Source organism: Pseudoalteromonas sp. XMcav11-Q, assembly GCF_040104525.1.
Classification (GTDB): domain Bacteria; phylum Pseudomonadota; class Gammaproteobacteria; order Enterobacterales; family Alteromonadaceae; genus Pseudoalteromonas.
The window spans coordinates 288,358-346,028 of the sequence record NZ_JBECOX010000004.1 but is presented as its reverse complement, the minus strand read 5'-3'; the positions used below and the strand labels follow the sequence as shown (position 1 = coordinate 346,028).

Sequence of the window (57,671 nt, the reverse complement as noted above, 5' to 3'; positions counted from 1 at the left end):
TTGTGCTTTAAATCGCATCCAGCCACCCAGATTTGAAGATGGTGCGCCGGAAAATGGCAAAGCGCCTTGCTGAGCATTGAGCGCGACATGTTGGAAAAATGCAGGCATCACACCTTCTTGATATGGAAGAACAGCCTTTGGATTGACATCTGAAAGAGTAGGGCTATCCGCATTTGCAACTTGGATAGCAGATTCTCTATCCTTGCCAAAGCACCCGATAGCAATAAGACAAACTTCGCCTGACTGGATCAGTTGAGTTTGCATTTGGGTTGCATTTTTGCCGCTACGCAAAATGGTTGTTGCAACGGTAAATGGTGCGCCTTCTAGCAGTGGGCCGACAAAATTTACGCTCACAGAGAGCAGTCGACGAGGCTCTGTCAGTTGATGCTTCATGCTTTGCACCGCGATTGCCGCAGACAATCCGCCAAACGCAGTGCGGCCTTGACACCAACTTGCAGGAAACGTCATTTGTGTTTGCGCTTGCTGTAAATACTCCGACTGAATAATTTCATCAAATGTCATGTTGTCATTTCTCATTATTTATTATGTTGCATTTAGCATAACTGGTCTAACCAGGTAATCAAGCGTCAAATACATCGTATTTTATTCTTCACTTGTTTCAAAATAAGCAATTAAGGGTGATTTTTTGACCGAAACGTTCGAAAAGCAAAAAAATTTCAAATTTTTTCATTTTTTTTTAGTTGTGACGCTTGAATTACAAATCGGTGACCTTATTTATCAAATCAACTAACTGAACAACGAATTTTGAAGTCGGAGATGATTCATGGGTAAAATTATTGGAATCGATTTAGGTACTACTAACTCTTGCGTAGCGGTACTTGATGGTGACAAGCCGCGCGTTATTGAAAATGCTGAGGGCGACCGCACAACTCCTTCTGTTATTGCATTTACAGATGATGGTGAAACACTAGTAGGTCAGCCAGCAAAACGCCAGGCCGTGACTAACCCTAAAAACACACTTTATGCTATCAAGCGTCTAATTGGTCGTCGTTTTGAAGATGAAGAAGTACAGCGTGACCTTAGCATCATGCCTTTCAACATCGTAAAAGCGGACAACGGCGACGCTTGGGTTGAAGTACGTGGGGAGAAAAGAGCTGCACCTCAGATCTCAGCTGAAGTTCTTAAGAAAATGAAGAAAACAGCTGAAGATTTCCTTGGTGAGCCAGTAACTGAAGCAGTTATTACAGTTCCTGCATATTTCAACGATTCACAGCGTCAAGCAACAAAAGATGCTGGTCGTATCGCAGGTCTTGAAGTTAAGCGTATTATCAATGAGCCGACAGCAGCAGCACTTGCCTACGGCATGGATAAGAAGCAAGGCGACAACGTTGTTGCAGTATACGACTTAGGTGGTGGTACATTCGATATCTCAATCATCGAGATTGATGAAGTTGAAGGCGAGCACACCTTTGAAGTACTAGCAACTAACGGTGACACTCACCTAGGTGGTGAAGACTTTGATAACCGCGTTATCAACTACCTAGTTGCAGAATTTAAGAAAGACCAAGGCATCGACCTAAAAACCGACCCGCTAGCGATGCAGCGTGTTAAGGAAGCGGCTGAGAAAGCGAAGATCGAGTTGTCTTCAGCACAGCAAACTGAGGTAAATCTACCTTACGTTACTGCTGATGCAACAGGTCCTAAGCACATGAACGTTAAGCTAACTCGTGCAAAACTTGAGTCACTAGTTGAAGACTTAGTTGCGCAATCAATCGAGCCACTAAAACGTGCACTTGCTGATGCAGACCTTTCTGTAAACGACGTAAATGACATCATCCTAGTTGGTGGTCAAACACGTATGCCACTGGTACAGAAAACAGTAGCTGAATTCTTTGGCAAAGAGCCACGTAAAGACGTTAACCCTGATGAAGCGGTAGCCGTTGGTGCGGCGGTTCAAGGTGGTGTACTTGCGGGTGACGTGAAAGACGTACTACTACTTGACGTTTGTCCTCTGTCTCTAGGTATTGAGACTATGGGTCAGGTAATGACTGCGTTAATTGAGAAAAACACGACTATTCCAACCAAGAAGTCGCAAACTTTCTCGACAGCAGAAGACAATCAGTCTGCAGTAACAATTCACGTACTACAGGGTGAGCGTAAGCGTTCAAGCGATAACAAGTCTCTAGGTCAATTCAACCTAGAAGGTATTCGCCCAGCGCAGCGCGGTGTGCCACAAATCGAAGTTACTTTTGATGTGGATGCTGATGGTATCTTACATGTGTCTGCGAAAGACAAGGACACAGGTAAAGAGCAGAAGATCACAATCCAAGCTTCTTCAGGTCTAAGCGACGATGAAGTTGAAAAAATGGTACGTGATGCAGAAGCAAACGCAGAAGAAGATAAAAAGTTTGAAGAACTAGTTGGCGCTCGTAACCAAGCTGATGCACTTGTTCATGCTACACGCAAGCAAGTTGAAGAAGCGGGTGACGACCTTCCAGCTGATGACAAGACAGCAATTGAAGCTGCACTTGGCGAGCTAGAAGCAGCAATCAAGAGTGATAGCAAAGACGAAATTGATGCTAAGACACAAGCACTAGCAGAGAAATCGCAAAAGCTTATGGAAATCGCTCAAGCAAAAGCGCAAGCTCAACAAGCTGGCGGTGACGCAGGTGCCCAACAAGGTTCAGCGAAAAAAGACGACGACGTAGTTGACGCTGAATTTGAAGAAGTTAAAGACGACAAGTAATTGTAGGTCTTGAGTGAGGGCGCGCTGGCTGTATGGCTTGTCGCGCCCTACGTGTTTATAAATTAGACTGTTGTCTGGCATTAATTTGCGAGTGACAGGGCTCGGCAGAGTTTGCAACGATGTAAGTTGCCAAGAAAGAGTAGTGTGATAAAAATGTCTAAACCTGACTATTATGAAGTATTAGGTGTTGCGAGAGACGCCAGTGAACGTGACATTAAAAAGGCGTATAAACGCCTTGCAATGAAATATCACCCTGATCGTACTGCTGGTAACGCTGAACTCGAAGCGAAATTCAAAGAAGTAAAAGAAGCTTACGAGATATTGACTGATAGTCAAAAACGCCAGATGTATGATCAATACGGCCATGCAGCTTTCGAACAAGGTGGTGGTGCTGGTCATGGTGGATTTGGCGGCGCTGGCGACTTCGGCGATATTTTTGGGGACGTATTTGGTGATATTTTTGGTGGTGGCGGTGGTCGTCGTCAATCAAGACAACAGCGTGGTGCAGATTTAAGATATAACTTAGAGTTAAGTCTTGAAGAGGCTGTACGTGGGAAGGAAGTGGATATCCAAGTACCAACTTGGGTGAGTTGTAAACCATGTGACGGCAGTGGTGCAAAAGCAGGTTCTAAGCCTAAAACTTGTACAACCTGTCATGGTGCAGGTCAAGTACAAATGCGCCAAGGCTTCTTTGCAGTACAGCAAACTTGTCCAACTTGCCAGGGCACAGGTCAGATCATTTCAGACCCATGTAACAGCTGTCACGGACAAGGCCGTGTAGAGAAAACGAAGACACTTAACGTTAAGATCCCTGCAGGGGTTGATACGGGTGATAGAGTACGTTTGTCTGGCGAAGGTGAAGCGGGTGCGCATGGTGCTCCAGCTGGCGACCTGTACGTACAAGTGAGTGTAAAAGAGCATCCAATCTTCGTACGTGACGGCAACAATTTGTACTGTGAAGTGCCAATTAGCTTCACAACGGCAGCACTCGGTGGTGAGATTGAAGTGCCGACCCTAGATGGCCGCGCAAAACTGAAGATTCCATCGGAAAGTCAAACTGGCAAAATGTTCCGTATGCGTGGTAAAGGCGTGAAATCTGTGCGTAGCGGTGCAGTAGGCGACTTAATTTGTAAAGTTGTCCTTGAGACGCCAGTAAACTTAAACGAGCGCCAAAAAGAGCTTCTGCAAGAGTTTGAAGAGTCTATGGGTGAAAACAACGGTAAGAACCGTCCTAAGGCACAAGGCTTTTTTGACGGTGTTAAGAAGTTCTTTGATGACTTAACTAAGTAACTTAAGCTTATTGAAAATGCCCGCTGCGATAGCGGGCATTTTTGTTTTGACGGATGATGGGTCTCATCGTAAGGCGATAGCATAAGCGTTTGTTTCTTGGTATAACAGAAATCAACATCTGCTTAAAAAGAGTTTGTAATGACACCGGCAATTAACCTACTTAAAAAGGCGAAAGTGGCGTTCCAAGTGCTGCAATTTGAGCACGACCCTAACGATCACGACTTTGCTAATGAAGCAGCGAAAAAGCTCAACCTAGACCGAGAAAAAGTATTTAAAACCCTGCTGATTGACGTTGATGGTAAATTGTATGTAGCTGTTTCTCCCGCCACGCAACAAGTGGATTTAAAAGCCTTTGCTAAAGCGTGTATGGGGAAAAAAGCACAGCTTGCAGATCAACAAAACGCGCAAAAGGTAACTGGTTATTTAATTGGCGGTATAAGCCCGTTTGCGCAGAAAAAGCAGCTGCCCACGTTACTTCACGAGAGTGCTTTAGCATTTGAGCAAATTTATGTTAGTGCGGGCAAGCGGGGAGTTGAAGTCGTTGTTTCACCTGCTACGGTAGAGCAGCTATGCAAAGCAAAAATCGCACTGTTTTAATGGCAGTGCTGGTTTTAAAAACCATCTTTATTATAGATAAAATGTCAGTCTAGAACTGCTAAGGGTGTCAAAGTCCCTCTTTTACTCCTATTTCCCCCCTAAGAACAGTAATTTACTTTTTTCGACTTACAGCTGTAAGCCATTAATTTAGCAGTCATTTATATTAATCACTCGATAACTCAGTAAAAAAGCCGTTAAAAAATTAAGTAGAGTAATTGATCTAAACGAATTTTTATGCCGTAATGTAGATATATCTATCTGGTCGGATGAGTTAATTATGAGCCTAAGAACGAATTTAAGAAAGATCCTCCCAAGCATTTCAATTACAGAACAAGAAGCATTAGATGCAGGTGATGTTTGGTTAGAAGGGTCAATTTATCAAGGTAAGCCTGACTTTTCGGCGCTTCGTGCTGTACCTGAAGCTAAGCTAAGTGCAGAAGAGCAAGCTTTTTTAGAAGGTCCAGTTAAAGAATTAATGGGTATGATCGATGACTCGGAAATTCAAAATGGCAAACACTTGCCAGAGCATGTGCTTGAATTTTTGAAAAAAGAGAGATTTTTCTCTTTGATCATTCCAAAAGAATACGGCGGTCTAGAGTTTAGCCCTTACGCAAACTCAACGATAGTGGGTACAATTGCGACTAAATCCTCTGCGGTAGCGGTAACGGTGATGGTTCCTAATTCACTAGGTCCGGGTGAGTTATTGCTTCATTACGGCACTAAAGAGCAGCAAGCGCACTACCTTCCTCGCTTAGCAAACGGTCGTGATATTCCATGTTTCGCGCTAACAAGCCCTGAAGCTGGTTCCGATGCCGGTGGCATTCCGGACCAAGGTATTGTTAAAAACGGCATGTATAACGGTGAAGAAGTACTTGGTCTTGAAGTAACATGGGACAAACGCTATATCACACTTGCGCCGATTGCGACGGTACTCGGTTTAGCCTTTAAAGTATTGGATCCTGAGGGATTACTAGGCGGTAAAAAAGAACTAGGGATCACCTGTGCGTTAATTCCACATGACCATCCGGGTGTGCAACTTGGAAACCGTCATGACCCGATGGGAATACGCTTCTATAACGGTACGACACGTGGTGAAAAAGTCTTTATCCCAATGGACTTTATCATCGGTGGCCAGAAGAATATCGGTCGCGGTTGGCAGATGTTGGTAAGTTGCTTAGGTGCAGGGCGTGGTATTTCTTTACCGGCGCTAGGTGTTTCAACTAGCCAAGTCGCACTGAAATCGGCATCTGAATATGCGGCGGTACGTGAGCAATTTGGTCTCTCGATCGGTCAATTTGAAGGTATTCAAGAAAAGCTTGCAGATATTGCAGGCAAAGCATACATGCAAGAGGCGATGCGGGTATTAACAACAGAAGGTTTAGGTATGGGTCTTAAGCCATCTGTAGTAACAGCAATTGCAAAATACCACATGACTGAAACTGGTCGTGACGTATTGGACTCTGCAATGGATATTCTTGCAGGTAAGGCTATTCAAAATGGTCCTCAGAATACCCTTGCAAGCGGTTATGTTGCCCAGCCAATAGCGATTACCGTAGAAGGTGCAAACATCCTAACGCGTAACTTGATGATCTTTGGTCAAGGTGTAATGCGCTGTCACCCATATCTACAGTCGATGGTTGAATCTATTCACAGCGAAGAGAAAGACGCCGACAGTAAATTCCGTGGTATTTTGACAAAAACAGTTAGCTATAGTGTTGCCAACAGCTTACGTGCTTTCAAATATGGTCTTATGCCATTTACTGCTGATGCAAAATCACCATTACCTGAAGTGCGTGCGTATGAAAAAGCCGCGCATAGATTAGCAGCTAAGCTTGCGGTATACGCAGACTTTTCATTGCTCGTACTAGGTGGAAAACTGAAACAAGCAGAAATGCTGTCAGCACGCCTTGGTGATGTAATGAGTCACTTGTATGCAGCGATGGCTTCAATCAAATACTATGAGCAAAAAGTAGCAGTAGCAGAGCGTGAGCAAGCAGCACCTTATTTCCATTATGCGACAAGGCATGCACTTATCAGTGCAGAAGAAGCGCTACATAAATTCTTAGATAACTTCCCGGCAAGTGGTACTCGTAAATTTATGCGTGTGATCACGATGCAGTTTAGTGGCAAACAAATGCCTAAAATTAATGATGATATGATCAGAGAATTAGCCGCCGCGGCGCAAATGGATACGCCAATCAAAGCGCAGCTTACTCATCTTGTGAAGCCTACCGCAGGTGATGGTCATGATATCAATGAGCAAGCATATAAAGCTAAGATGGGTTGCCTTGACCTGCTTGCCAAAGTTAAAAAGGCAGTTCGCAAGCGCGAGATCCAACCAGGTGTTCGTTTCGAGCAAACATTAGATAATGCGCTCGTTGGTAACCTTATCAACGAAGAAGAGTATGCAAAACTTGTTGATTACAATCGCAAGCGTGAAAAAGCAATCCGAGTGGATGAGTTTGACTTCGATTTAAACTTGTTAGATGAACAAAGTGCGAAAGAAACAGTCAAGCAAGCCGTGAATGAGTAAGTTAAACAAATAACTTTTTTGTAAAAGTAAAAGCCCTTAACCAATTGGTTAAGGGCTTTTTCATGTTGGGTAAAGATAATAACACCAGCTATAATTATCAAGCACTGTAAAACGGTTTGCTTATTATACCAATTTTTTGTTAATACTTGCTCAATTTGAAGGAGCATATCTGACGTTAACAGCGTTAAAATTTTTATTTAGAACAACTAAATAGCAAAATTTTTGCCTTGTCTATATGGATGTAGATACCTTGGCGGTAACAGGATGCGGTAGCGGAGTTATCGACAAGATTATCTCGTCTCAAAATAGATCACTTAATTAAGCAAATTGGTATTCGTAATAGTAAGTAAGGGGTTGTACTGTGTTTAAGTAACCTGAGTTATACAATAAAGAAGTTTGGCTATTTATTGAACGGCTCTCAGGTTAAATAACAAAAAGGTGTAACACAGTGAAAATAAGTATTCCGAACGATGTAATTTCTGCGCCTATGTCAACACAGCAAGAGCAACAATTATGGAGCGGTTGTGGTGATATGTTATTTATCAATCATGATGCTGGGAAGCTTGCAATTAAGCGCACTAAAGTGCCTAGTGACATTGCACATCGGCGAATTGAACAATCTTCAGTAGCGCTTGCGCGTAAAGCTAAGTCTTATCAAGTAGAACGCCACTTTTACAAGCATCATGCATGCGAGTTACTCTCACCCTGTAATACGCCGAGTTATTTAGGTGAAGGGGTAAGTGAAGGGATGGACTACATCGTCTTTAGAGACTTCTCAACTCAAGGTTTTTCGCAAACCGCTAATCCATCCGAGTCACAAATATTAGCAGTGATAGGGTGGTTAGCTAAATTCCATGCTCACTTTTTACAAAGCCCTGCAGAGCATGTGTGGGAGCAAGGAAATTATTGGCACCTAGATACACGACCGGATGAACTTGAGCGAATGCAACACAGTAGCATTAAACAAGCGGCACCTCGATTACGAGATCGTATCAAAAATAGCCATTGGCATACTTGGATCCATGGCGACGCTAAGCTTGCTAACTTTGCCTTTAATGGCGATCAAGCACTGGGATTCGATTTTCAGTATGTTGGAAAGGGTATTGGTGTATCAGACTTAATGCTGTTTATTACGTCGGTATTAGACGAAAAAGAACAGCTCCAGCATGCCGATGAGTATCTCAAATTGTATTTAGATATGTTGAGAATAGAATTATTAGGCAAAGCAGCCTCTATTGATATCGCTCAGATCCTTTCTGAGTGGGAGTCGTTGTGGCCTGTGGTGTGGGCTGACTTTTATCGCTTTCTGTTGGGTTGGAAACCGGACCATGTAAAAATCAATGATTACATGAAATTTCAAACGGAAATAGCATTACAACAGGGATAATAAATGGCCATAGCCTTATTCAGTGCGTTAAATTGGGCTGTATTTGATTTTTTACGAAAAAGGCTAGCAAGTCATTATTCAGCCGCACAAATGTCGGTGATATTTAGTCTGCTAGTCTTACCTGCATACGTAGGCTATTGGTTGGTTTTTGACAAACAGCTCCCAAGTTCTGCTTATCTAGCGCCTGCGATAGCTAGCGGAATGTTGGCTGCAATTGGTAGCGTAAACTTTATTCAAGCGCTTGCGCTTGGGCGAATGGCGGTTATCCTGCCTCTGTTATCTATCACTCCAGCACTTGCAGGTGTGTTTGCTTGGTTGCTACTTGGAGAACCTTTAACCACGCTGCAGTCAATGCTAATCGCTGCGATTGTTCTCGCTTCATTTTTATTGCAAGGAGGCAGATTCTCTTTTCAAGAGCCAGGTGCAAAACAAGTTGCAATCACCTCTTTTTGCTGGGGGCTTTGCATCGTGTTCGATAAACAGGCTTTGCAATACAGCTCGCTCTCTTTTCATGCTGGGTTTCTAACCTTTATGGTATTTTTTGTTAATCTAATCTTGTTACGACCACAGTTTAAAAATCAAAATTTCCGCGCACATTGGTTGCTCTGGACTATTTCTGCAGTGGTATTCGCTGTCGCTGTTATCTTCCAAATGCAGGCGTTAACCGAAATTCAGCCGGGGCTTGTTGAAGGATTGAAAAGAGCCATTGGCATAATCAGCGCAAGTATGCTTGGGATGTGGTTTTTTAAAGAGATAATTTCAACAAAAGAATGGCTTATGATCTCTGTTATTCTGTGTTGTAGTGCAATGTTAGCATTAAACAGTGGCGCTTAAGCGCCACTTAAAATGACTAATTGGTATTACTTACATTGCGCGACTTTAGTCCAAACGTTTGAGTAGATCTCTGGGCTTGCGCCTTGTGACCAGTACGTAGCACGGTATTCAAAGCCTTTGAATGAAACCCGGTCGCCCGTATTGTAGAACGTAGTTGCATTCCATTCTTGGATACCATTGCAGCCAGCTGGTGCATCACTAACGGTAACTGCTAGAGTCTTAGAAGCAGTTCTGTTATTTGAAGCTGTCACAGTGAGTGTCACTTGGTATGTACCAGCACTTGCGTAGGTGTGTGATGGGTTAGTTTGTGAGCTTGTTGCACCGTCACCAAATTCCCACTGATAACTACCAGCTGTTGATTGGTTGTTAAATGTCGCAGTGAGGCCGGACACGCTGAAGTTAAAGTTTGCATTGACTGCACCTGAAGTATCACAACCATTATTTGTTAGATAATCAACCGCCGCCTTTGCTTGCACAATACCATAGCCGTAAGAAGTATCACGACCTGCTTGGCCTTTGTCTTTTGCTGTTGTATTCAACACTTGGCGAATTTGCTGAGCTGTACATTGCGGGAAGTGGCTCCACACTAGTGCTGCGACACCAGAGACATGCGGTGTTGCCATTGAAGTCCCACTAATACTGCGATACGCGCCATTATTCCAGGTTGAGTTTACACCAACACCCGGGCCTGCAATTTCTACTTGGCTGTTGTATTGAGAGAAAGAGGCTTTTGACTCAGAACTGTCTACTGCTGCCACGGATACAACTGCATTATACGATGCTGGGTAGCTCAACGAGCTATTACCCGCGTTGCCTGCGGCTGCGATATGTAGCATGCCACGCTGATAACTCTGCTCAAATGCGCTTCGTTCTGCCGTAGAGCTGCCGCTGCCACCTAAACTCATGCTGGTTACATTGGCGCCAGCCTGCTCACACTGCTCAATTGCTTTAATGAGGTCGGAACCGTATGCCCAGCGGCCTTGGTCATTAAACACTTTAACAATATGAAGACCTAGTTGCCCTGATGGATTCACCCCGACCACACCTGTGCCATTACCACCTAAAGCGGCGATTGTGCCGGCAACGTGTGTTCCGTGGCCGTTACCATCGTTACTCCACACACCTGTATCGTAGTTACCGTAGCCATCATTACCTGTAATGCCTGTGCTAGGTAAATCTTGGTGACCTAGCGTATAACCTGTATCCATAATACAGACTTTACGGTTGCCGCTGTAGCCGTCAGATACTTGGTTAGCCTGCACCATATTAATGCCGTAAGGTGTGGTTTCAGCGAGTAAATCAATTGCTGAAGTTTTTACACTTGGCAAATAGCGTTTAGGGTCAACTTCTACGTGTGCAATATTACCGCTTGCTTGTAGTTGTTGCATTTGCGTAGAAGAAACTTCGGCGACATATGCATTAATGCTTGGCAATGTGTTGACTGCAGCAGTACCCAAGGTGGAGTAGGCAGCTTCAGACAAAGTCTGCGCTTTAAACTGCGCCATTTCCGCTTGATTTAAGCGCACTGGCAGAACATTTGGTGTTGCGCTGTCTTTTAACGTGACAATAACGCGCTGTGTATCTGCGTGAGCAACTGAAAGGCTTGCACAAACGCAAGTGCTAAGGGTCGAAAGCTTAAGAAGTTTTACTACCGTATTACTGTTTTTCATATTTCACCTGTTTTACATGTTGTTTACGTTTGTTACTAAAACAGGTGTTGACATCGCTGTCAATGTGTAAAGATTAGACAGGTGTAAATTGCATTATCTTTCTGGGTTTTGTTTATTGCATTAATTAATCGTTCTTAAATTCTCAATTCTTCACATTATTATTGTGGTTATTTTTATTAAGTGAGTGAGTTAGTTCTGTAATGGTAAATTGCGCTGGATCGTTAATGTAACGTAAAAAGTCCAGGTGTTCAGGAAAGTTTCCATGTATGGCATGATACAAAGGTAAGTGAGCGTCATCCAGCGATTCGAAAATAGACAAGGTCACGCTGTCTATTGGTGTAAAGTCTCTATGATATTGTGCTAGTCGAGCTAAAGTATAGGCCCCAAGCAACACATGCCCTCCGATCGAAACATCTAACTTTGGCGCAATACCTTCATCCCAATTAATCCCACCTATGACGATCTTACGGCTTAACTCTTTAGCAGCGAGTAACGCGCCATAAGCAATAGGATCATTAGCAGCCCAAACGGTTGTGATTGCGGGATCTCGCTGTAACCACGCTTTAGTGAGACGATAAGCTTCATTCTGAGACCATTGACAATTTGCCTCTGCGATTAATTCTAGCTTTGTATGGTGCTCAAGATAAGCGCGCATGCCTTTTTGTCGGTCTAATGCCGCAGTCGTCGCCACGTCTCCTAGCAAAGCTAATACATGTTGCGATGGATTGGAGGACCTAAGTGCTTTTCGCGCAAGTTGATGCATTAATTTAAAACCGGCTTGGAAATTGTCTGGCTCAATGGTGCCAATAATTTGGTGTCCTGACTTTAACAGAGCTACTTCCTCTGTTTTAGTCGGTCCGTTGAGCAAGAAAATAATCTTGATTTTGGTGGCTTTGGTGTTTAACAAATAGGGAACGACACTCGATTTTTCGTTAACCAGCACAAGGTAATCAGCATCACTTTTCAAGGCTTGCTCTACGAGCGATTTCATCAAAATATGGTTGCGCTGCGCATAACTAATTTTGAGGGAAATATTCATGTTATTAGCGGCCGCAGTCATCACGTTGCTGACGTTATACCAAAAGTCTCCGGTAGGGTTTTTTGTTGCAAAACCGGGGTTTACAAATTGAACGTTGAATCGTTGTGCAGATAGCACGGCCATCGGCGATAAAAATAAAAAGATGAACAACAATTTTCGGATCATAAGTCTCTACATTTTTGATATTCAAAAAGTGTGCTGCTAAATACGCGACGTCATTAATATAAGTATAGTTTACGCTAGAATCGTTGCGCTATCTGCCTGTTTTTTGAATGCTATTCGGAACCAGCATATTTTTCATAGCATTGAATTTAGCTCATGCGTTAATTGCTTTATACTAGCGCGCAAAGAGTAAGGGGATTTTGATGAGAAAAATCGTATTTATATTCGTGTTGTTGTTTTCGGTGTCAGGGGTTGCGCATGAGTCAAGCGAATTGAATAAAACCATGAAGGAAATGGGCCATATTTATAAGCAGGCTATGAAAGCGCAATCTGCTCAAGAAATGCAAGCACACTTAACCGAGCTGACTACACTCGTTAATGAAAGTAAGCAATTTCAGTTTAAGCAAGAGGTGTCTGCCGAGTCAGTTGAGGGCTTGGATAAAGTACTCGAAGCCATTACTAAGGCGAGCCATGAAATAGACTCGGGAAGAGTCGAGAAAGCCCGTGAAATGCTATTAAAAATTGATGAGCTGAGAAAGCAATACCACAAACTACACGAGCCACCGGGCTTTTGGGAGTTACTATTTGGTAGTTAACCTGAGATTCGAATAGTTAACTTATCCTATCGCTGTGGTTATTCCTTGTTCTATCACAGCGGCTTTGCTTATCGGTCTTGGCTTTAGTTGAATATGGCAAAAAGACTAGCGAGTCGTGGCTTGACCTTTCAAGCTTGCTAGTTCTTTATAAGATCTAAAAGCGGTGAAATAGCGATATTCTTTTCTGCACTTATTAGAAATTACATAAAAACCTGCTCAAAAGAAGTTGCATTATAAATTGGAACGATCCAGTATGTTTGTTTTTAATCTGGGAAATTTTGATGAAAACCTCCTCAATAGCTAGTCTAATTTTACTTTCATTTTGTGGCTCCTCATTAGCGAATGCCAATGTGCTCTACGATATCACCGAACGTGATGCATTCTCTGTAACGAGCGACGTAAAGGAGCAAATCCAAGGTGAGGGGATAGAGCAACTAGTTGATAGATCGCTAAAAAGCAAATTCTTATCTAAGCAATCTAGCGCTGAGATTGTATTTGATCTGAAAGACGTCAAAGCGCTTAGACAGTATCGTCTCACTTCAGCCCAAGATGCCCCCGCGCGAGATCCAAAGCATTGGACTGTAGCCGTATCTAAAGATGGTAAGGTGTGGCAAGTGGCTGATAAACGCAACGATATCGTATTTTCAAGGCGAGGTGAAACACTCGCTTTTGACCTACCCAAAACAACGGATGCAAGGTACGTGCGCTTTACTGTGGCACAGGAAGGTAAAACGCAGTGGGGTGACCGTTTTTTGCAAATCGCTGATCTGGCACTCTATGCAGAAACAAACTTACCGCTGGCAAATTTTACTGCAGATAAAACTGTTGCCAAGCTTAATGAGCCAGTTTCTCTGCAGTCGATATCTGCAAACTCACCAACAGCACTGAATTGGAAGGTTGAGGGCAAAGCGATGCTGCCAAACGCAAAAAGTGTTGAAGTAGTTTATGACAAGCCAGGTAACTACGATGTCACTCTAGTCACTAAAAATGCGCATGGTTCGGACCTAAAAACCCGTGCGAACTATTTAAAAATCTACGATCCAACTCAACCATGGAAAGGCTTTGAGCCGCCAAAGGTCAAAGTAGTTATTGAAGATACTGAGTCGGCAGGGTCGAAACGCCTGCAAGCGCTATTTCCTGATATAGCCACTACGGTGGATGACGTAACTCGCCAACTGGCCCCAAGGTTGTACAAACACTTTGCAGAGTTACCAGAGTTTGAGCAAGTCACATTTAGGCTGAAGTGGATGGACACAATAGCGTATCGTTCTGGAGACGAAACAAATATGGAAATCGTGTTTAGTTCAAAGTACATCACCGAAAAACTCGCTGCGCAGCCAGATGAGCAAGTGGAATACGAACTCCTTGGTGTGCTCTGGCACGAACTTACCCATGGATATCAGCTATTTCCAAAAGAGAGAAGTTATTCTGAGCCCGATGTACATGCATTTATTGAAGGAATGGCGGATCTCATTCGAATTCAAGCGGGATACCATAAAACCCGTTCACCTAAGCCGTCGGATTCTTGGGTTGGTGGATACACAAATACTGGGTTCTTTCTGGCGTGGCTCGCTGAGTCTCATCCGGATTTTGCCTATCGTTTTAATCAAACTGCGGTAGAAATAGAAGATTGGTCATTTGAAGATGCAATAAAATCAGTTACTGGAGAGCCTCTTGATAAGCTCTGGTCTCGCTATCAAAGTGAGCTAACTGCCAAGAAATTGCAGTGAACTAGCAAGAACTAGATGATTACAACTTGTCATCACTATGCTGTAAATGTACATAATTTGTTGACAGGTTTGTTTTATTGCTCATAATTGGAACGTTCCCTTTTTGATTTCTGCCTGAAGCTTTGTTGGTTTTGCTAAGGGAGAAATGAAATTTTAATAAAAATTGGAACGTTCCTTTAAATTGTGGGGGTCTTATGACAACAATAATATATAAACATAGCCTGATCGCCGCTGCTGTCCTAGCAGCGGTAGCAACTAACTCAGTAACAGCCGCAACAGAAGAACAAGCAGAAGAAATAGAACGCGTTGAGGTGACAGGATCTCGTATCAAGCGTATCGCCATTGAAGGTGTTACCAATGTCCAAAGTCTCTCTTCCGCTGATATGGTCAGAAGTGGCTTTAACACAGTGTATGATGCACTGAGTAGTATTTCAGCCGCCAGTGGTGCCGTCCTCGGTGAAGTGGAAACTGGCTCCTATACACCTGGCGCCAAAGAGTTAAACCTATTAGGTGTTGGACCTGAATACACGCTAATTCTCGTTAATGGTAAGCGCTTGGCTTATTACCCAATGCCGTACGGTGGCCAAACCAATTTTGTTAATCTCGATATGTTGCCAACGGCGATGGTTGAGCGCATCGATATTCAATCCGGCGGAGGCTCTGCAATCTACGGTTCAGATGCGATGGCTGGGGTAGTCAATATTATCACCAAAAAAGGTATGGACGAGCATGTCGTTGAAGCATTCTATGGCCAGGATACTTATGGTACGGGTGATAAAAAAGGCTTGTCGTTTGTTGGTGGTTTTGAGCAAGACGACTTTACGTTTGACTACTCACTAGAATACAAGACGGAAGAGGCGCTAACTGGTGCCGACAGACCTTTTCATGACAGCGTTTGGGATAATCCAGATCCAACAAACAAGCGAGAGCTCAATCGTTCAATTACCGTATGGGCTGAGAATACCGAGTTCAAAAATCAATATTCAGCGCAGTACTGTAATACAGATGATAATCCACACCCGACTGCGGTTCAGCACTTTATTAGCCGCAATGATTACGGCCTAAGCTGTGGGTGGGATGAAACTGGCAACAATTTATTACGTAACCAAGTTGAAACCATGAGTTTGTATATCAACTCGGTGTACAGTATCAACGACGAACACAGTTTTTTTGTTAACGGATTTTATATCGATCAAGAAAAGAAAGGGGCACGAAACCCATTCTTCTTTGCTCATGCAGAGTCAATTCACGGATCTATGTTTTGGGATCCTGATATAAAAAATAAAGCTGGTGGTTACGGCGCTCCAGTTAAGTATATGTGGCGAATAGTGAATGATTCAGAATATACAAATGATGGCTTAGGTCGGGTATACGATGATAAATCTTATTCATTTAGTTTTGGTCTTGAAGGGGAGATAGCGGATTACTATTACTCCGTTGGCTTCAGCCGTTCACAATACGACTTCTCTGATAGGTACTTGCATCACACGGTTGAAGGAAATAACTGGCTAAAAGGCCCTAAGTTGGGAGAGGTTGATGGCATGCCAATCTACCGTCCAAATTACCAAGCTTTTTTTGCACCTCTGACCCAAGACAATATGTATAACATGGCTGATTGGGCAACCTACGATGGCTTATCGTTCAATGAAACCCTAACCGCAGATCTGTCCGGGGATTTATTTGAATTGCCAGCAGGATTTGTGTCTTTTGCCGCATATATTGAGCTGATGAAAGAAGGGACGAGAGCGACGCCCGATAGCAGAATACTAAATAAAGAATTTGTCGGTCTGACTGGCGTTATCACCGATGGTGAGCGTAACCGTTATGCTGCGGCGACAGAATTTATGATCCCAATTACTGAACAGATCTCTAGTGAAATAGCGCTGCGTTATGACCACTATGATGATATTTCTGATGTTGGTGGAGCATTCACTTATCAAGTCGGTTTTAAGTATTCTCCTACTGACGCGCTGATGCTAAGAAGTGCGTATGGCACAACGTTCCGTGGTCCTAGCATGAGCTCAGTATATCAAGGGTTTGCTGGTAACTTTGGACGAGGCTCGGACAGAGTGATTGCAGATGCATGTCTACGTTTTCAAACCACAGGGGATCCCGCTCAATATAATGCTGATGCATTAACTATCAGCTGTGCAGACTTAGACACAACAAATAGTAATGAGCCAAAGCTAGATGCTGACTTTGAGACAATCTCGGCAGGCGATCCAACTTTAAAAGAAGAGTCTGGTCATTCATTAACCTTTGGTCTGGTGTATGAGTACTCCCCTGAGCTGTCATTCAATGTTGATGTTTATGACATTGTCTTAAAAGACAAAATTACTCGACTTGGGTCTGGCGAAATTCTTGATAATGTCTGGAAGTGTGAAAACGGCCTAATTGATTCATCTTCTGCTAAATGCGCCAATATGCAAGACAGAGTACAGCGTTTTGATCAAGATGGTCTGGCAACCGACTGGTTAGGGAACACGAAAAAAGGGTTACCGTACACCGCAGCAATTATCAGAGAAGGTTATATAAACGCCGCGGAAAGGCAGCATGGCGGCGTCAACTTTGGTGTGAAGGGCACGTTTGAGTCAGAGCTTGGTGAGTTTATTTATAAGCTTGATTACAGCCATGTTTTAAAGAAAAAAGAAAAGCTTCGTCCCGAAGATCCGCTTGAGGATGTGCTAGACAGTCAAGATAACTATAACTTCAAAGATATGGCATCGTTTAACCTGACTTGGCAGTTGGAAAAGACCGCAATTTCATGGCAGGTAAATTATAAAGGAAAAAATTGGAACGGTGCTGATTTTGGTCAAAGAGAAAAGTTACCTGCATGGATAAAGCATAACCTAACCATTGGCCATTACATCAATGACAATACGCGAGTGATGTTTACGGTTCAAAACTTATTAAATGCGATGCCGCCTCAAGACGACACGTTTAGAAGTTACCCATTTTATAAAGCGGGTAATTACGACACGAACGGGCGCGAGTTCTTACTAAAAGTTAACTACCAATTTTAATAATAAAGGGTAACGAAATGAGAAAATTAATGCTATCAGCGGTGGCAATGGCCGTCGCTGCGACACTAATAGGCTGTAATGATGGGTCTGAATTTGTTGAACGTGATAAACCTGAACAAACTCAATCATCCGGGCAGCCAGACTCTAGCGCATTGCGTAATATCACCTCAGATACTGGAGTTGAGATTGAGGCTGTTTTAGCGGATGGTGTACAAGCCTCGCCCGCAGGTGAAAGTGTCGACAAACTTATCGACGCTAACACGAGTACAAAATTCCTGGCTTTTGCGTCAAACGTCACTGTAGTGTTTAAAGCCGCGACAGAGATTGAACTTAGAGAATATAGCTTTACGTCAGCAAACGATGAAGCAAGCCGAGATCCAAAACAGTGGGTCGTATATGGCTCAAATGATAAAGCTGAGTGGATTGAGCTGGACTCAAGAGCGGGAGAAGTATTCTCTGCTCGAGGACTGACTCGCAATTTTGAATTGGCCGAAAGCGGCGAAAAGTATCGCTACTTCAAATTTGATTTAGTACATGGTGGTACAGATAGCTATGGTGCTGATATTACGCAACTAGCGGAACTCGAAATCAAAACGGTATCGGATATTCCTATCGTCGCATTTAATGCGACAAACACGACTCCTGAAGTCTCTGAGTATATTGTTTTTAGAGATGAGTCGTTGGTTAACCCGACTAGCTGGCAGTGGACGTTTGAAGGTGGTATTCCTGCGACAAGTACAGAGCAAAGCCCATTGGTTAAGTTTGAAGCTTTAGGGCCAAAAACTATTACACTGGTTGCGAGTAACGACAAAGGGGAAGCGACATTAGTTCAGCAAGACTTTATCCGTGTGTGGGAGCCAGCCTCGCCATGGGCTGGGTTTCCAGAGCCTGTAATCGAAGTGAAAAAGGAACTACCAGAGCACCCTGGACAGCTGGCGCTTGAACGTGCGGTACCAGATCTAAATGCCCTTATTCATGAGATTTCTTTGAAGATTGCCAAGCGCTTATTTAATAATGTAACCGAAATCAACGTTTTTGAGCACGTTACTTTTATTACCGGAGACTTTGATGCGCCGGCTTCAAAGGCCGGTGAAGGCAAATTTATGGAGCTTAGGTTTGATGTTAAGCACATCGCCAACCTAGAGGGTCTTGGAGATGAGGCTATCCGTAACGAAGTTATTGGCGTGCTGTGGCATGAGCTGACCCATGGTTACAACAACGTTCCGGCTGAAGGAGAATATCGTCCGGGCACGGATTATCACACCTATCTTGAAGCGCTAGCTAACTTTATTCGAATAGATGCTGGTTACTTAGAGCATAGACGCGGTGGAGTTCGCTGGATGGAACACTACAATGTTGATGCTTACGATCAAACAGCATTCTTCTTTGAGTGGGTAGAAAACAGTCATCGTAACACCGATTTTATCCGCAAGTTTAATGCGGCAGCAAAAACGCTTGATGCGTGGAGTTTAGACACCGCTTTTAAATCTATATTTGGTGAACAACGTGGGATTGACGCGGTATTTGAAGAGTATCAAGTCTACCTTGCTAGCATCGGTAAGTTACCACCAGTACCACTTGGCTATCAGAACTTTGCACCCACTAGCACTCAGGTAACAACAAACGGAACTGCACTTGTGCCTTTTAATGAGGGAGCAGATAAGCTTAATGATAGAAATATTATCTCTAAATTTAATGTGGTGTTGGAAGCCCCCGCTTGGCTTGCACAATATGCGCCTGACTTGTTGCCGATAAAACAGGTTGATAAGGCCCAGGTTAACTATGTGTTTGACAGCGCTAAAATAGCAAAATACTACTCATTAGCGACAGCGGGAGACAACCCTCATCGCTTTCCTAATGCGTGGCAGCTACAGGGCTCAAATGACGGTACGAATTGGATTACGCTAGATACTCAACAGTTCAACGAACTACCTAATACGATGGAATACTATAGCTTTGCTATCGAGAGTCCAAATGCGTATACCCAGTATCGTTTGGAACTTGAGCATACCCGTGAAGGCGGTGGAATTGGCGGCGCTAGCGGAAGGCTAATTCAACTAGGCGAATTCTCATTGTGGGAAGCAAAAGACTAGCCTTTTAGTTTAAAGGTGGGCAATGCCCACCTTTAAAACGTACTTATTTTGACCTTTAACGTTTCTTCTTCTTTTTACCTTGAACCGCTTTAAATCGCGGATTAGATTTACAAATTACGTAAACCCGACCGCGTCTTTTTACGACTTGGCACCCCGGTCTATTTTTAGCGCTTTTGAGTGAGCTCAGTACTTTCATCTGGTTTATCCTTTTTTAGTCGCAAGGTTTTTAAAGCGACGGTTAAATTGTGCAACTCGACCATCACTTGCCACCAACTTCTGTTTACCAGTGTAGAAAGGGTGAGACGCACTAGAGACGTCAATTGGGAAGTAAGGGTAAGTCTTACCATCTAGTTCAACGGTTCTGTCTGATTTAATGGTTGAACCAACAATAAAGTACTTATCAACCGATGTATCATGGAAGGCAACAAGTTGATAATCAGGGTGGATATTGGGTTTCACGACAACGACTCCTAAATAATGTGTTGTTATATTGTATCAATATAAATCAAATAAAAACTATTCTCAACAACTAATTTGTCGTTGCCGCTATTTAGTGCGATACGCCTAATTTGTCGACGCATGCGGAACTAAACTGAATGCATCTTGAGCAGTTGATTAAAAGGGGCTTACTTTCCTTAAAATTGCCTGATATAACTAGTTCTAGATAGTTTCTCAAGTAGTCATATTGGTGTTGACACCTAACCGGAATAGTAGCGAATAGACTTTTTTGGAATATAGCTATCGATGTAAGCCTGTTGGTTTGATAGATATGAGATAAAAGAGTGAGATCCAATTGAGGCTGGCTTAACGGTTAATAACCTTCACTAAATGAGAGAGGTCTAGCAAATAATTAAAACCTAGTACGTTCGCGAAAGTACTTTGTTCGCTAACGCAATACAGATATAGAGCATTTATTATGGATAAACATGCTGAGTTAGATAACTCAATTTTGGCTAAGCTTCACAGCAGCGATGACAGCGCGTTACAGCAAGAATTAGACACACTCTCTTGCACACATAGTGACATAGTGACACTACTGGCACAGTATCAAACGCTCAGTGAGCAAGATGATGAACTGTTCGATGCTTGGTACGACAGCTTATGTAAAGATCAGTTAAAGGTCTTAAAAGCATTTGAGATAATTCGTGCGCACATAGAACAGCAAATATAAATACGCATAGATTGTCTGGCGAAACGGTTGTGCGCCAGACTGCAGATTATTTGATTGATAAGTCGTACTTACTAATCAATTGGTCAATGTATCGAGTGCGTAGCGATTCTGTTTGCTCAGCTTGAGTATTGGCTGCCAATGCTTTGTTTAGTAGCTTCATGGCGCTGTGTACTTGAATACGTTGCTCTGGGGCAATGCTGCTGGCGGTTCTTGCTTCTGTAATGTCGTCGATAATCGCGCGGCCTAGGTCAATATAAAGTGCTTCCTCTACGAGACCATTTTGGCTGATCACCCCATACTTGCCACATAAAAACTGTTGCCAAACTTGCTGTACATGCTCTGTAAGGTCATCACTAAAGCTTGGATCTTCGGTGTAAAAGCCTTTTTCGATACATTTCGTAAGTGCTTCACAGTAACGCTGTTGAAATAACTCAAATGCACTACTTGATTGATCTACTTTATGTTTAAGTAAAAGTTGCCCCCAATTGAGTAGGCCTCGGGCATAAAAATCAGTATATTCTTCACATTCGTACAGGCCAAAGTACGAACTACACTTAATTTGATTTTGAATACTATAACTCGGATTTGGGAATAGGCTCATTTGTTGCCATTCTAAGAGCTGTTCTTCAGGTATCTTTAAGCTGCTGCTCAGCTCCAAAGTGGTATAAAAGTGCGTATTTAGAAAATGTGTCAGTCCCATAAAATTAAACTGGATAAATATACAGTGCTTTTGATTTTGCTGGATCTTTACGCAAATAACAAGCACTAAAGTTAAATTTCGTTAGATTTAACCGATTTACTCAGGTTTATGGGTCGGATCTCAGTCAGATTTATGGTAAAAATGGCTGTCAACTGGAAGAGTAATAGAAAGACCATGCATCAGATCCAATCAATAAAAAAAGCAAGCTTAATTACCGCTATTAAAACCCCTTACACAATGGCGGGTGAAATTGACTTAGATACTTACGACAAGCTAGTCGAAGCGCAAATCGCCGGCGGTGTCGATGGTATTGTTGTCGGTGGCACCACAGGTGAAGGCCAACTGATGAATTGGGAAGAGCACTTAATGCTCATTGCCCATTCTGCGAATAAATTTGGCGATAAACTGCTGATTGTTGGTAACACTGGCAGCAATAACACCAGAGAAGCAAAAAAAGCGACTGAATATGGATTTGCATCAGGTATGCACTGTGCACTACAAATAAATCCGTATTATGGCAAAACCTCAATTACGGGTGTGAAGGCTCACCTGAAAGAAGTCTTGGAAATCGGTCCTGGCTTTATTTACAACGTGCCTGGCAGAACGGGACAAGACATTACGCCTGATATCATTGAGCCGCTGGCCAGCCACAAGCATTTTGTTGGTATGAAAGAATGTGCGGGTGATGAGCGTATCGCACACTATGAAGCGAAAGGCATTGCGTGTTGGTCAGGTAACGATGATCAAGCCCACGATAGCCGTCATAACAGCCAATCTCATGGCGTTATTTCTGTTGCTTCAAACATTATTCCGGGCTTGTTCAGGCAATTGATGGACACGCCTAACCAAGCGCTTAACCAGTCTTTGCAACCGTTAATGAACTGGCTCTTTTGCGAACCAAATCCAATTGCTATCAATTCAGCTTTAATTATGACTGGCGCAGTCAAACCGGTATTTAGATTGCCTTATGTGCCACTGTCGCCAGCACAGCAAAAAGAGGGGATTGAACTCCTTTCTCAGTTAAAAGAAAGTGACTTTGTTGGCTCGACACCAAAATTAATTGACGAAACCTTGCTTAAGTTTTGTTAAAAGTCGGTTTGTCATTTATAATCTGCGACCGTTTTTGACTCGGTCGTAGGTTATTATGGCAACGTTTTCTTCATTTAGTTTCGCACAGCCTCTTTTAGATGCGCTGCAAGACATCAATTTTCATACATTAACGCCAATTCAACAGGCGGCTATCCCAGCTGTCCGTCAAGGTAGTGATGTGCTCGCAACAGCGCAAACTGGAACAGGGAAAACCGCAGCTTTTGCATTACCTATCATCCAAAAATTGCTTGAGGCTGAAGCACAGTCGACGCCAAGAGCGTTGATTTTGGCGCCAACGCGTGAGCTTGCCGAGCAAATCGCCAACAACTGTGCGACATTTGCTAAGTACACAGACTTAAAAGTGCAGGCACTGTTTGGCGGAGTTAACGCCAATGGCCAGGCTGAGCGCTTAAAGCAGGGCGTGGATATTTTAGTGGCAACCCCTGGACGCTTGTTAGATCATATCCGCCTAGGTAATGTCACGTTAAGTAACGTTAAACACTTAGTGTTAGATGAAGCTGACCGCATGTTAGATATGGGCTTTATCACCGACATGCAAAAAATCATTGAGCTGGTGGATAAGCAAAAGCAGCTATTGTTGTTTTCTGCAACTTTCCCGTCGGCAATGAAGCAGTTCGCGAAACAAGTGTTGGAACACCCTAAGTTAATCCAAGCGACGCCAGAAAATAGTACAGCCGACACGGTTCGCCACGTTGTTTATCCAGTTAAAGAAGAACGTAAGCGCGAGTTACTATCTGAGCTGATCGGGACCAAAAACTGGCAACAAGTGCTGGTGTTCGTCAATATGAAAGAAACCGCGGACAAGCTAGTTGAAGAGTTAAAGCTTGATGGTATAGATGCAAATGTATGTCATGGCGATAAAACTCAAGGCGCTCGTCGTCGCGCTTTAAGAGAGTTCACCGAAGGCAAAGTACGCGTTATGGTTGCAACCGAAGTCGCAGCTCGCGGATTGGATATCGTTGGCCTGCCACGCGTGGTTAACTACGATGTGCCTTATCTTGCCGAAGATTATGTTCACCGCATCGGAAGAACTGGTCGTGCAGGTCAGTTTGGTTATGCGATCACCTTTGTAAGCCGCGAAGAAGAATCTGACCTTATTCATATTGAGCAGTTAATCGAGCAGCAAATTTCACGCTATTATCTGCCGGGCTACGAAGTGGCAAATCGTGAAAGACTGGTTGAAACTATCCAGAAGAAACCCGCGCATCAACGTCGTAAGGCGCGGGTGAATAAGCCTTCGAATCAAGCAAGTGCAGAAGCGAGATTAAAAAACCGCTCTCGTATTGCAAATGTACGTAAGCAGCAAAAGAAGAAGTAAAATTGTTTTTTTGCTTTATTTACAACGCCAGCTAGCACGCTGGCGTTGTTGTTTTTAGCCAATGTGGCGTACAATAGCGAAAAATAATTATAAAAATACGGCTTGTGCTTCAGTCATTTCACATTGTTCCAGTTAATGTAATCCAACTCGCCTCTCTTGGGGCTTATCTCCTCGCAATGTTAATTTTTGCCAATCAACCACGCGCAAGAATGCTCGTCATCTATTTGTTATGTCAATGTGTGCTGATGACAACCAATTTTGCTGAAGAAGCGTTAGGGGCTAGAAGCTATTTACTTATCACGCCTGTATTTACCCTAGCTACTGGGCCTTTAGTCTATTTTCTGTTTAAAAATCTACTGCATGCTAATCGGGATAAGCAAGAGCGAAGATTAGTACATTTCTTACCTGTTTTGCTGGCGCTTCCATTTACTGAATACACCCAGCTTGTGATTGCGTTTGGCACTGTCAGTCAGTTGATTTATTTTGCTTTTACGGTGCAACTTGTTGGCTTTTACCAGCAAGCATCCGCGGAGATCAGAGCGGACGTCAACACGTGCGATTTACAATGGATAAGAACAACGGTTGTCTTGTTTGTGATCTTTGCTCTGGTGGATTTGGTTAGACTCAATATGCAAACATACAACGACATCAGCACTAAAGCACTCTGGTATTTTATTGACTTAGTTTGGTTACTTGCAATTAATCTTTACCTAGTTGTCAAAGTACACAATCAACCACACCTCGAAGATTCTATAACGCAAGCCCAAGAAATAACGTTCAATGAGGTGGACAAACAGTCAGAAGATCCAACCGAGATATTCAATGCAATTCATAACACGATTATGCAGCACTATTTATATCGACAGCCACGCCTGACTATTCACGACGTTGCTGAGGTTATTGGACTTGGGGTAAAGGATATCTCTTGGGCCATCAATACTTGTGGTGGTTACAACTTTAATGAGTATATCAATAGCCTGCGGGTCGATGAGGTAAAACAGCAACTACAGTGCGAAAAGCAAACAACGCCCAACTTGTTAGCGCTCGCAATGAATGCTGGGTTTAACTCAAAATCCTCGTTTAACAGTGTTTTTAAAAAGCAAACGGGTTACACTCCAAGTCAATTTTCAAAATTAATATAAGTATATTAAACAATTGCTTATGCTTAATTCTGAGTGTTTTTTAAAAGTCCTGGAAGTACAAAATCCTGATATTGCACGCTATATAAAGTCGTTATAGGTAATCTGGAGTTAAATCGATAACAAGGATAAAGATGATGTATTCAAGTTTTCTCACTCATGTGGCCACTTACCTGACTTTTAGTAGTTTGTTTATCGCGCAGCCTGCAAAGGCTGAACCTATTCGGGTGCTGACATCAACGAGCGAACAAGTGCATGTTGCACAGCAACTAGATGTTAAATCCCCAGTGGATTACCTAAATACACGGATCAACGCACTAGCGTTGGTACGTAGCAAAAATTGGCAGCAGGCGTTACCACAACTGCAAAAGCTTACTAAGTCGTATCAAGATGACGGAGACACTTGGTATCTATTGGGATTAACGCAAATACAATTAGCGCATTATGAGCAAGCTATCATTGCGCTGAAAAAGGCGTTGTCACTGGGTGTAAACCTAACCAATATTCCTACCGGTTCGCGCCCCTCAAATGACATTATGATAAAGATTGCAGGCGCGTATGCTGCACTAGGTAAAGTGGATGAAGCTAATCAGTGGCTGAGTAAGTCTTTGTCAGCGCGGTACGACGAACGCAGTAGCTTAGCAAATAAAGGCGTTTTCGACTCCATCAAAGATAATATGCAATTTCAGCGTCTTACAGGTAACTATAAAGACACTTCGCTCACTCGGGATCAGCAGTGGAATGCAGATTTAGATTTCTTACTCTCAGAAATTAAGCGGTTGCATGTTAACGAACAGGCAAGTAACAACCTGGATTTAATTACGTTGGCAAATAATTTGCGCTCAGATATACCCAAGTTAACTGATCAGCAAATTGTCTTCGGTATGATGCAAATGATAGGCGCGCTTGGTAACGGGCATAACTTTATCGTGCCGACCTTCGGAGAAAAAGGGAATTTCACTCGTTTGCCAGTGCAGTTTTATGCCTTTACCGATGGCCTTTACATTGTTGATGCTGAAGCTGAGTTTAGTGATTTAATCGGCTATAAAGTCACAGCCTTTGCGAAAACACCAACCGCAGATGCAATGGCGAAAGTTGCCGAGATTAATCCGCGAGATAATGAAATGCAGCAGCTTTGGCTTGCGCCTTATTATCTCGCCATGCCCGAAGTACTCGCTGGACTAGAGTTGATCGATGCGTCAAATGAAGTGTCTATCACGGTAGAAAATGCGCAGAGCGCGCAAAAGACCATTCGCCTTAGTGGCCAATCATTCGAGTTTCGCGGCTTTCCGACTTTGCCAGAAAATCATCAAAAAAGCCCACAATATCTGCAAAACGTCAATAAACCTTATTGGTACGAAGTGGATAAAAGCAATGAGGTTTTGTACGTGCAATTTAATGCCGTTGCACAGATGAAAACGCAGTCGCTAGCGCAATTTAGTGCGGAGTTGATAGAGACAATAAAAGACGGTGAAGTAAATCACTTGGTGCTGGATTTACGACATAATAGTGGTGGCAATGGCTCCATCTTACCACCATTACTAAAGGCACTTATTTATTTTGAAGCGGCAAAGCCAGAAGGCAAGTTATTTGTAGTGATGGGACGTAATACCTTTTCTGCAGCGCAAAACCTCTTGACCAATATTGATAGCTTTACCAATGCCATATTGGTTGGAGAGCCAAGTGGTTCTCGGCCAAATCATATTGGTGAAGCTGGAAGGTTCCGTTTACCGTTCAGTGGGGTGTTTGGACTCGTTTCGTCGCAGTTTCACCAAACTTCTCGCGCAGAAGACCACCGTATTTGGATTGCTCCACATATGCCGGTATTGCCGGACTCTGCAAGCTACTTCAATGGTGTCGATCCCGCCATGAAAGCCATTTATAGTGTATTGGATAAAAACGTCGATGGTTTAGTTAAGTAACCATCGCGTAAGTGAACGCTTTTTAGGCCAAATCTTAAAAGGAAGTGGCAGAAATGGTAACTGCAGCAGCGTTATTGTTGTTTTCTTTGTGATTGCCGCCTTGCTGTATTTCTCCGTTTAAGTGTATGCGCTGACTATCTAAAAAGTAAGCTAGCAACAAGAGGGACATGGGGTGCTATCAATTCCTGAACCATTATGCTAGCTTTGTTAGTGAAATCAACTAAATGGAATAATAATAATGAGAATTGGTAAGGCAGTTCAGTGCTTGTTTGCTGTGACTTTAGCGGCTTTCTTTTCGGTAGCTGCGATGGCAGAGTCCGAAGAAAAGACAAAGCAAGAATATGAGCAACAAACAAAAACCTTGATGTCAAAAGTACTTGATGAAAAGAGAACTTTTACAATTCAACTACCCAAAAATTATCACACCAACCCCAATAAAAAATACCCTGTGATTTATCGCCTTGATGGTAAAGGCAACCTTCCGTTGATGACCGCTGTACTTGAGCGTTTGCAAGGAGCAAACGTTTCTGCCGCACCTGAAGTTATTATTGTTGCAATCGAAAATACAGACAGGTTAAGAGATCTTTATCCAACTAAGAATAAAGAGCCTGCAGGACCTATGGATATTGGCGGCGGGGCACCTAAGTTTTTAGAGTTTATCGAGACTGAACTTATTCCTTATGTGAACCAGACCTATCGCACTCATGATTTTAAAGTCATTGCAGGTGCATCTGCAGCGGGTACTTTTGCGCTTTATGCTTTGCAGGCAAAGCCTGAGCTATTTCAAGCGCATATTGCTTATAGCCCAGCGGTATGGTGGAACTTTGGCGCGACAGCAAAGAGTACCAAAGCATTTATTTCCAAAACGAAGCAACTAAATAACTTTCTATATATCACAATTGGTGAGGAAGGTGGCGTGATGCGCGAAAGATACGATGATATGGCACGCTTTCTAGCAGCAAATCAACCACATGATTTGCGCTTTTTCAGTGAGGCTTACGACAATGTTCCTCATGGACTTGTGTCTGCAGCTGGTATGTTTAGCGCGTATCAAAAGCTGTTTTTGCCAACTCAAATGCCTGCTCGTGCGTATACCGGTGAATTGAGCTCTATTACTAAGTATTATCAACAACTGTCTGCTCAATATGGCGAGGTTTTTGAGCCACAGGAAGCAGTGATCAGAGAGCTTGGCTATTACCACGTAAGCATGGGTAACGTGAAAGAAGCAATTAAGTTGTTTAAGTTTGGCGTTTCACGCTATCCAAATAATGCAGATGCCTACAACGGCTTAGCATATGGCTATGAAACCGACAAACAATACCAAGCATCTTTAGAGCAAGTAAACAAAGCGCTGGCATTGTCATCGAAGGGTGATGGTGGCTACGATGTCTTTGTTGCTCGTAAAGAGCGGCTAACTAAATTACTTGGTGAGTGATAATCAAAATGCGCAAATAGGCCACTTAGGTAATCGATGTGGTCTATTTTTTGAGTATTTATTGCCACTTAAAAATAGTGGCGAATACGCTTTATTTTTTCGCCGCTAAACTCAAACACTGTCATAAGCTTTTGCTTATTTTCTTTTTCATCCGTGTTACCTTGCTGATCAACGCAAGGATGTAGATACTCAACGGTCACCGCATTAAGGCCTTCAATGATGTTTGTGACTTCGATATCGCATTTTCCGTATTGGCCTAGATAGCTGAGTAAGCCTTTCTTATACTCTTCTTTTGACAATACGGCATTAAAGCGAGGGTGCTCGAATGAGGCATCTGGCGTTAAAAGCGTAAGTAGGTGAGTAACATCAGACTCTTTTGAATATTGGTGTTCAACGGCTTTTTGTGCCTCGAAGTAAGCGTTAACCTTGTTGCTCAGTGCTTCTGCGGAGCAAAGACTTGAAACCAGCATGAGTGGCAGCAGTGCATATCGAACTTTCATTATGATTTTCCTTAAATTATTGTTTTTTACTCTGTATTGAATGCAACGTTTCGACCGGGAAATGCAAGTTTAGAAAATGGCCATGCCGTTTTTAACCAATGAGTAATTGTTTGATAGACTAGGTTATCCAATGTGATATCTTCTGCTCCTATCCATAGATAGACATCACAATCAAAATCTGAAGATTGTGGCGGATCGATATAGACACAACCGATATACTTTTCACTGTGTCTGGTGTAAACCGCATAGGCAAATGCCGCTCGCGACATAAATTCTTCCTTGTGGGTGGCTAAACTCGCAATGTTTTCCTCATAAGTCATAGTAGCTTTCGGCCAGTCTGAATTCGGACCAAATATGCCTTGCAAGCGTACTTGATTAGCCATCACCAGCTCATAATCTACTATCGCAATTTTCTCATTGAGCACGGTAAAAGAAAAATGGGATGTGCTAACCCTCGTTGGTGGCATAAAAGAGTCAGGAATAAAGGGCTGAGCTTGTTTTTGTTGATTAGTCACTGTCGCCAGTACTCTCTGACAAGGGAAACTTTTTCATAGAAACATACTTTTTATTATTATTTGCAGCAGGTTAGCACTCGTTTGTAATTTATACAATTATAAAAATTGTAAGCTCAGTAGGCGCTAAGAGACCAACTTTGCATTTCTGTCACTCGACTAATGCAGCGAGCGAAAGCAAATGCCAGTTGTTCACCTTGGTAGATTTGCGATATGGGCGCAGCGGCCAAAAAAACAACCGGTACTTTGGCTTCGTAACATTCATCGATAAGCGCAATCAGGCGTCTGGCCTCATCGTCGCCAATCCTAGGTTGCGTTGAGTTATTTGGGCGGATATAGCCTTCCTCAGTTCCTTGCGCTACATCTTTATTCTCTGGAGTAACACCAAGTATCGGTAACTCAGAGATAAAAATACAGCTAACTTGCTGTGCAAGCTCAATATAGTCATTGGTAGCGCGTGGGCTTGAGCAGATCTCCATAAAATCAAAACATACGACGCTTTCATTTGCGCCAAGCACGTTAATTGGACGATGATTAATCTCCAGGATGCTCTGTTTGAATACGCCACCGGCATTAGTAAAGGCGTCCCAAAATGCTTGTTTATCGTTGACGAAGTAGTGGTTTGCCGTTGTGCCTTTGCTAAATCGATGGTCCGTCTCACCACATACAGATATGACATCGCAGTGACTTATAAGCAGCGCAATTGTTGGCTCAAAACGGTCTCTATGTAGTCCATCTTTGTATAACTCGGTTGGGTGGCAATTGGAGGTTGCAACTAAGGTCACGCCATCTTCAAAAAGGGCTTCAAACAATCTCGCCATAATAATGGCATCGCCAATATCGGTGACAAAAAATTCATCAAAACACAATAACGATGTTTGCTCTGCCCAATTTTGGGCGATGCGCTTTAAAGGATCTCTCACACCTTGAATTTGATTGAGCTCTTTATGCACCTGTTGCATAAAGTGATGAAAGTGTAGGCGAGTTTTGTCTGTGACGTCAGTGAATTCATAAAACCAATCCATCAGCATTGTCTTGCCACGCCCGACAGGGCCATAGAAATAGATGCCTTTATTCGAGTGACCACTAACGAGTGAACGAGAAAGGGCATCTAAAGCTGAAATTGCAGCTTGCTGCGCTGCATCAGGAGTAAGATTTCCACATTCAATTTGTGCTTGGTAATGGCTAGAGATTGACATAGACACTGCAAATAGGAATAGTTAATCCGAATAATATCATAAAGCTATAACTCATGGATGCACTAACAAGATTAAAACAAGCGGTGGACGCCTATTACCCGCTTTCTCAAGACACCTGGTCCGCTATTGCTGCGATCACCAGCATCAAACTACTTGCGAAAGATGAGTGGCTTTACAAAGAAGGAGAGTATCTGACTACTTTTGCATTTTTACATCAAGGGTTAGTTAGATTAGTAAACACCAATGCTGCTGGGCAGGAATACAATAAGCGTTTTTTTGTGGCGGGGGAGTTTCCTGGTGTGATGCATGCTCTACATCGCCAAGAGCCCGCCAATCAAGGGATCCAAGCGCTTGAAACATCACAGGTAGTCCTAATCAATTTCAAGCAGTTTAGAGCACTATTAATGGATAATCCGGAATTAATGCGATTTCAAATACTGTATCTTGAAAAGAACTGGTTGTTAGAAAAGGATAAGCGAGAGCTTTATATGGTGCAGTTAGATGCCACGGAGCGCTATCTCGCATTTTTAAAAGAGCAGCCAGAACTTGCTGAGCGTGTACCACAATACCATTTAGCGTCCCATCTTGGGATCACTCCTACACAGTTAAGCCGAATAAGAAAATCGTTAAAAAATTCAGGTTCGTTTACATAGGTAAATGAGCCAAGCTCTTCACCTTGTTAAAGTTGCCTCACACATAATGGAGAACAACTTATGAATACATCACAACTAGAATCGTTATTGAATTGGCGCTACGCCGTCCGCAAATTTTCTGAGCAAACCATTGCTCAGGACAAAGTAGATAAGTTAATCGAACTGACGGGGTTGAGTGCTTCAGCATTTGGCTTACAGCCTTATAAGATTATTCAAATATCCAAGCTATCGATGAAAAAAGCATTGCTACCGCATTCGTATGGGCAACAAAAAGTGCTTGATAATAGCCATCTATTAGTTTTTGCTGCGGATATGTCACCTTTAGATAGCCAAGTAGAGCGCTACATTCAAGACTTTAAGGCGAATCGAAACCTTGATGAGCTTGTCTATGCGCAGATGGAATTGGGTATGAAAGACGCGCTACACACCATGGACTTTGAGTCTCAATATAGCTGGTGTTCTGAGCAGGCTCACTTGGCCCTCGGTACATTACTACTGGTAGCCGCCAGTATGGAAATTGATGTTTGCCCAATGACCGGTATCGATAAGGTTGCCTACGATGACATCTTGGGTCTGTCATCCTTAAATTTACGCACGGTATTAATTGCGCCAATTGGCATTCGTGACAGCACGGATGTGAACGCGAATACAAGCAAAGTAAGGAAATCGAGAGACTTGCTGCATATTGAGGTGTGACGATGATTTTTGCCATATTAGCCGTTTTTGCAGGTGGTGCAATCGCGGTGCAGGCAAGCATGAATGCACAGCTTGGCGGTTTATTAAAAAGTCCGATATTGGCAGCTGGAGTGGCGTTTACCGTCAGCGCATTCTACGCCTTTATTGCCTTTCGGGTATCTGATAACGTGCTGCCAGCAACCTCAGAGCTAAAAGCGGTGCCTTGGTACTTGTGGTGTTTAGGTGGGGTGCTAAGTGCAACAGGGGTGGGACTCTGTTATTTTTTAATTCCTAAAATGGGTATAGGTAACCTAATGGCTTATTACTTGTGTGGTCAAATGGTGGTAGCTATGGTGATCGGTCAGCTTGGTCTCTTTGGTGTACCTTATACGCCTATTAACCTGCAAAAAGTCGTGGGTGTGATTGCTGTGCTGACCGGTATTGTACTTATTAACGTTAATCGTTCAGGCTAAAACTCAGCCATTTCTAAAGCTTTGCTAATAGCAGGTGTTGCCGAAATTTGGCGATAATAGCGGCGTAAATTCTTAAGCGAAGGCGTTTTTTCTAAAAATGTCTTCGCACGCTCACAAAGCATAAACAAATAGCTGTCGCACAGCGTAAATTGATTTGCAAACAGGTAATGATTGTCTGCAAGTAAGGTATCAATAATACCAAACCCTTCTTCTAATCGACCTTGCTGCGAGCGAATAAGGTCGTCATACATTAAAGCACTTTGGGTGTGTTGTTCTGGGTAGGTATACATCAATAAGTCGCTGTGAATAGAAGCGCTCATAAAATGCATCCATTGCAGGCACTGTGATTTTAGTTTTAGCTCAGTTGGGATAAGCTGCTTGTCGATGTGCTTTTCAGCAAGGTACTGAGAAATTGCAGCGCTTTCAAATAAGGTAAAGTCGTCGTCAACGAGGGCTGGTACTTGTCCGGCAGGGCTTAGTTTTAAGTATTGTGCACTACGGTTGGCGTTTTTTTTGATATCCACCAGTTCAAGTTGATAAGGCTCACCAATGAGTTCTAATAAAATATGAGGCGCAAGGCTCGCACTTTGTGGATAGTAAAAGAGTGTATACATAATTCACCTAATGTTAGGTCACGTGTATCACTCAGGAACAGGGCATAAAATAACAGTGATCACGTGAAGTTAGTTTAATACCAATGTAATAATTGCAATGTTATTGGTATCCAAAATCGGCTCCTTCTTCGCTGTCTCCTATTCAACCTTAGGTGAGGGTTGAGGTTTTCACAAATAAAAATGCCAGCAAATGCTGGCATTTAGATAATTTTAAAGTATTAGCTACGGATTGTAGTAGATAGGAGAGTTAGGTCCAACTGGTAGACCAAAGCCAAATACCCACACGTAGAATAGTGCTACCCAGCCTATAAAGAAGAACATGCTGTACGGCAACATAGTTGCTACTAATGTACCTATACCCATGTCTTTTTTGTATTTCGTCGCAACCGCTAATATCAAACCAAAGTAGCTCATCATGGGAGTGATAAGGTTAGTAACTGAATCTCCAATACGGTACGCTGCTTGAATGGTTTCCGGCGCATAGCCGATAAGCATAAGCATTGGAACGAATATCGGTGCCGTGACAGCCCATTGAGCTGATGATGAACCAAGGCTTAGGTTAACTAGTGCACACATGAATATAAACAGTACGAATACTTCAGGGCCAGTTAGGTTTAGCGCCTGCAATAGTGCTGCGCCATTTATTGCAAGGATTGTACCTAGGTTTGTCCACTTAAAGAATGCAACAAACTGAGCGGCAAAGAATACCAACACGATATACATGCCCATAGAGCTCATGCTTTTACTCATTGCATCAATAATGTCGCGGTCATTTTTCATGGTGCCAACCACACGGCCGTACACAAAACCCGGGATAGCAAAGGTTACGAAGATAAATACCACGATCCCTTTTAAAAATGGTGAACCCGCCACTTCGCCTGTTTCAGGATGACGTAAAATACCATCTTCAGGTACTATGGTTAATGCAAGCAGAATGCTCACTACGAGTAGCGATAAACCAGCCCATCTAAGGCCAGACTTTTCTTTTGCAGAAAGCTTCTCGATATTGTTTTCACTTAAATCAACGCTGGCTTCTTTAGGGTCGTATTTCCCTAAACGTGGCTCTACGATTTTCTCAGTGACTAAGGTTCCCACGATGGCAATTAGGAATACTGAAATCATCATGAAGTACCAGTTCGCTTCAGGTCCTACTTGGTAAGTTGGGTCAATCATCTGCGCAGCAGGCGTCGTAATACCAGCTAATAGCGGATCGATTGTGCCAAGCAATAGGTTTGCGCTGTAGCCACCAGATACGCCAGCAAATGCAGCGGCTAAACCGGCAAGCGGATGTCTACCAAGGCTATGGAAAATCATTGCGGCAAGCGGAATAAGTACAACGTAGCCAAGTTCTGATGCGGTGTTAGACAAGATAGCAGCAAATACAACCATGAACGTAACAAGGCGTTTTGAAGCGCCCATTACCATGCCGCGCATTGCAGCTGATAGCATGCCTGAGTGTTCTGCAACACTAACCCCTAGTAATGCAACAAGTACGGTGCCAAGTGGTGCAAAGCCAGTAAAGTTAGTCACAAGACCAGTCACAATGCGTTGCAAACCCTCTGCACTCATTAAGCTTACGACTTCAATGACACCGTCGGGGTCGCGACCTGCGGAGCCTTCTGGGCGAGGATCGATGGCAGATAGCCCCATCCAATCGGCAATACCACTAAATACCACGATGGCGATACAAAACATTGCAAACAAAGTAATAGGGTGGGGAAGCATATTCCCTAAGAACTCAACAGTTGCCAAGAAGCGATTGAATAATCCCCCTTTTTGCCCCTGTTGGTCCTGACTATCAGCTTGCGTCTCTACAGCATTTGACATAGCTAAATTCTCAGTTCCAAAAAATGGCGCAACCTTAGCATTTTTTTTACATGAGATCATGCTTAAGCGGCTATTTGTCCTCTTTTTAGGGTGAAAGGCGGAACATTGTGCAAAAACGGATCAGTTAGAATAGCTTAAGCTGATTTTTATCAGAACTTGCTTGTTTTTTGCGTCCACGACTTGAGCGACGCCTTGAAGCGTGAGTATGAAGCACTCTGCCTGTTTCATCTTTATCTAGATGTTGCTTATAAAATGCGGAGATTTTTTCACGGGCAATTTTTGCTGCGTCATCGGGTAATATAGCAGGGCGCTGATATTGGTCTTCTTTTAAGCTGGTATAAAACCAAGGTGTATGCAAGTAATGCGTTGGAACGTGATTAAGCTCAGGAATGTAGCGGCGAATAAATTGGCCTTCTGGATCATATTTTAGCCCCTGCGTTATGGGGTTATAGATGCGAAACGGATTTATCCCAGTAGTGCCTGACTGCATTTGTACCTGAGGATAGTGGATCCCAGGTTCATAATCTATAAATAGAGTGGCAAGTCTTGCTGCTGGTTGTTTCCAATCAAGCCATAGATGATAGCTTGAAAACGCCATCAACATTGCGCGCATGCGAAAGTTTATCCAGCCTGTGGCGATCAGCATTCGCATACAGGCATCAATAAAGGGGACGCCCGTGTTGCCGTGAGCCCAAAGTTCATAACGTTGCGTATTAAATTCACTCGCACGCATATCAATTAAGGATGCATGCACAGCGCGCTCAGCATAAAGCGGTTCTGATTCGAGCTTTTGCACAAAGTGGCTATGCCAGTAAAGCCGTGATAAGAAACCGCTCTTATTGCGTTTTGAGTCAACATTTAATTCAAGAGTTTGTTGTAACACATCCCTGAGGCTTAGCACGCCATAGGCCAAATACGGACTGAGTCTGGAGCTACTGGTTACGGCTTTTACCGGGCTTGAGATACCAAATAAATAGTTGTCTATCCTATGATTAAAAAAGCTATTCAAGGTTTGCTGCGCGGCTTTGAGTCCACCTAATTGTGGCTTTGGGGCTGAGTTGCTGTCATTCCCAGGGTAGTCATTTAAAAGTGCAATACCACTATGCTGTTGCAGCAGTGGATTGATTTTTGAAGGCGTTGGTAGGCAGTCGCTTTGCAGCCAGTCCTCGGCTTGCTGTTGCCACTTATCACGATTAATTTTTCCCCTAAATACGGCTTGTTGGCGATATTCTTCATACGATACGTGTCGTTCTTTGCACCAGGCAATAACACGCAAATCGCGCTCAAATGTCCATGTATTCCCCGTTTCTTGATGGCAATAAAGGGTTGCGATCGCGATGTGCTGATGGATCTTTTCAAGTATTTCAATGATATCACCCTGGCGAATCGTCAGCGTGCCACCTAAAAGCTGCAGCTGCTCTGCAAGGCTTAGCAGCGACTCCTTCAAAAATTGAAATTGTCTTTCGCTGGTATCGGGGAGCTGCCAGTATTCAGGTTCGATAACATACAATATCAGGGTTGGTCTGCCATTATTACACGCTTCGTAAAGTGGTCTATGGTCGGACACTCTTAAGTCACGTTTGAGCCAAACGAGGTTAATCATCTAACACACCCTTAAACAATAAAGGGTAGCGGCGTAGGCGTTTTCCTATGTAGTCGTCGGCGAGGATCTGCTGGCAAATTCGCTCTACATCATCGTCCACCGCAAACACCCAATCAAAGCGCTCAATGGCGAGCAAAAAGCCACGTTTTAAAAAGCGTTGCTGGCGAAATTCATCGCAGTTCTGTTTGATTATCTTGAGTTTACTTGGATTTTCCCTGAGCGCTTCGACGACCTTACTTACATATGTGCGGGTTTGTTTGCTTTCAGGGTGGGGACGTCTAACGCGACGTCCTCGGTTGGTATTTGGATATAAGCTACTCATTCGCCTCTTTAAAAATGTAATCTAGCTTCTTAATAAAATCGTCTTTGTGCTTATCTTGTTCATAATCCAAGTGATAAGTATTATGAAACCCAGAGCGCAGTAACACGCCACTGCCTTGCAGGTATATGGTGTAACCATCTGGATCTGAATAGGCCACTATGCCCTCATAGCGTTTACCTTCTTCGGTTACTTCACCGTGCTTTTGAATATGCTCGAACACCGTTAACAAGAACTTGCTATCTAATTCATTTTTCATTGTTCACCTCGATACTTGGAATACGCTTTCACTGTGATAGCCGATCACTTAACTAACGCTGAAATTGCCTTAAATTGCTCATTCTTGGCCGATTTTAGCCACTGAAATAAAATAGACTCTAAAGCCAAAAAGCGTGCGCCATCTGCCTGCATCTGCATTAGCGCCCAATCTGTGTGTTTTGGATTACGTGAGCAAATACCATCGGCAACTATCACAACGTTGAAATTGTCCGCAAGCAGGTCATTGACGGTTTGTTGTACACAGATATGACTTTCGAGGCCAACCACGACGATGGTGTCGCGTTTATATTCTTGAATAGCTTGCTTGCAAGATTCAACGTGGTAGGCACTAAACGCGGTTTTTTCGATAACCGGGAGATTAAATTCAAGTAAACTCGGTGCTGTATGGCCAAGCCCTTTGGGATATTGCTCAAAAATCAGTGCAGGAACAGACAAATGTTCTGCAGCTTGTAGCAGGGTGGTTACTTGGCGCTCGATATCGCCAAATACCTCAATATGAGGACGAAATTTTTCTTGAATATCGATCACTAAGATCATGCTGTCCGAAGGTATCAAATTCATCATCTTCTCCTTAGAGATTACGTTGCAAGGCGAGCACGCGCGCTTCGCTAATACGTTATTTATTCGTTACAATGGTATACCCACTTAAAAAGTAAACGGTTTTGGCGTGAAAGTACATTTTCTTGGCACTTCTTCAGGTAGCCCATCTAAACAACGTAATATGTCGGCAGCGGCAGTAAGCTTTGAAAATACCAAAGCCTGGGTACTAATTGACTGCGCCGAAGCAACCCAGCATGCGCTGCTGCACAGTGAGTTAACCCTATATCATCTCGAAGCGATTTGTATTACCCATCTTCATGGGGATCATTGCTATGGATTACCCGGACTCATTTCATCCATGGCATTAAACTCTCGCAAAGCGCCGCTAAAATTAATTGCGCCGAGGGCCGTTATTCAGTTTGTGCAAAGCTGTTTTACACTGACAGAGGTGAGACTAAGTTTTGACTTAATCACCATCGCCCTTGAAGAAATAAACGATAAGCTACAGCTTGAATGTTGCGATATCGAAACCATAGCGCTACAACACAGAGTGCCCAGTGTTGGCTATAAGCTCACGGAAAAATGTATTCCTCGCAAGTTAAAAATAGATAAACTTCAGCAAGATGGCATTGCGTCTGGCGGCCACTACAACCTGTTGCAAAAGGGTCAAGACGTAGAATACCAAGGCCGACTTTTAACCTCAGATGACTACAGTTTTTATAGTTGGCAACCTCGAGTTGTAATAATTTGTGGTGATAACGAAAAGCCCGGCTTGCTATCGCAGATGATAAAAGGGGTCGATTTGCTTGTTCATGAAGCTACCTTTACCGCTGCTGATCTTCATAAAGTAGGTTTTCATACAGGACATAGCGATGCCAAGCGCATCGCTCAATTTGCACAATTACATCAAGTGCCGATGCTCGCGCTCACTCATTTTAGCGTGCGCTATCATGGCGAGGGCATGCTGCAGCCTCTTATTGAAGAGGCCAAGTTGCACTTTAGCAATGCACTCATCATTGCAGAGGATGGTCTGATTGTAGACATTCCAAAGCAAAAGCAAGTTGAGTGTGTAACAGCTTAGCTCTGGGATTGCTCGCAAAACCAACGCCAATCGGCTACGACTTGCTCGCTGTAATGACTGGCCGATTTGACCAATTCATCGATGAGACTAGGCAAAATGGCTACGGCATCCTCTTGAAATTGTAAGGAGCGTCTATCTGCTCGCATATGTGAAAGGGCAAGTGCTTCACCGCAAGCCTCTGCATATTGGCTAAAGCCCGACTTAGTCGCTGCACGTTTACCGATGGTGATGTCTTCTGGGTCTATACCAACGCGAGCATGATGGCGCGAGCGTACCAGCCAGTGACTGCCTTGCCACAGTGCATTATCTAAAATGAGATCGGTACGGCGCTGCATTTTTCTTTGACTGTTGACGGTTAAGTGTGCGGGATCTAAGCGATTCACAGGGCTTAAACTTGCAAAGTAAGCAAGAGGCGAAGCGAGTTGCTGTTGTTTTACCTCCACAATGTGGCATAGCGGCAAAATATCTTTAGTGGGCTTTTGTACGTTTGGGCCAACCAACAAATAATATCTGCTCAGATGCAATGAGCCTGTGCCTTGGTCGATACGCTCAACACAATCTAAAATTTCGTCATCAACATAGGGCGCGAAGTGATGAATAAGGTTTTCTTTTAAATCGGGGTCAAGTTGCTTAAACTTCAGTTTGTCTTCGCGAAAACGTAGCGGCTTAATGCTGAGGTCGATTTCCTTTGCGAGCGTGCTTTTTATCGTAAACGCGGCGCCACCCGCCATTCTTTGCAACCCTTTTTGCCATCGTTTATGCAGTATATGATTATTATCAAATTCGGTTAAGCCTGTGTTGCTATCGACCTTATGCTCCAGCGACAACTGACAGGCTTTTAGGTAACTGTGTAAAAAGTCCAATTGTGCTTGGGCAACTAGCTCTTTACTGACCAAAGGTTTACTTCGGTCTTTAATATCCTGAGCTTGCTCTTGAATACGCCCACCTTCTAGTTGGGTAAGCGGTAAACTCACTAAAAAGCGAAACAGGTCCCATACAGCGTGTCCGACGCAGGCGTCATCGAAGTCATTAGGTTCAAAAATTAGGGTATCGCCGTGGCTGCCTTCTTCACTATGAAAGCCAAAATTGCCCGTATGACAATCGCCCATTACGTAGGTGAGTGGCAGGCTGGTGGCCGCTTCAGGTAACTGTAATTGTTGCTCCAGTAAGTCCTTATACATAAGCGCGGCACTACCACGGAAGAACCGAAATGGACTGAGTCTCATTTTGTCGAATTTACTGCACTCATTGCTTACGTGAATGCCTTCACGCTCATTAAAGTAAGATGCAAGATAGTCGTGACGATTCATGGATTAGTCCTCCCTTTGAATAATACCCAATTGAGATTTTGCCAGTTTTACAACGGCTTTATCGATAGGTGGGGGACTAGTATCAACCCCCTTACTTAGTGCTTCGACAATGGTTTTCATCACTTGTACGCGGGCATACCATTTATGTTCCGCGAGGATCAAATGCCATCCCGCTAAATTTGTATCGGTTTTAGCAAACATATTATCAATTGCTTGCTCATAATCTTGTCGCTTTTGGCGGTTGCGAATATCTTCTTCCGTTAGTTTCCAGCGCTTATACGGATTATTTAAACGCTCTGTAAAGCGCTTGAGCTGTTCATCTTCGCTAATGTGTAAAAATAGCTTAACAATGCGGACGTTATCATCTGTTAGCAGACGCTCAAATTCATTGATTTCTTGATAGGCGCGGTGCCACTCTTGCTCACTAGCAAACCCTTCAACCCGTTCTACCAACACTCGGCCGTAATATGAACGGTCAAAAATAGTCATAGTACCCCGAGGAGGTAGCTTAGTTTGAAACCGATAAAGGTAATGCCGGCCTTGTTCCTCAGGCGTTGGTTTTGCGATTGGGTAGACCTTAACGCCGCGCGGATCGAGCTGTTCTGTCATGCGGCGAATAGCGCCTCCTTTACCAGCCGCATCCCAGCCTTCAAACACTAAAATAGCGCGCTTCCCTTGATGAAAATAGGCTTGTTGCACATGTAATAGCTGGGTTTGCCAGTACTTTAACTCGCTTTTGTAGTGTTTTTTTGAATCAATAGCAGGATGTGTCATGGGAGGCTTAACACTTAGCCCGCGATTTAGCGCCTTTATTTCTGATACATAACTGGTCATGCTAACTCCTTTAATCGCCTTTGGTTAAGTTGGCCCCGTTGTTGTCAAAGTGCTGTTCAACGCGAAAATATTACCGCACCAACTAACTTTTGAGCGTGTTAGAGTAACCTAGAGTAAACTCTACAGGGACTTTTTGACAATGATATGTCATACCATTTTGTCTTACACTTCCTTAATTTGAGGGAGCTAATCGGGCGCTAACGGCGTTAAAAACTTCTCATCATTTAGAACAGGCAAATAGCAAAATTTTTCCTTGATTGAATAACTGACTCCATCAGTATAAAATCTACCCCGAATAATATCTCGCGCTCATTGATGAGTAGCAAATTGCATTGATGAGGAACAACCGGAATAAACAAGGAAGGATTGGCATGAAGCCTTTTGACAAATGGCCTGCGCTTATGCAAGACGCACAGCAAGGTACATTCGATGATTCACTTTTTCAGTCAGATTCAGACGTAAAAAATTCGGCACAACCAACCAGATTGCCGATGGCTAAAGTGCCCACCATCATTCTTAAAGCACTTAACCCCCATCACACCGACTATATTCGTATTGACCCAAAAGAAGCTCGTTACTGGCATGGTGGACTTCATCACCATGACGATAGACAACTACTTGTTATTTCAAATAACCAAGCACAACGTCTCAAAACGGTTTCTCAAGGCAATATAAAGGAGATCTTTGCGTTTATTAAAAAGTCAGCGCTTGAGGCTAAAGTGGAAGGTCAGTTCGGTTCTGGTGGCAGTAAAGGCTTCTCGGGTGGGGCGGGAGAGTTAAGCCAAAACGGTGCACATTTAGGTGCCGCAGCTAAATATGCTGCTACAAGCGATTACTCAAAAAATGATGGTGTGGGCTTCAATAGTAGCCAAGGAGCAGGTACAACGCGCCCGTCAATGGGTAAGAGTAACGCTGGCATTCAAAAAACACCCACTAAGCTAGAAAGTACAGCACAACCCATAGATACTATTGCGCCATCTGTCATTATTGGTCAACCTAATCCAAAGCAAATCGTAAAACTAGAGCAAAACCAAGCCACTAAAAGACGTTTTGCAAATCATGTATTAGGGCCGGGAGAAACTGCCGCGAGTGTTGTCGAGCAGTATACTGGCACACCAAATGAAAGCCGTATATATGGCTTCAACCATCCTCAGTTTACTATAAAAAATCCTCCCAAAGCGGGTGATAAAGTCAGGGTGAATACCGGCTTTGACGTACTAGTTAAAGGACAATTCTATAATAGCAACAGCGTTAACCTAATCTGGAAAGGGCCAACGTCGGGTTCAAAATCAGCCATATTGGAGCAAGTGAATGGCAACTACATACCAGACAGAGGTTATGATTGGGAGTTGGCGCTACCGCTTGTGGCGGGGGAATACACATTAACCGCTGAAGCCGGAGGTGCGACGCACTCCGTGAGTTTTTCGGTTGAAGAATCTGAAGACCAACAGGAAATTATTGATTTTATATATATTCCAGAAGATAACAGCTTTATAGCGGTCACGCAGTCACTTGCCGATATTTTAGAGCAAGAAATGGAAGTACTTAACCCTCCCATGGAGCAGCTAAAGCAAGCGCTGGCTGGACAACAAGACCTCTCGAAGCAAGATGATAAAGTAATTGACGCAAAAAAGGCGTTAAACGAGACCCTAAAACCACTTGTTTCAGGCCCTACCGCTAATAAAATTACCGAAGTCATTGGCTTTAAAGGCCGAAAGTATACCTATGTGCGCAGTGATAAAATCGCCAATCATACTAGACGCTATAAAATTGATACGGACATTCGAAACGGTCGTCGTTTTAGCGATGCGAATGGCAACTTAGACCGTAGCAAACTGAACAAAGCGCTTAAAAATGATTTGAGCAAGCTAAAGGTCAATTTTAAGTATGATAAGAAGCTTGTCGACACGTATACAACCATATGGGGCGAATGGGCTAGGGAGCTAAATGAAGATCTAAAGATAAAAAGGTTTGAAAAAAGCGACTATTTTGATGCCAGTGCAGAGGCGCGATTAATGCGCTATACCCATGGTGCAGGCATTGCTGCAAACTTTAGCCCAAAGGATGGTGTCTTTTCATTTCAAGCTGATGCCAAAGTCGATTTTGCAGTCGGTGAAGCAAAAGCTGCAATGAGTGGTTACTACCCTAATAAAAATGGGTATGAATTTAAGTTTATGATGCCGCTTAAAAATACGACCAAAGAGCGTGAGATAAACTTAGGCGCGCTCCGATTAAATGCGACCATTGCCCTTTTCGGCTATGCAGGAGCGAAATTACAAGCGGCGGCAAATGTAGGCTGTACAGTAAAGCAAGGTAAAATGATGCTTGAGGGATTAACCCCTGAACAAGTAAAAGCACTTAGCCGCGCCGATCGCAAGTTTGAACCTGTAAAAGGCGAGCTCAGCGCATTTGCTGGGGTATCCGCAGGCTGTGAGTTAACTGGTGCTTTGCAGTGGGATAATCCAGAAAAATCTGGTAAATCTAGCTTTTGTGATTTAGCTAAATTAGGTGGAAAGGCAGAAGGCGCATTTGGCGCCGGTGCACACGCCGGGTGTTTTATTGGTTATGAAGACGGAAGGTTTATACTTCGCGCGAAATTGGGACTTATCTGGGGCGTAGGTGCTGGTGGAGAATTAGTCTGTGAGATAGGTGTCGATGAAATTGTCACGCTTGCCCAATTTGTTTATCACCAGCTTAAAAATAATGATTATGATTACCTAGCATTTATCCAAGAAGATGCTTTTAAAGTGCTCTACAAAGCTGTGGCGATGCATATTGCGACAGGTAAAGATATTATGGAGTTTATTGGCGGTTCTGCTGAGGATATAGATGAGTGGTGGCAGACAAAAGTGTTTATTCATGAACAAGCAAAGGAAATTATGGGTAGGGTACGGCTGAAACCAGAAATGCTCAAATTCACCGTACCTGAGGGTAAAGGAGCAATGTTAAATTTACTCGCTAATCCAAATTTAGCGAGTTTAATTGACTCGGGTACCTATAGTTGGTCTGGCTTAAATGAGCAGCGCGAAAATGCGATTATTATCATACTCAAGCATATTCTTTGCACAGAGGAATTAGACGAAGTGTTGCAGCATATGGGAGAGGGCGGCGCAAAATGTAGCCGAGAAGAGGGCTTATCTCAGCTTAATAGTATTTTAGAAGGTGCTCAGCAGCGTGAGTTTGATGCATGGAGACGTAAACTACCAAGTCGAGCACGTTCCGGTTCTGTTGCAGTAGCTATGCTCAATACAAATCCATTTGTTGCAATGGTGTAATAGATGCTGTGCAGCCAAAGCTGTTACTTTGACTGCACAACTAGGGGATTAGATTGATTTAGAGCACAACGAAAACCAGTAACTCTGTACGCTTTTTCCAATTTTTCAGATTCTTGGCGGGTATATACATTACTACCGCGAGGAGATTCCAAGAACATCCCGCCACGCCTTACTTTTTTGGTTCCCGATTTAGGTCCTTTGGGATCTAATTCTGGGGAGTGTTGATAATAATCTTCAGCCCACCAGTCATTGACCCACTCAATCATATTGCCGCTTAAATCATAAAATCCTAATGGGTTAGCGGGGTATGTGCCAGAAGGCTCCGCATAATCAGTATTTAGTTCATAATTCCGGCCTTCTTCTATCCGCCCGTTATCTGTGGCAAAAAGAATATTCTCGCCACGGTTTCGTGCTGCAAATTCCCATTGTGCTTCTGTTGGTAAATCAATTGGGAGTTGTGTGAGTTTTGCCAGCCATAAACAATAGTTCTTAGCACCATACCAACTCACTCCCGCAGGGAATTCAGGTGCGCGCCAAACTTCCCCTTTACCCCAATCCTCCCACATGGTTTTTGGTAGGTCGTTTACTGCGGTATATAAATCAAAATCGCCATAGCTTACCTCATAAGCGCCCATCGAATAGCTGGTAAGGGTCACCTTATGAGCGGGTTTATTATCGCGGGCTATGGTCCAAGGCAAGTTATTAGGACCTCCACCATCGCCCATCATAAAGCTGCCGCCTTCAACAAACACCATTTGGTCTTTAGTGCGCTCAATTAGTGTTTGCACTTGTTTGTCTTGCTCGCCAGTAAGCGCGTCTATTTGTTGGCCAAGGCCGTCACACCCGGTCATTACCACACACAGTACTGCGAGGCTGGGAACGGTTGTGTATTGATTGGTGATAATATTGCGGCGGTTAATGTTGGCAAAGTGGGGAAGTGAATGTATCCGTTTATTTTCCATATGGTGACTTTCCTATGTTACTTATTTATCCTTAGTGCAGCTCAAGCATACCAAGCGCACAGGCGAAATCAAAATTGCTACAGCATAAAGTAAGTAGTTTGAATAAACGCTGACTTTTACGGTGATAAATGAGATGGCAATGCACTAGTTAATTGATTGAACAGAAAGTGGTTTCGCTTGATTTAGTGCGCATCTAAACCCGATATCCCTGTAGCTAGTGTCTAGCTCATTTGACTCTTGCCGTGTATAAACATTACTGCCACGTGGCGATTCCATAAAAGTTCCGCCTCGCATAACCTTTTTTGTGCCTTCTTTTGGCCCTTTAGGATCCTGTTCTGGGGAGTGTTGATAGTAATCCTCAGCCCACCAGTCATTGACCCACTCAATCATATTGCCGCTTAAGTCATAAAACCCCAATGAGTTAGGTGGATAGGTGCCACTAATATGCGGTTCCGGCTCTTCGGCGAGAGAGTAATTTACACCGAGTTCAAGCATACCAGTATTGGTGGCAAACAAAATGTTTTCACCACGGTTTCGTGCTGAAAATTCCCATTGTGCTTCGGTTGGTAAATCAATTGGGAGTTGTGTGAGTTTTGCCAGCCATAAGCAATAGTTCTTGGCATCATACCAGTTCACCCCCGCAGAGAATTCAGGTGCACGCCAAATTTCATCTTTATCCCATTTTGTCCACATGGTTTTTGGCAGGTTGTTTACCGCGGTATATAAATCAAAATCGCCATAGCTTACCTCATAAGCGCCCATCGAATAGCTGGTAAGGGTCACCTTATGAGCGGGCTTATTATCGCGAGCTATGGTCCAAGGCAAGTTATTAGGACCTCCACCATCGCCCATCATAAAGCTGCCGCCTTCAACAAACACCATTTGGTCTTTAGTGCGCTCAATTAGTGTTTGCACTTGTTTGTCTTGCTCGCCAGTAAGCGCGTCTATTTGTTGGCCTAGGTCGTCACAACCGCTTATGACCAAGCATAGTAATGCCGTTAAAGGGGTTAATATCTGGTGATCAATCTTGTCCATAAGTGTGCTATCCACAAGGTCTTTGCATACACATTTATCATAACTTGTTTAGCTGTATTGAAACATAGCCAATGTGGCAGTAAGACCAATGTATAAATATTAAAATGACAATATAACGCTTGTGATTTATATTGCTTGGGCACTACAACCCTTGAAAGAATGAATGCTGTTCAAGCTGTTGGCGGCTTTTTAATTTATAAGCAAGATTATGCCCAAAAAGAGTATGCTATGAAATCTGCAGTATTGGTAATTGATGTACAGAACCTTTTATTCGACCCAGAGCCCAAACCGTATGCAAGTGAAGAGGTGTTAAGCCAAATTAACTTAGTGACAGGTTGGGCTCGAAAGCAAGGCATGCCAGTTATCTATATTCAACATGAGCAAAGCGATACTGCGATTGAGTATGGTAGTGAAGGTTGGCAATTACAATCAGTACTTCAAGTTGACGCCAATGACCAGTTCGTGCGTAAAACCACCCCAGATTCATTTTTAAACACAAATCTGTCTAACATACTTGAAGAACATGGAGCTCAACATATTTATATTTGTGGTTATGCTACAGAGTTTTGTGTTGATACAACGAGTCGGCGAGCCGCGGGTTTGGGTTATGCAGTTACACTAGTGGCGGATGCCCATACCACACATTGCAAAAAGCACATGTCAGGTGAACAAATAAGAATACATCATAATGCCACACTGCCAAATATCTCCAGTTTTGGAGTGAAAATATCCGCGGTGTCTACTGCCAAAATTATTGCTTTAGGTGACTGATACAGTCTAGTTTTGTTGAGGGATTACCATTTCCTGTCACTGTTTTCACTTACTCGTCCTAATAACCGGCTGTTAAGGGTTATACATGTTATTACACAAGTGTGAAGCAAACCGGAAACGGTCCTCCTATAAGTTTTAATCTAAGCCTTTGAACCAAAGGACTATTCAATCCACATCCATGCAATTAAAGGCGGGGTAGTCGCGTTTTTAAATGTGATATTAATTACGATATCGTCTTGCGTGTTCTCGTACTTCGCTGCAAATATCAGCATTGGATCCTGACCTCTTCGAAGAGACGCTAACAAGGTTTTGGATTTTAAGCGGCCAAGCTGCGGCGCGATTTCATGGTATGCCCGTAAAAATCCCTCCTCAGAAACCTTTTTGGCTAAGTCGGCGGTTATTACAGATAAATATGCTTGATAGTTTCCTCTCTCATGCGCTTTCAAAGCATTGTCGACAACAGGCATGAGAAGGTTAAGCGCCTCTTCTTCCGTTGAACCAAACGTTCCAAAATAATTCATAACTATTATCCTTGTCTAATCATCTTCACTACTGATTTTTCAACAACAGGTAATGAATATAAACAATATTTTTAAGTGTCTCAAACACTGTAAAAAGTCTAAGTACCTATTTCAATTGTGGGGTTAATACTTTTATACTAGGGTCTGTTGTTCTTTGCTGCTGCAAAAACAAACTTGAAAGATAAACAGGCCCTAACTTACGAGTAAGCAACGTTATTTAATAAGGAGATAGTAATGAATGCTTATAATATCGAAATATTGAAACAATCCATTGACGATAAAACACGCTTTGATGGCTGGGTATTTGGTTTGCCCCCCGGAATTAAAGCCAATCAATGGCCGCTGGACCCACATACCGGCTACCCGCTAAAACACAGCTTTACACTAAAATTGCCAGAGGGTTATCGCACTGATGAGAATGCGTATGCGGTTAGCTTTTTTGCAATCGCGGTTGATCACAATGATGGCGGGCCCGAATATATTGAAGGGTTAGAAGAGGCGTTATTTGCCGAGCAGTCGCCAGATGAACCGCTATTCAAACCCTTTTGGCAGGCGATGCAAACGGTTCATCCTAGCTGTAAGTTTGCAGCGGATACGCTAGATTGTTATTACGCAACGCTCCTGCTTAGTGAAGCTGAGTTTTACGGCGAGCTCTGTTCACCGCCAACCATTATTGAACGGCATTTTGAAGATGATGTTTGCGTCCCTGGATGGCTAGTCGAGGGTGGGGCGAGTTGCTTTTGGAAAATGAACTATTCCCAGTACCTCAGTTTGCCAGCTGAAGAGTACCAAATATATCGCGAGCTTGGTGGAATTCCCCCAGAAGCAGTAAGTTTTAACCGTGCAATTACGCTTGTTGCTAACCCTAGTGATCCTAATGCGGGCAAGATGCCCAGCGAATATGAAGATACAGGTTATATTGATCCGTACGAAGGCGACCCTGAGTGGTTAGAGAGTGTTTCGCCAAACCATTTAGGCGGGACGAGTTTAAACGGTCAAGGGATCCCTGATTTTCTTACACCTTACTACATCGAATTCGAAGAGATCTTAGGTGGGCATAACTTTGGCGGAGGGATAGGTATGCTTGATTTGGTAACTCGTGAGTTTGATTGGAGTTGTGGCTAATATTAACTAAAAAAGCAGCCATAAAGGCTGCTTTACAATTTGGGCAGAGTGCTTAGGCAAGCACTGATTTTAAACGCGATTATCTTGCGTTAGTACTTTCAAAGATTTTGTCAGCAGAAGCTGCAACAAAACCAGTATAGATCTCGCCGTCAGGCTTGGCATAACGCAGAGCAAACTCATAGAAGCAGCTTGGAATGCTAAATGCACCATCGTTAAACTGTACGTTTTGATGATCAGCAAGCGTCGAAGATTGTTCTAGTAACACTTCTGGAGAGCCTTTGATCTCGCCGCCAGAGGTGTTTAGTTCAAAACCGTTGTCTTTGAGCGCTTGGTTTACAGCTTCAATTGTGGTGAAGTTCTTCAGGTAGTTGATGCTTACCGTAAAGTGGTTAGCGCGGTAACCCCATGCAGACATCCATGCGGCATACTCGCTCTCAGCCAGTAGTTTTTTGTATGTTTCGTGAGAAACGCGCCAGTGGGTGCCAGAATACAGGAAGTTTTCAGCTGTTACTGCAGACTCGTCGATTTGCTCAACCATGTCTTTAACGATAGCTTGTAGTTCTTCTGAACATTTTTCAACGAGCAGCTCAGAGATAAACACCTTTGGTTTCGTTGGATCTTGGTGTTCATAGTGCTTGGCATATAGCTTTTTCGCTTCAAAGTGGTATTCGCCACATTCTGTGTAACCTACTGCTTTAAAATGTGCAGCGAGCTTTTCTAGACCTACTTTTTCAATATTAAAAGTACGCAATGCGATGTGGTCATTGATCACGTCGTCTTTTTGCGTTGAGCCGAGTAGTTCATGAACTTTAACTGCAGAAGGTGTTACTTCTAGGTAGTTGTCCCACAGGCGTTCAAATAGTGTATCTACGTTGTTGTGCATAATGGTTTCCTAATTTTTTGTCTTGGTGACAGCTTGTTAAACTTTATACCAATTGGTATCAGCACGACATTGAAATCTATAGTTTAAATGCGTTTATCAGTTCACCTTGAGTGACATCAAGCGCATTGGCTACCTCTACGGTCAGCTGAATTTTTTCTTCCGCTTCGCACAGATAAGCCTGATCGGTAAACGTGGCTTTAAACGCGTCTAATCGACCATTTGAAATAGCAAGATTAGGGAGCTTGTCAGGTAGTGAAGCGACTATTTCAACCTCACCTTTAAACGACTCTCTAACCGTTCTAATGTTGTCTAGTTTGGCTTCTACCGTTGGACCTGCGTCGAACAAGTCAACATAGCCACGGTGTTCAAACCCTTCTTTTTGTAATAAACGCAAAGCAGGCTTGGTTTTCTCGTGCACTTTACCTATCACAGCTTGTGCTTCTGGACTTAGTAGGTTTGCATAGATGGGATACTTGGGCATAAGTTCACAAATAAACACTTTGTCCCCGAGACCGACCAAGTGATCTGCTTGCGGAAATTCAATGCTAAAAAAGTGTTCTTGCAGCCACTGCCAAAATGGCGAATGGCCATGTTCGTCGCTTACACCACGCATTTCCGCAATAACGGTGTCGCTAAAGCGTTCTGCATGTTCTGCCATAAATAAGAAACGACTTCTTGAAAGAAAGCGACCAGCGAAGCCTTGACGATGACCTTCACGTAAAAATAGCGTGCAGATCTCAGAGCTTCCAGTGTAGTCGTTACACATCGACAGAATATCGACGGTATTATAGACACCCAAAGTTCTTGAGTGATGTACTGTTTTACCAAGATGATAGTGATATAAAGGCACTGACATACCGACCGCGGCTTCAATCGCAGTGGTACCTATAATTTCGCCCGTTTGTGTGTCTTCAAGAACGAATAAATAGCCTTCGTCGTATGGTTTTGATACTGACTTTGCAAAGCTTTCAACCGAGCGGTTAATTTTATTAGACAACAATTCGTCATCTACTGGCAGTGAGGTAAACCCATGGCCAGATTCAACCGCAATGGTTTTTAGCGCGTCGAAGTCAGTTTTTTGTATTGGTCTTAATACTAACATGAGAAAGAGGAGACCGAGGTCCCCAGCTCCTTAGCCGTTTACTACTGCAGCAACCGCTTGTTCAAAGCGTGCTAGACCTTCTTGGATCTCTTCATCAGTGATCACAAGGGAAGGCGTAAAACGAACTACGTTAGTACCAGCAACTAATGACATTAAACCGTGCTCTGCACTTGCTACTAGGAAGTCGCGTGCACGGCCTTCAAATTTATCATTGAGCACTGCACCAAGAAGAAGACCTTTACCGCGCACTTCAGAAAATACATTGTATTTGTCGTTAATAGCATTTAGGCCATCTCTGAATAGTTGTTCTTTGGCTTTTACGCCAGCTAACACCGATTCTGTATTTACGGTGTCAAATGCAGCTTCCGCTACTGCGCAGGCCAGTGGATTACCACCATAAGTTGAGCCATGGGTGCCTACTTTAAGGTGAGCTGCAATTTCAGTGGTAGTAAGCATCGCGCCAATCGGGAAACCGCCACCTAGTGCTTTTGCGCTAGTTAGGATATCAGGTGTTACGCCCAGTCCTTGATAAGCATATAGATCACCAGTTCGGCCAACACCCGTTTGTACTTCATCAAAAATAAGTAGCGCGTTGTGCTTATCACATAGTTCGCGCACAGCTTGGACAAACTCAGCATTTGGAGAAATGATCCCGCCTTCACCTTGAAGCGGTTCCATCATAACTGCGCAAGTATTGTCTGAGATTGTTTTTTCAAACGCAGCTAAATCGTTATAGTCGATATGAGTGATATCAGCAGGTTTTGGACCAAAGCCATCTGAATAGGCTGCTTGACCACCAACCGTTACCGTGAAGAAAGTACGACCATGAAAGCCTTTGTTGAATGCGATAATTTGCGTTTTTTCTGCACCAAATTTATCCAGTGCCCAACGACGCGCAAGTTTAAGTGCCGCCTCGTTTGCTTCGGCGCCTGAGTTTGCGAAATAGACTTTTTCTGCGAATGTTGCATCAGTTAACTTTTTGGCAAGGCGAAGCGCCGGCTCGTTGGTCATCACATTTGATAAGTGCCAAATCTTTTCGCCTTGCTCTTTAAGTGCAGAGACTAGTGCTGGATGACAATGGCCTAGACAGTTTACGGCGATACCGCCTGCAAAATCGATGAACTCTCTACCTGTCTGATCCCATACGCGAGAGCCTTGGCCTTTAACTGGAATAACGGCTGACGGGTTGTAGTTTGGAACCATGACTTCATCGAATAATTCGCGATTTGCTTGCATGACGCTTTCTCCTAAATTGTTATCATTGTGCGGTATTACTGTCGAGCAGAAGCTGATTACTTGTTGTTCTGCTCGCAGCCAACTTGCTATTTCTTCATTATTACGCGCTTTTGTAATAATTTGCAGTGCAATAATTCACATATTTGCTATCATTTATGTCAAATTAACATGATTAAATTGCAAAATGATTAGTTCACAAGACGAAAAGCTCATTGCACTGTTGCGTAATAATGCACGAGAGAGCATCTCTGAGTTGGCACGTAAGTTAGACCTTTCCAGAACCACAGTACAAAATCGTATCGCAAAATTAGAGCAAAATGGCGTAATTAAAGGCTATCGCGTAGAGTTCGCGGAGCAGTATATGGACGATTTAGTATCTGCACACGTTTCTATTAAGGTAAAACAAAAACTCACTACAAAGGCGAATTTAGCATTGCAGCAGTTGCCAAATGTTTCTGCGCTTTATGCCATTAGTGGGGAATATGACTTGATTGCCATTGTTGAAGCACAGAGTTTGGAGCAGTTGAGCCATCTGCTAGATGAAATTGGTAATTTAGAGGGGATTGAGCGTACCAATTCATCGGTTATCCTAGAAACCAAATTTAAGCGATAAATAACCTTGCCTTGGTTCAGATTAAATACTGTGGGCGTTCATCACGATTTGCCAAGCACCCCACTTTTAGCATAATAGGTTTCCTAGCGTGCAAGGTGCTGTATGTAGCTAACTTTTTTCGCTTAACTATTAACAGCAGCTACCCAACTTGCTCTGGTAACCAAATGCTGGTGCCGGTGGCTGCGATGTGATTCACATTGCCATTTAACACTTTGCTACCCACATTATTTGAGCTTTCAGGCCGGCTAACTAAGTACCCCTGTACACAGCTAATTCCTAAGTTTTTAACTAGCTCAAATTGTTCGGTTTGTTCAACGCCCTCGGCAACAATCTTTAATTCTAACTGTTGTCCAAGTTCGCTGATGGAATTGAGGATCTTACGGTACTTGGGGTTGCTATTGGCTTGAGTGATAAACAGTTTATCGATTTTTATCACATCAATGGGTAAATCGGCGAGGGTGCTTAGCGAGCTAAAGCCTGTGCCAAAGTCATCAATCGCGACACTTATTCCTGCATCTCGGCATTGTTGTAATTGTGAAATCGTTTCATTGCTGGCCTTGATAAGAGTGGACTCTGTGATTTCCAACATCAAAGCAGTAGCTGGTAAACCGGTTTTTTCTAGGGCAGCATTTACCCATTCAAAGACTTTTCTGTGCTTTAATTGTATTCCAGAAACATTGACCGAGATTTTTACCTTTTTCATCCCTGCATTATGCCATGCACACATTTGCCTACACGACTCAAGTAGGATCCAATCACCAAGCTCTAAAATTAAATTTGACTCTTCTGCAATTGGAATAAATTCGGCCGGTGGAATCTGCCCTTCTATCGGGTGGTTCCAACGAATAAGCGCCTCAAAATAGTCGATAGCACAATCTTCAACATGCACTATCGGTTGGAATGACAGATAAAAGCTTTGCGCAGAGATAGCGAGTCGTAACTCTTCTAAGAGGTAGTGATAACGTCGCATTTTCGACCCCATTTCGGGGGAATAAACTTTAAAAATTCCACGACCATCCGTTTTTGCTCTATACATGGCAACATCAGCCATCTGCAGTAATGAGTTTGGTGTTGCTGCACTATCTGGGTATACCGCGATGCCGATACTTGCTCCAATTTTGACAAGCTTATTGCCAAGCAAGAAATCACGCTCTATATCACTAAGAATGGACTGCGCGATTTCTGTGCACAAACTTGGATTGCTTAATTTGGGAATAAATAGCGAAAATTCATCGCCGCCGAGTCTTGAGAGGTTTTGTTCAAGGCCATGAATAGGGTGGCAATCTTCTAAACCATATTGGCGAACCACTTTTGAGAGCCGAGCAGCAACTTGGATCAGAATTTCGTCGCCAAAACTGTGGCCAAAGGAATCGTTGACCTGCTTAAAGCCGTCCAAATCAATAAATAGCAGGCCACATTTTTGTTGCGCCAACTCAGCTTGCTTTAACTTTGCCTCAATATGGTCAATATATGCATGTCTATCTATAAGCTTTGTGAGCTTGTCTTGAAAAATTTGAGACTCTGAATGGCGTTTTACGCGTGCAAGATGGCTAGACAAGTCGTGGATCGCATGGCTGAGTTTGGCAAGAGAGGACTTATGGTGCAGTGGCGCACTATCAACCTCTAAACGCATCAATATTCCTCCAACGTCCTTATTCACCTCGCTTATATCTTCATCTTGATTACGGTAGCGGCGCTCTGATTTAAAAAGATACGCAACAATCGCGAGTAAAGTTGCAATTGAAATGAGAGTGATTGGAGAAGTAAATACGGCATACCAAACTGTACTTACATCCAGATATTTGGGTATTCCGAGAGTTGATTCTACTGCAACATAAGTGTGGTTTCCGCTTGCTGCAAAGCTCAAACCGTGCAGAAGTGGGGAATACCAAGGTGATATCATTGATACTGTAAGGTGCTCATTTATCGGGGTTGTAGCGATCAGCTCAAGCACGTGGGCCTTAAAAGACAGATGCAGCAATATGACAACAAATATTGTGCCCAGAAGTAGGGTACTTGTTAGTCTTATCGCGTTTGGCATGAATAGGCTTTCCTTAGTAATTCAGACTCTTGCATATTACGGAGTAATTATATGCAGATGCGATCTTCATCGCAAAAAATGTAATCTGAAATTATAGTTGCTAACCTAGTTTTTTACACACTTTAGCATTCAGTTGCAAACTTCATCGTGTGAAAGTACCAAATATTTCACTTTGCAGACTGCTTTATATGAGCGGGATCAATTATTAGTTAAATTCACTTTACATGATAACCATTCTTAACTAGCTTTCTTGTTGACTCTTAATGTGATTGGCTCAGTGATTGCAAGGAACTCATAGCAAACTGAAATCACTGCTTATCTGATTTAGATTGCGCCAAAGCGGTGCAAAATTGCACCAAATTTGTACTGTCATACAAACTCAATATTTGTTTGCTGTACTTAGGGTTGTTGATTTTTAAAGCGAACGGTGAGTTGTCATCTAGTTTCACTTAAATTTCAATATGCTCGACATAAATCGTACACAGTTACCAGTCGTTTGCAGTATTAGCGTACGTCGCTGTGAAATAAGGACTCACAAAAGGTAAACGGGGGTTATATGCTCACTAAACGGTTTTTCAAAACAAAAGACGAAGCAGAAATTACATTTTCATTTTCACACCCAGAAGCGAAAACGGTGGAACTTGCTGGTGATTTTAATGATTGGCAACCCGAGCCGATGAAATTCATCAAAAAAGACAGTGCGTTCAAGCTCAAACACCGTTTACCAACCGACAAAGATTACCACTTCAGATATTTGATTGATGGTGAAGTCTGGGACAATGATCATCAAGCAGATGATTATGTGCCCAACGGCTTTGGAGAAGACAACAGTGTTGTGTCCACAGCGAGAGCGTAACATTATAAATGGACAACATTGCTCAGCTTCTTTATCTCTATGGTATTGGTTATGAGTACCATAAATACACGGGTGATCATGTGGTATTTGATCACCAAACTCGTCTACAGGCATTGCAGGAGTGCGGTGTTGATGTCAGCAATCTAGATGAAATAAATACACTCAATTTTGAGTTGGATATTGCTAAGTGGTTAACGCCAGTTGAAGCCATTACTTTGGTTTGCAAAGAGATGCCAACTATTACGATAAGAGTGGATGCTGGCCTGCAAATTAACGAATTAACTGTGTCGATCCCCGCATTGGGTTATTGCTGTGTTTGCGATCCAAACAAGCAAGTAGCGATTGGGGATTACCGCTATCAAGATACACGTTATGTTCAACTTGAAGTGCCAATAAACGCGATTGAAGTCGGTTATCATAGCGCTGAGGTAATGTTAAATGGTGCGCGGTTTGGGACAGAACTTTGGGTGACGCCTAGAGAGTGTTATGACCCGATTGAACAACATAAAAAGCTCCTTGGATTGTCTATTCAGCTATATTCGTTAAAGCCTGCTGGCAGCAAGCTAAGTGCGGATTTTTATGAGCTAAAGCAATTAGTTGAGGCTAGCGCAGCTGAAGGGGTTGACTACATTTTGTTAAACCCACTGCATTTGTTGTTTGTTGAAGAACCAGAAAAAGCGAGCCCGTACAGCCCAAATGACCGCCGCCTACTGCACCCTTTTTACATTTCTATCGAGCTTTTGTGTGAACAATTTGGCTTAGATGTGAGTGTGTTCGCCGACTATCTAGACGTCTCAAAGAGTAACTTGAACGCGACATATCTTGATATGACTCACTGTATGGAAAGTAAGCTTAACGCGTTACGTTTTGCGTGGCAGTTATTGTGTGAACAAACTGGAGCGTGGCGTGCAGACTTTACTCGATTTTGCCAGGTTAAGCAGCAAGAGCTTAAGGCATTTGAGGACGATGACTTCGCTAAATTTTTACAATGGCTTGCGTTTGAACAATTAACGCAATGCCAGTCTTCGGCACTGAATGCCGGTATGGCTGTAGGTTTAATCAATGATTTAGCCGTTGGTTGTGCTGACGGCTCAAGTGAATACAACAGCAATAAAAGTTTGTATGCCGCACATGCTCGCGTGGGCGCGCCTCCAGACCCTTGGGCAGAGCTCGGTCAAAACTGGGGATTACCAGCGTTAAATCCCGTTAAGTTAAAAGCGCAGCGCTTTGCATTTTTTAAACAGCTGATCCAAGCGAACATCACCGGTGTTGGGGCATTAAGAATTGACCATGTGATGGGCCTAAGAAGGTTGTGGTGGTGCTTTTATCAAGATCAGCAGCAAACAGGTTGCTATGTATATTATCCATTTGAGTACCTTTTAGCGATCCTCAAAATTGAGTCTGTCAAACATCAAGTAATGATCATTGGTGAAGACTTAGGGGTTGTTCCAATCGAAATCAAAGAAGCAATGTCTGAGTCTCATATATACAGCAATATTCTTTTTTACTTCGAGAAGGATTATCACGGTCAGTTTTTAGCACCTACGCACTATAAGCACAATGCGTTACTCATGGTTGCTAACCATGACGTCCCGCCATTTTTTGGCTGGTGGAGCCATGATGACCTTAGGTTGAAGCGTGAATATCAGTTATTGAGCGAACCCCAACTAACAAAATCGGATGAAGAGCGAACATCCGAGCGAGAGAAGCTTTGTCATTGGCTTAGTCGCTATGGTGAGGTGAGTGTCAGCCTTGCGAGCGAAGCCCGTGATGTGTATCAGTCGCTTATCAATGTGCTCGCCAAGTCGCCTGCAAAAATGCTGACAATTCAGTTTGATGACCTCGACGAACAGAAGTTACCAGTGAATATTCCTGGTACTGACCAAGAGTACCCAAACTGGAGAAGGCGACTTAATCAGACATCAGCGGAAATTATTGCAAGTTCTCGGCCGCTGATCCGAGATGCGGTAACCAGCAGGAAAGAATAGATGAATACAAGAGCAAAAATAGAAGACGCCCAAGTAGATGACTACATCAGTCAACTAGCTGCTTTGGAAGCCGGTAAGTGTCGCGACCCATTTGCCTTCTTAGGGTTACACCAGCTAGATGCGAAGCGCTCAGTCGTGCGCTGTTTTATTCCAGGTGCGACAGAAGTTAAGGTGCTTACCAGCGATAGCAGCTATGCGCTTGAACGGTTTCGCAAAAGTGCGCTATTCACATTAGATTTTAAAGCGGATGACATCAGCAAAGGTTACCTGCTTGAAGTGCACTACCCAGAGCAAACCGTCACTGCGAGGGATGTATATAGTTTTGAAAGTTGCTTGGCTGATGATGCCTTGTACTTATTCAATGAAGGAACACAAGCCCAAGCTTATG

The 57,671-nt window shown here is 43.2% G+C and carries 51 protein-coding genes (2 of these 51 only partly in view); 27 read left to right on the top strand and 24 right to left on the bottom strand.

Annotation, left to right across the window (positions count from 1 at the left end):
- On the bottom strand, positions 1-522 hold the 5' portion of the coding sequence (locus tag ABMY45_RS09030) for a thioesterase family protein (RefSeq protein WP_349288777.1). It extends 273 nt beyond the left edge of the window; the window shows 522 of its 795 coding nt (coding positions 1-522); the start codon lies at positions 520-522; the stop codon falls past the left edge of the window.
- Between the two features lie 262 nt (positions 523-784).
- On the opposite strand from ABMY45_RS09030, the gene dnaK reads away from it, so the two are divergent.
- From dnaK to ABMY45_RS09000, 6 genes are all read left to right on the top strand, one after another.
- Positions 785-2,707 carry a molecular chaperone DnaK gene (dnaK, locus tag ABMY45_RS09025; RefSeq protein WP_102058005.1) on the top strand — a complete coding sequence of 641 codons (1,923 nt, stop codon included), beginning with the start codon at positions 785-787 and terminating at the stop codon, positions 2,705-2,707.
- A gap of 153 nt (positions 2,708-2,860) precedes the next feature.
- On the top strand, positions 2,861-3,997 hold the full coding sequence (gene dnaJ, locus ABMY45_RS09020) for a molecular chaperone DnaJ (protein ID WP_138580617.1): 1,137 nt from the start codon (positions 2,861-2,863) through the stop codon (positions 3,995-3,997).
- 138 nt (positions 3,998-4,135) lie between these two features.
- Positions 4,136-4,594 carry a Cys-tRNA(Pro) deacylase gene (ybaK, locus tag ABMY45_RS09015; RefSeq protein ID WP_102058007.1) on the top strand — a complete coding sequence of 153 codons (459 nt, stop codon included), beginning with the start codon at positions 4,136-4,138 and terminating at the stop codon, positions 4,592-4,594.
- Positions 4,595-4,871: 277 nt separating this feature from the next.
- Complete coding sequence (locus ABMY45_RS09010; RefSeq protein WP_102058008.1) at positions 4,872-7,127, top strand: acyl-CoA dehydrogenase; 2,256 nt, start codon at positions 4,872-4,874, stop codon at positions 7,125-7,127.
- 448 nt (positions 7,128-7,575) lie between these two features.
- A complete protein-coding gene (locus ABMY45_RS09005) occupies positions 7,576-8,514 on the top strand; it encodes a phosphotransferase (RefSeq protein WP_227387894.1) in 939 nt (312 codons plus the stop codon).
- Positions 8,515-8,517: 3 nt separating this feature from the next.
- A complete protein-coding gene (locus ABMY45_RS09000) occupies positions 8,518-9,348 on the top strand; it encodes an EamA family transporter (protein WP_174169262.1) in 831 nt (276 codons plus the stop codon).
- A 26-nt stretch (positions 9,349-9,374) separates the two neighbouring features.
- Here the strand turns inward: ABMY45_RS09000 and ABMY45_RS08995 are convergent, their stop codons facing one another.
- Together ABMY45_RS08995 and ABMY45_RS08990 are read right to left on the bottom strand one after the other, a co-directional pair.
- Positions 9,375-11,018 carry a S8 family serine peptidase gene (locus ABMY45_RS08995; protein WP_227387895.1) on the bottom strand — a complete coding sequence of 548 codons (1,644 nt, stop codon included), beginning with the start codon at positions 11,016-11,018 and terminating at the stop codon, positions 9,375-9,377.
- 142 nt (positions 11,019-11,160) lie between these two features.
- Positions 11,161-12,222, bottom strand: a complete 1,062-nt coding sequence (locus tag ABMY45_RS08990; RefSeq protein WP_102058012.1) for an ABC transporter substrate-binding protein — start codon at positions 12,220-12,222, stop codon at positions 11,161-11,163.
- A gap of 200 nt (positions 12,223-12,422) precedes the next feature.
- Between ABMY45_RS08990 and ABMY45_RS08985 the strand changes: the two genes are divergently transcribed.
- The 4 genes from ABMY45_RS08985 to ABMY45_RS08970 all read left to right on the top strand — a co-directional run bounded on the left by ABMY45_RS08985 (position 12,423) and on the right by ABMY45_RS08970 (position 19,661).
- On the top strand, positions 12,423-12,815 hold the full coding sequence (locus ABMY45_RS08985; protein WP_174169259.1) for a cytochrome b562: 393 nt from the start codon (positions 12,423-12,425) through the stop codon (positions 12,813-12,815).
- Positions 12,816-13,096: 281 nt separating this feature from the next.
- Entirely contained in the window at positions 13,097-14,545 is a 1,449-nt protein-coding gene (locus tag ABMY45_RS08980; protein ID WP_349288776.1) for a basic secretory protein-like protein, read from the top strand.
- A gap of 194 nt (positions 14,546-14,739) precedes the next feature.
- Positions 14,740-17,568 carry a TonB-dependent receptor gene (locus tag ABMY45_RS08975; RefSeq protein WP_349288775.1) on the top strand — a complete coding sequence of 943 codons (2,829 nt, stop codon included), beginning with the start codon at positions 14,740-14,742 and terminating at the stop codon, positions 17,566-17,568.
- A gap of 17 nt (positions 17,569-17,585) precedes the next feature.
- Positions 17,586-19,661: a basic secretory protein-like protein gene (locus tag ABMY45_RS08970; protein ID WP_349288774.1), complete on the top strand. Its 2,076-nt coding sequence runs from the start codon at positions 17,586-17,588 to the stop codon at positions 19,659-19,661.
- Positions 19,662-19,716: 55 nt separating this feature from the next.
- Here the strand turns inward: ABMY45_RS08970 and ykgO are convergent, their stop codons facing one another.
- A complete protein-coding gene (ykgO, locus tag ABMY45_RS08965; RefSeq protein ID WP_010373066.1) occupies positions 19,717-19,857 on the bottom strand; it encodes a type B 50S ribosomal protein L36 in 141 nt (46 codons plus the stop codon).
- A 5-nt stretch (positions 19,858-19,862) separates the two neighbouring features.
- Positions 19,863-20,120 (bottom strand): type B 50S ribosomal protein L31, encoded by a 258-nt coding sequence (locus tag ABMY45_RS08960; protein WP_010373063.1) that lies wholly within the window; start codon positions 20,118-20,120, stop codon positions 19,863-19,865.
- A gap of 457 nt (positions 20,121-20,577) precedes the next feature.
- On the opposite strand from ABMY45_RS08960, the gene ABMY45_RS08955 reads away from it, so the two are divergent.
- Complete coding sequence (locus ABMY45_RS08955; RefSeq protein ID WP_010373062.1) at positions 20,578-20,832, top strand: hypothetical protein; 255 nt, start codon at positions 20,578-20,580, stop codon at positions 20,830-20,832.
- Positions 20,833-20,878: 46 nt separating this feature from the next.
- On the opposite strand, the gene ABMY45_RS08950 is transcribed toward ABMY45_RS08955, so the two are convergent.
- Positions 20,879-21,532 carry a DUF6058 family natural product biosynthesis protein gene (locus tag ABMY45_RS08950; RefSeq protein ID WP_029215798.1) on the bottom strand — a complete coding sequence of 218 codons (654 nt, stop codon included), beginning with the start codon at positions 21,530-21,532 and terminating at the stop codon, positions 20,879-20,881.
- Positions 21,533-21,706: 174 nt separating this feature from the next.
- On the opposite strand from ABMY45_RS08950, the gene ABMY45_RS08945 reads away from it, so the two are divergent.
- The 5 genes from ABMY45_RS08945 to ABMY45_RS08925 all read left to right on the top strand — a co-directional run bounded on the left by ABMY45_RS08945 (position 21,707) and on the right by ABMY45_RS08925 (position 28,456).
- The gene (locus ABMY45_RS08945) at positions 21,707-22,621 is read left to right on the top strand and encodes a dihydrodipicolinate synthase family protein (RefSeq protein WP_102058017.1); all 915 of its coding nucleotides are present in this window, start codon (positions 21,707-21,709) and stop codon (positions 22,619-22,621) included.
- A gap of 55 nt (positions 22,622-22,676) precedes the next feature.
- Complete coding sequence (locus ABMY45_RS08940; RefSeq protein ID WP_010605367.1) at positions 22,677-23,960, top strand: DEAD/DEAH box helicase; 1,284 nt, start codon at positions 22,677-22,679, stop codon at positions 23,958-23,960.
- A 245-nt stretch (positions 23,961-24,205) separates the two neighbouring features.
- The gene (locus ABMY45_RS08935; RefSeq protein WP_206471952.1) at positions 24,206-25,102 is read left to right on the top strand and encodes a helix-turn-helix domain-containing protein; all 897 of its coding nucleotides are present in this window, start codon (positions 24,206-24,208) and stop codon (positions 25,100-25,102) included.
- Between the two features lie 131 nt (positions 25,103-25,233).
- Positions 25,234-27,021 (top strand): CDC27 family protein, encoded by a 1,788-nt coding sequence (locus tag ABMY45_RS08930; RefSeq protein WP_227387899.1) that lies wholly within the window; start codon positions 25,234-25,236, stop codon positions 27,019-27,021.
- Positions 27,022-27,259: 238 nt separating this feature from the next.
- Complete coding sequence (locus ABMY45_RS08925; protein WP_349288773.1) at positions 27,260-28,456, top strand: alpha/beta hydrolase-fold protein; 1,197 nt, start codon at positions 27,260-27,262, stop codon at positions 28,454-28,456.
- A 68-nt stretch (positions 28,457-28,524) separates the two neighbouring features.
- On the opposite strand, the gene ABMY45_RS08920 is transcribed toward ABMY45_RS08925, so the two are convergent.
- From ABMY45_RS08920 to zapE, 3 genes are all read right to left on the bottom strand, one after another.
- Complete coding sequence (locus ABMY45_RS08920) at positions 28,525-28,956, bottom strand: nuclear transport factor 2 family protein (RefSeq protein ID WP_206471954.1); 432 nt, start codon at positions 28,954-28,956, stop codon at positions 28,525-28,527.
- A gap of 26 nt (positions 28,957-28,982) precedes the next feature.
- A complete protein-coding gene (locus ABMY45_RS08915) occupies positions 28,983-29,471 on the bottom strand; it encodes a hypothetical protein (RefSeq protein WP_174169251.1) in 489 nt (162 codons plus the stop codon).
- Positions 29,472-29,584: 113 nt separating this feature from the next.
- Positions 29,585-30,667 carry a cell division protein ZapE gene (gene zapE / locus ABMY45_RS08910; RefSeq protein WP_227387901.1) on the bottom strand — a complete coding sequence of 361 codons (1,083 nt, stop codon included), beginning with the start codon at positions 30,665-30,667 and terminating at the stop codon, positions 29,585-29,587.
- Positions 30,668-30,720: 53 nt separating this feature from the next.
- Between zapE and ABMY45_RS08905 the strand changes: the two genes are divergently transcribed.
- The 3 genes from ABMY45_RS08905 to ABMY45_RS08895 are packed head-to-tail and all read left to right on the top strand — an operon-like array spanning position 30,721 to position 32,468.
- Positions 30,721-31,320, top strand: a complete 600-nt coding sequence (locus ABMY45_RS08905) for a Crp/Fnr family transcriptional regulator (protein WP_102058024.1) — start codon at positions 30,721-30,723, stop codon at positions 31,318-31,320.
- Positions 31,321-31,380: 60 nt separating this feature from the next.
- Positions 31,381-32,016, top strand: a complete 636-nt coding sequence (locus ABMY45_RS08900) for a nitroreductase family protein (RefSeq protein ID WP_211865649.1) — start codon at positions 31,381-31,383, stop codon at positions 32,014-32,016.
- A gap of 2 nt (positions 32,017-32,018) precedes the next feature.
- A complete protein-coding gene (locus tag ABMY45_RS08895) occupies positions 32,019-32,468 on the top strand; it encodes a DMT family transporter (protein ID WP_017216748.1) in 450 nt (149 codons plus the stop codon).
- Here ABMY45_RS08895 and ABMY45_RS08890 read toward each other — a convergent pair.
- The 6 genes from ABMY45_RS08890 to ABMY45_RS08865 all read right to left on the bottom strand — a co-directional run bounded on the left by ABMY45_RS08890 (position 32,465) and on the right by ABMY45_RS08865 (position 37,674).
- Entirely contained in the window at positions 32,465-33,082 is a 618-nt protein-coding gene (locus tag ABMY45_RS08890) for a glutathione S-transferase family protein (RefSeq protein WP_349288772.1), read from the bottom strand. The genes ABMY45_RS08895 and ABMY45_RS08890 overlap by 4 nt on opposite strands.
- Positions 33,083-33,304: 222 nt before the next feature.
- The gene (locus ABMY45_RS08885) at positions 33,305-34,909 is read right to left on the bottom strand and encodes an AbgT family transporter (protein WP_248298689.1); all 1,605 of its coding nucleotides are present in this window, start codon (positions 34,907-34,909) and stop codon (positions 33,305-33,307) included.
- A 124-nt stretch (positions 34,910-35,033) separates the two neighbouring features.
- Positions 35,034-36,512 carry a deoxyribodipyrimidine photo-lyase gene (locus ABMY45_RS08880; protein ID WP_206471959.1) on the bottom strand — a complete coding sequence of 493 codons (1,479 nt, stop codon included), beginning with the start codon at positions 36,510-36,512 and terminating at the stop codon, positions 35,034-35,036.
- Positions 36,505-36,834: a hypothetical protein gene (locus ABMY45_RS08875; RefSeq protein ID WP_206471960.1), complete on the bottom strand. Its 330-nt coding sequence runs from the start codon at positions 36,832-36,834 to the stop codon at positions 36,505-36,507. Before ABMY45_RS08875 ends, ABMY45_RS08880 begins: the two co-directional genes overlap by 8 nt.
- Complete coding sequence (locus tag ABMY45_RS08870; protein ID WP_010373027.1) at positions 36,827-37,090, bottom strand: DUF3081 family protein; 264 nt, start codon at positions 37,088-37,090, stop codon at positions 36,827-36,829. The genes ABMY45_RS08875 and ABMY45_RS08870 overlap by 8 nt, the downstream gene beginning before the upstream one ends.
- A 44-nt stretch (positions 37,091-37,134) precedes the next feature.
- Positions 37,135-37,674 (bottom strand): isochorismatase family protein, encoded by a 540-nt coding sequence (locus tag ABMY45_RS08865; RefSeq protein ID WP_223193527.1) that lies wholly within the window; start codon positions 37,672-37,674, stop codon positions 37,135-37,137.
- Positions 37,675-37,777: 103 nt separating this feature from the next.
- On the opposite strand from ABMY45_RS08865, the gene ABMY45_RS08860 reads away from it, so the two are divergent.
- Positions 37,778-38,731, top strand: coding sequence for a ribonuclease Z (locus ABMY45_RS08860; protein WP_211865637.1), 954 nt, complete (start codon positions 37,778-37,780; stop codon positions 38,729-38,731).
- Here ABMY45_RS08860 and ABMY45_RS08855 read toward each other — a convergent pair.
- Positions 38,728-40,041 carry a DUF2252 family protein gene (locus tag ABMY45_RS08855; RefSeq protein ID WP_206471962.1) on the bottom strand — a complete coding sequence of 438 codons (1,314 nt, stop codon included), beginning with the start codon at positions 40,039-40,041 and terminating at the stop codon, positions 38,728-38,730. The genes ABMY45_RS08860 and ABMY45_RS08855 overlap by 4 nt on opposite strands.
- Before the next feature lie 3 nt (positions 40,042-40,044).
- Positions 40,045-40,875: a polyphosphate kinase gene (locus ABMY45_RS08850; protein ID WP_206471963.1), complete on the bottom strand. Its 831-nt coding sequence runs from the start codon at positions 40,873-40,875 to the stop codon at positions 40,045-40,047.
- Positions 40,876-41,246: 371 nt separating this feature from the next.
- On the opposite strand from ABMY45_RS08850, the gene ABMY45_RS08845 reads away from it, so the two are divergent.
- Positions 41,247-44,150 (top strand): hypothetical protein, encoded by a 2,904-nt coding sequence (locus tag ABMY45_RS08845; protein WP_349288771.1) that lies wholly within the window; start codon positions 41,247-41,249, stop codon positions 44,148-44,150.
- A 23-nt stretch (positions 44,151-44,173) separates the two neighbouring features.
- Here ABMY45_RS08845 and ABMY45_RS08840 read toward each other — a convergent pair whose 3' ends face one another.
- Both ABMY45_RS08840 and ABMY45_RS08835 read right to left on the bottom strand, forming a co-directional pair.
- Positions 44,174-45,112, bottom strand: a complete 939-nt coding sequence (locus ABMY45_RS08840; protein WP_349288770.1) for an SUMF1/EgtB/PvdO family nonheme iron enzyme — start codon at positions 45,110-45,112, stop codon at positions 44,174-44,176.
- 144 nt (positions 45,113-45,256) lie between these two features.
- Positions 45,257-46,147 carry an SUMF1/EgtB/PvdO family nonheme iron enzyme gene (locus ABMY45_RS08835; RefSeq protein ID WP_349288769.1) on the bottom strand — a complete coding sequence of 297 codons (891 nt, stop codon included), beginning with the start codon at positions 46,145-46,147 and terminating at the stop codon, positions 45,257-45,259.
- Positions 46,148-46,375: 228 nt separating this feature from the next.
- Here ABMY45_RS08835 and ABMY45_RS08830 point away from each other — a divergent pair, with 228 nt between their 5' ends.
- Entirely contained in the window at positions 46,376-46,918 is a 543-nt protein-coding gene (locus tag ABMY45_RS08830) for a cysteine hydrolase family protein (protein ID WP_349288768.1), read from the top strand.
- Positions 46,919-47,079: 161 nt separating this feature from the next.
- Here the strand turns inward: ABMY45_RS08830 and ABMY45_RS08825 are convergent, their stop codons facing one another.
- Positions 47,080-47,439: a hypothetical protein gene (locus ABMY45_RS08825; RefSeq protein ID WP_095729356.1), complete on the bottom strand. Its 360-nt coding sequence runs from the start codon at positions 47,437-47,439 to the stop codon at positions 47,080-47,082.
- A 234-nt stretch (positions 47,440-47,673) separates the two neighbouring features.
- On the opposite strand from ABMY45_RS08825, the gene ABMY45_RS08820 reads away from it, so the two are divergent.
- The gene (locus tag ABMY45_RS08820; RefSeq protein WP_206471989.1) at positions 47,674-48,564 is read left to right on the top strand and encodes a hypothetical protein; all 891 of its coding nucleotides are present in this window, start codon (positions 47,674-47,676) and stop codon (positions 48,562-48,564) included.
- A 79-nt stretch (positions 48,565-48,643) separates the two neighbouring features.
- On the opposite strand, the gene ABMY45_RS08815 is transcribed toward ABMY45_RS08820, so the two are convergent.
- The 3 genes from ABMY45_RS08815 to ABMY45_RS08805 all read right to left on the bottom strand — a co-directional run bounded on the left by ABMY45_RS08815 (position 48,644) and on the right by ABMY45_RS08805 (position 51,785).
- Positions 48,644-49,447: a DUF1338 domain-containing protein gene (locus tag ABMY45_RS08815; protein WP_206471991.1), complete on the bottom strand. Its 804-nt coding sequence runs from the start codon at positions 49,445-49,447 to the stop codon at positions 48,644-48,646.
- Between the two features lie 76 nt (positions 49,448-49,523).
- Positions 49,524-50,549, bottom strand: coding sequence for an arginine N-succinyltransferase (gene astA / locus ABMY45_RS08810; protein ID WP_010605388.1), 1,026 nt, complete (start codon positions 50,547-50,549; stop codon positions 49,524-49,526).
- Between the two features lie 30 nt (positions 50,550-50,579).
- Entirely contained in the window at positions 50,580-51,785 is a 1,206-nt protein-coding gene (locus ABMY45_RS08805) for an aspartate aminotransferase family protein (protein ID WP_174169237.1), read from the bottom strand.
- Positions 51,786-51,969: 184 nt separating this feature from the next.
- Between ABMY45_RS08805 and ABMY45_RS08800 the strand changes: the two genes are divergently transcribed.
- Positions 51,970-52,398 carry an Lrp/AsnC family transcriptional regulator gene (locus ABMY45_RS08800; RefSeq protein ID WP_010372995.1) on the top strand — a complete coding sequence of 143 codons (429 nt, stop codon included), beginning with the start codon at positions 51,970-51,972 and terminating at the stop codon, positions 52,396-52,398.
- Positions 52,399-52,537: 139 nt separating this feature from the next.
- Here the strand turns inward: ABMY45_RS08800 and ABMY45_RS08795 are convergent, their stop codons facing one another.
- Positions 52,538-54,439: an EAL domain-containing protein gene (locus ABMY45_RS08795; protein WP_206471994.1), complete on the bottom strand. Its 1,902-nt coding sequence runs from the start codon at positions 54,437-54,439 to the stop codon at positions 52,538-52,540.
- A gap of 556 nt (positions 54,440-54,995) precedes the next feature.
- Between ABMY45_RS08795 and ABMY45_RS08790 the strand changes: the two genes are divergently transcribed.
- The 3 genes in view from ABMY45_RS08790 to glgB are tightly spaced (at most 8 nt apart) and all read left to right on the top strand, a layout consistent with a single transcriptional unit that may run on beyond the window.
- Complete coding sequence (locus ABMY45_RS08790; protein WP_010372991.1) at positions 54,996-55,295, top strand: isoamylase early set domain-containing protein; 300 nt, start codon at positions 54,996-54,998, stop codon at positions 55,293-55,295.
- Between the two features lie 8 nt (positions 55,296-55,303).
- Positions 55,304-57,283, top strand: a complete 1,980-nt coding sequence (malQ, locus tag ABMY45_RS08785; RefSeq protein ID WP_349288767.1) for a 4-alpha-glucanotransferase — start codon at positions 55,304-55,306, stop codon at positions 57,281-57,283.
- Positions 57,284-57,671 carry the 5' portion of a 1,4-alpha-glucan branching protein GlgB gene (gene glgB / locus ABMY45_RS08780; protein ID WP_349288766.1) on the top strand. 1,853 nt of this gene lie beyond the right edge of the window, so only the first 388 of its 2,241 coding nucleotides appear in the window; it begins with the start codon at positions 57,284-57,286; its stop codon lies beyond the right edge, outside the window.

Coding starts and splice junctions, on each gene's coding strand:
- astA (WP_010605388.1), bottom strand. CDS start 50,549: ATGTTAGTATTAAGACCAATACAAAAAACTGACTTCGACGCGCTAAAA.
- ABMY45_RS08870 (WP_010373027.1), bottom strand. CDS start 37,090: ATGAAAAATGAATTAGATAGCAAGTTCTTGTTAACGGTGTTCGAGCAT.
- ABMY45_RS08880 (WP_206471959.1), bottom strand. CDS start 36,512: ATGATTAACCTCGTTTGGCTCAAACGTGACTTAAGAGTGTCCGACCAT.
- malQ (WP_349288767.1), top strand. CDS start 55,304: ATGGACAACATTGCTCAGCTTCTTTATCTCTATGGTATTGGTTATGAG.
- ABMY45_RS09010 (WP_102058008.1), top strand. CDS start 4,872: ATGAGCCTAAGAACGAATTTAAGAAAGATCCTCCCAAGCATTTCAATT.
- ABMY45_RS08800 (WP_010372995.1), top strand. CDS start 51,970: ATGATTAGTTCACAAGACGAAAAGCTCATTGCACTGTTGCGTAATAAT.
- ABMY45_RS08805 (WP_174169237.1), bottom strand. CDS start 51,785: ATGCAAGCAAATCGCGAATTATTCGATGAAGTCATGGTTCCAAACTAC.
- ABMY45_RS08925 (WP_349288773.1), top strand. CDS start 27,260: ATGAGAATTGGTAAGGCAGTTCAGTGCTTGTTTGCTGTGACTTTAGCG.
- ABMY45_RS08825 (WP_095729356.1), bottom strand. CDS start 47,439: ATGAATTATTTTGGAACGTTTGGTTCAACGGAAGAAGAGGCGCTTAAC.
- ABMY45_RS09000 (WP_174169262.1), top strand. CDS start 8,518: ATGGCCATAGCCTTATTCAGTGCGTTAAATTGGGCTGTATTTGATTTT.
- ybaK (WP_102058007.1), top strand. CDS start 4,136: ATGACACCGGCAATTAACCTACTTAAAAAGGCGAAAGTGGCGTTCCAA.
- ABMY45_RS08905 (WP_102058024.1), top strand. CDS start 30,721: ATGGATGCACTAACAAGATTAAAACAAGCGGTGGACGCCTATTACCCG.
- ABMY45_RS08850 (WP_206471963.1), bottom strand. CDS start 40,875: ATGACCAGTTATGTATCAGAAATAAAGGCGCTAAATCGCGGGCTAAGT.
- ABMY45_RS08875 (WP_206471960.1), bottom strand. CDS start 36,834: ATGAGTAGCTTATATCCAAATACCAACCGAGGACGTCGCGTTAGACGT.
- ABMY45_RS08900 (WP_211865649.1), top strand. CDS start 31,381: ATGAATACATCACAACTAGAATCGTTATTGAATTGGCGCTACGCCGTC.
- dnaJ (WP_138580617.1), top strand. CDS start 2,861: ATGTCTAAACCTGACTATTATGAAGTATTAGGTGTTGCGAGAGACGCC.
- ABMY45_RS08940 (WP_010605367.1), top strand. CDS start 22,677: ATGGCAACGTTTTCTTCATTTAGTTTCGCACAGCCTCTTTTAGATGCG.
- ABMY45_RS08895 (WP_017216748.1), top strand. CDS start 32,019: ATGATTTTTGCCATATTAGCCGTTTTTGCAGGTGGTGCAATCGCGGTG.
- ABMY45_RS08865 (WP_223193527.1), bottom strand. CDS start 37,674: ATGATGAATTTGATACCTTCGGACAGCATGATCTTAGTGATCGATATT.
- ABMY45_RS08920 (WP_206471954.1), bottom strand. CDS start 28,956: ATGAAAGTTCGATATGCACTGCTGCCACTCATGCTGGTTTCAAGTCTT.
- dnaK (WP_102058005.1), top strand. CDS start 785: ATGGGTAAAATTATTGGAATCGATTTAGGTACTACTAACTCTTGCGTA.
- ABMY45_RS08885 (WP_248298689.1), bottom strand. CDS start 34,909: ATGTCAAATGCTGTAGAGACGCAAGCTGATAGTCAGGACCAACAGGGG.
- ABMY45_RS08985 (WP_174169259.1), top strand. CDS start 12,423: ATGAGAAAAATCGTATTTATATTCGTGTTGTTGTTTTCGGTGTCAGGG.
- ABMY45_RS08945 (WP_102058017.1), top strand. CDS start 21,707: ATGCATCAGATCCAATCAATAAAAAAAGCAAGCTTAATTACCGCTATT.
- ABMY45_RS08995 (WP_227387895.1), bottom strand. CDS start 11,018: ATGAAAAACAGTAATACGGTAGTAAAACTTCTTAAGCTTTCGACCCTT.
- ABMY45_RS08890 (WP_349288772.1), bottom strand. CDS start 33,082: ATGTATACACTCTTTTACTATCCACAAAGTGCGAGCCTTGCGCCTCAT.
- ABMY45_RS08955 (WP_010373062.1), top strand. CDS start 20,578: ATGGATAAACATGCTGAGTTAGATAACTCAATTTTGGCTAAGCTTCAC.
- ABMY45_RS08930 (WP_227387899.1), top strand. CDS start 25,234: ATGATGTATTCAAGTTTTCTCACTCATGTGGCCACTTACCTGACTTTT.
- ABMY45_RS08840 (WP_349288770.1), bottom strand. CDS start 45,112: ATGGAAAATAAACGGATACATTCACTTCCCCACTTTGCCAACATTAAC.
- ABMY45_RS08980 (WP_349288776.1), top strand. CDS start 13,097: ATGAAAACCTCCTCAATAGCTAGTCTAATTTTACTTTCATTTTGTGGC.
- zapE (WP_227387901.1), bottom strand. CDS start 30,667: ATGTCAATCTCTAGCCATTACCAAGCACAAATTGAATGTGGAAATCTT.
- ABMY45_RS08835 (WP_349288769.1), bottom strand. CDS start 46,147: ATGGACAAGATTGATCACCAGATATTAACCCCTTTAACGGCATTACTA.
- ABMY45_RS08990 (WP_102058012.1), bottom strand. CDS start 12,222: ATGATCCGAAAATTGTTGTTCATCTTTTTATTTTTATCGCCGATGGCC.
- ABMY45_RS08830 (WP_349288768.1), top strand. CDS start 46,376: ATGAAATCTGCAGTATTGGTAATTGATGTACAGAACCTTTTATTCGAC.
- ABMY45_RS08950 (WP_029215798.1), bottom strand. CDS start 21,532: ATGGGACTGACACATTTTCTAAATACGCACTTTTATACCACTTTGGAG.
- ABMY45_RS08975 (WP_349288775.1), top strand. CDS start 14,740: ATGACAACAATAATATATAAACATAGCCTGATCGCCGCTGCTGTCCTA.
- ykgO (WP_010373066.1), bottom strand. CDS start 19,857: ATGAAAGTACTGAGCTCACTCAAAAGCGCTAAAAATAGACCGGGGTGC.
- ABMY45_RS08855 (WP_206471962.1), bottom strand. CDS start 40,041: ATGAATCGTCACGACTATCTTGCATCTTACTTTAATGAGCGTGAAGGC.
- ABMY45_RS08790 (WP_010372991.1), top strand. CDS start 54,996: ATGCTCACTAAACGGTTTTTCAAAACAAAAGACGAAGCAGAAATTACA.
- ABMY45_RS08820 (WP_206471989.1), top strand. CDS start 47,674: ATGAATGCTTATAATATCGAAATATTGAAACAATCCATTGACGATAAA.
- ABMY45_RS08815 (WP_206471991.1), bottom strand. CDS start 49,447: ATGCACAACAACGTAGATACACTATTTGAACGCCTGTGGGACAACTAC.
- ABMY45_RS08795 (WP_206471994.1), bottom strand. CDS start 54,439: ATGCCAAACGCGATAAGACTAACAAGTACCCTACTTCTGGGCACAATA.
- ABMY45_RS08970 (WP_349288774.1), top strand. CDS start 17,586: ATGAGAAAATTAATGCTATCAGCGGTGGCAATGGCCGTCGCTGCGACA.
- ABMY45_RS08935 (WP_206471952.1), top strand. CDS start 24,206: ATGACAACCAATTTTGCTGAAGAAGCGTTAGGGGCTAGAAGCTATTTA.
- ABMY45_RS08845 (WP_349288771.1), top strand. CDS start 41,247: ATGAAGCCTTTTGACAAATGGCCTGCGCTTATGCAAGACGCACAGCAA.